This window comes from Natronococcus roseus, assembly GCF_043677095.1.
Classification (GTDB): domain Archaea; phylum Halobacteriota; class Halobacteria; order Halobacteriales; family Natrialbaceae; genus Natronococcus; species Natronococcus roseus.
Window position 1 is genome coordinate 219,612 of sequence record NZ_JBHLJR010000001.1, and the last position, 53,493, is coordinate 273,104.

Genomic DNA, 53,493 nt, shown 5'->3' on the forward strand with positions numbered 1-53,493 from the left:
ACCTCTCGAGCTGTTCCCGGACTGCGTGCGGTACGTCGACCTCTACGTCGACGTGATCCGCACGCCCGACGGCGCGGTCGAGATCGTCGACCGCGAGGAACTCGAGCACGCGATGGACGACGGGGTCGTCGCGACGCCGCTAGGGGAGAAGGCCTTCGAGGTCGCCGAGGCCGTCGAGCGCGCGCTCTCGAACTGACTGCGAGGTGGCGTCGGCGAAACGACTTGTGCAACTGGTGGAGGTCGGTCGAGCCCGTCGTGTCTTCCGTGCCGAGACCGATCGGGGAATCACCGGGGAGACGAACCGACAACCGAACTCCTATCACCTCCGCGGGCAAAACGGGTCTGTATGACAAAGCGGGACGTCTCGCTTCCCGACGAGGCGGAAGCAGGAATGCGCGAGTTCATCGACGAGGTCGATCGGCGCCTCTCGAGCGACGAGGATACGTGCTCGGTCGTCGAGGACGTGCTGATCGACCTCTCGGGAGACCGGGAGGCCTACGAGCGCTGGCGGGGCGGCGAGTCGATGACCCCGGCCGAACGGGTCCGGCTCCAGAGCTACGATCCGTGTAACACCACCCTGGAGAGCGAGTACTACGCCGAGAAGGACGAGGCGGCGTTCCGGCGGTCGAAACACCTCCAGTGGCTCTGGCGGCAGTTCGACAGTCTGCCGATCGCGGACAACATCGAGTTCGCGCTGCGGTTTCGACGGATGCTCGCCGACCACCTCTTCGAGGAGTGTGGCGAGAACTGTCGGTTCTTCAAGGGCGTGACGTTCACCTACGGCCACAACATCACGATCGGGGACAACACCGTCGTCCACGACGACGTCCACCTGGACGACCGCGGGAAGCTGACGATCGGCGACCGCGTCTCGGTCTCCGACGGGGTCCACCTCTACACCCACGACCACGACGTCGTCGACCAGACCGAGGTCCGCAACTACCACACGATCGTCGAGGACGACGTCCGGCTAACGTACGACTCGATGGTCCGTGCCGGCTGCAAGGTCGGCGAGAACGCCATCGTCGGCGCCCGCGCGATCGTTCAGCACGACGTTCCGGCCCACCACATCTCCATCGGCATGCCGGCCAAGAGCGTCAAGATCAAACCCGGCTGGGAGGACGTCGCCACGCCGATCGACGAAGCCGGCGTCAACCGCCAGGAACAGCGCCACCTCGAGTACGACCTCCCCGCGGATCTCGAGGTCTTCGACGAGTTCCAGCGCGACCTCCGTCCGCCCCAGTAGTCACGAGACGGCGGATCGGCCCGAGCGCGAAGTTAGGGCTCGTTCAGCGACCGACTACTGTCACGGTGCGATGAGGGAGGGAATACCCAAGTGCGTTGAGAACGTATCACACGGTGATGGAGCTCTGGGGCTGGCTCGTCGGCTACGTGGTGCTGTTTGCCCTCCTGCATCTGTTACTGTACTACGTCTACGTCCGCCGCGAGGACGGTGACGGCGTCCAGTCGCCGTCGGTCGCAGACCCCGGTCGGGGCCAGTCCCACTCTTCGCCCGGTTCCGACGGCTACCACTCGGCGTCGGACGGCGTCGACGACACTGACGACGGCGAGGCCGACGCCGACATCGACGGCGAGACGATCAGGTGTCCCCACTGCGGTACCAGAAACGACGCCGATCAGACGTTCACCTACTGCTGGAACTGTGTCTCCGGTCTCCGACAGTAACGTCCGACTACCGCTCTCGATCCCTTTCAACGCCATGTTAAACGGTCGAAGAACGGTTACGCCGCAGCTAACGTCGGCTTGATCTGCCGAACGACTGCAACCGTTCCCGGAGCCGTCGGAAACGATTTTCGCGCTTTATTCGCGACGAAACCCTCCCTCGAGTCGTTTCGGTGACGGCGCGAAGCGGTCACGAACGATTCGATATGGAACGAACGGAACTCACGAGCGTCGACGAGGGAAAACGCGTGCTGAACGCCGACGGGACCGCGGTCGGCCGACTCGTCCGGGTCGACGACGGCTACGGATACGTCGATCCGGATCCGACGATCGTGACCACGCTGCGAGCCAAACTGGGGTTTCGACCCGACGGGACGGCCGCCCACCCCCTCGATGCGGGAAGCATCGAGGAGATCACCGACGACGCCGTCCGCCTTCGGGGGACGCTCTGATCGATTCGGAGAGCGACCCAACCCGCTCGAGCAGCCGATCGAGCCGGGACTCCGCCCGACGCTTGGCGATGATGACCGGACACTCGGCCTCGCGGCCGACGGCGTCCGCGACCGAACCGATCACGGGCGGGCGCACCAGTCCGGTGCCGGTCGCGCCCAGCACGATCAGATCGTGGTCGGCTGCGGCCTCGAGGATCCCCGTCGTCGATGAGGGGGCGTCGACGAGTCGCTGGTCGACCGGCACGGCCGGGAACGAGGCTGCGGCGCGGCGAAGGCGTCGTTGCGCGGTGGCTCGGTCGGCCATCGGCCCCTCGTCGGTCATCACCGAGAGGACGGTAACTCGAGCGCCGTTCATCGCGGCGATCGCCGCGGCGACGTCGCTGGCCAGGCCCGCGTGGGGGCCGCCGACGGTCGGGACCAGTACGGTGTCGACGCCGTCGGCGACCGTCCCCATCCGCTCGACCAGCACGTTACACGGGGGTCGGCGCAACACGGGATCGACGGAGGTTCCCAGGACCGCGTCGGCGGTGCTGGCGCGTTCGCGCCACCCCATGAGCAAGATGTCGGCGTCGAGCTCGTCGACGACGTCCCGGATGGCTCCCGGCACGTCGCTGCCGACTCGGAGGTCGGTCGTGATCGGCACGTCCGAAACGCCTTCGGCTCGCTCGAGCAACTGCGTGCTCTCCTCGGCGTACTCCGCGGAGATATGATCGTCGGAGAACAGCAAGAACGGAGAGTTGACCGGCTTGTGCTCGATCGCGATGGCGTGGATGCGACCGTCGTGTCGGATCGCCAGGTCCGAGGCCGTTCGCAGGAGCTGCTCGACGGCCGCGGGGTTCGACAGCGCGACGAGGATCGTGTACTGTTCCCCCATACCACACGTTCGCGGGCCAGGGGCAAAAGGCTCACCCGCTGGCGTCGACGGTAACGGTACGTTCGGCCGCGTCGTCGGGGCTCTCGACCCGAACTGGGAAGGTGTCCGCGGTAGCGACCGGGTAGGTCTCGTACCCGAGGGTGACCGTCTCGGTCGTTCCGAACGGCACGGTGACGGTAGCGGCGTCGACCCGTTCCCGACCTGTCCCGACCAGGAGTTCGGTCTCCTGGGTCGTGTCGCCGACCGTCATCATTCCGCCCTTGTTCTCGACCTCGACCGTGATATCGAGCCGATCGCCGCCCTCGAGCGGCTCGTTGGTCTCGACGATCTCGACCGCGAACGGGGGTCTGATCTCGGGGCCGTCGACGGTCGCCTCCGCGCTCGTCCGGCCGTCCTCGCAGACGACCCGCGCCCCGGTCGGGTAGCCGGCGGCGACCCAGCCCGGACCCGCCCGGGCGAGCGTCGCCTCGTCGCGTTCCCCCTCGAGGTCGTCGACCCGGACCACCGTCCGGTTCTGCCCCTCGATCCAGACGACGCGATCGAGCCGTCCCTCGGGGTCGCGCGCGACGAGCCGGCTCTCGACGACGTCGTCGACGCCGACGGTTGCGTCCGCGTCGGGGTCGCTGTCGAGCGACTCGATCGCCGGCGGCTCTCGACCGTCCGAATCGACCGCGAGGATCCAGTCGTGGCTCGCCGATCCCGACGCCGTGGAGACGGTCACGCCGACGTCGTAGCTTCCGGTAGTCTCGGGCGCCGCGAGGTAGGCCCCGGTCCCCGTCAGGAAGGTGTAGTCGTTCGCGAGCGCGAGGTCACCAGCGATCGCGTCGTCGGCCTCCCACTCGAGGTCGGTCGGCTCGAGTCGTCGTCCTGCCGCGACTTCGAACAGCACTGTGGAACCCGGCTGCACGGTGATCTCGTCGGCGTCGGGCCTGATCGCCGCGCTCTCGCCGTCGTCGGTGCCGAGTACGGTGACGGTTCGCTCGTCGGCGTCGACGCCGGCCTCGAGTCTGACCGGAAACGACTGGGTACGCCGGACGCGGGGCGTCTCGTATCCCAGCGTGATCGATGCGGTCTCGTCGGGCTCGAGGGAGACGGGCCGTTCGTCGATGGTCTCGGGGTCGTGCCCGACCACGAGGCGCGCCTCGACCGTCGTCGCTGTTCGACCCTCGAGATCGGCCGTCACCTCGAGGCGCTCGCCGGCCGCGACGGGCGCGTTCGTCTCGCGGAGCCGAACCTCGACGTCTTCGGGTCGAGTTCGACCGACGGCGACCGACGTCGCCGCGAGCACTGCTCCGGCCGCGATACCGCCGAGGACGCGACGACGTCCGTATCGTCGCAGCTGTCGGTCCCCCCACATGGTGGTCGGGGACGTCTGGCCGGAGGGATAACTCCCTGGGATCGTTACGCGAATAAGGAGCGATTCACGGATCGTCGGAGGCCGAAAACGAGCCGTTCAGTCGAGGAGACCCTCGTAATCGGTGCCTACGCCGAATCTCAGACGCCGGTGGAGTACCGGAGGATGCCGGCGAACCCGCCGAAGGCGTTGTAGAGCTGTTCGCCCTTCTCGAAGTCCGTCGAGATGAACTTCGTCTCGGTGCCGCGCTGTTCGGCGATCTCGATGAGGTGGTCGATGGCGTCCTCGCGGTCCTCGTCGCTCGCCTCGACCTCGCTGCCGCAGTCGGTGCAGCTGTGCTCGGGCGTCGCCTTCCGCCGGTCGACGACCTCGCGATCGGTGTTGCCACACTCCTCGCAGTCGTAGGTGATGACGTCCCGTCGCAGGTCCTCGCTGATCAGCAGCCGGTCGACCGCGCCCATCATGAGGTTTCGTCGGGTCTGCTCGAATCCGTAGGTGGCGAGGTCGCCCGCGTTGAGTTCCTCGAAGAACTCCTCCATCTGCTTTTTGTCCTTCATCACCTCGGCGTCGGCCAGGGCGTCCTCGGCGTTGTCGACGAGGTCCTTGAGGCCGGACTCGTCGGTGTAGGCGACGTCGAACTTGCCGATGACGTTGTCCTGGATCTCGTGGTGGAGGTAGTCGCCGTCGAGGAACTCGTCTTTCGTCGGCGAGGGACCGCCCACGAGGATGCCGTCGAGTTCGTGGCGCTTGGCGACGAACAGGTCGTTGGCCATCCCGGCGACCTCCTGGTAGAAGTTGTCGATCGCCTCGAGGCGCAGCCTGGCGAACCGCTGGGCGGACTGGCCACCTTTCCGCTGCTTGCCCGGAACCAGCGAGGAGGCGGATTTGACCGCCTCGACGCGTTTGCCCTTCAACCAGCCGACGTTTGCCTCCCGGCGATCGAGGACGATCAGCCCGTAGAGACCCTTGTCGGCCATCATCTCCTCGAGCGGTTCGATCAGGAAATCGGAGTCGCAGTGATAGCGGAAGGATTCGACGGGCTGTGGCGGGCTCTCCAGGACCTTCGTGACCATCTCGGTCCGGCCGCCGCCGGAGTCGACGGCGCCCGAGAACAGCACCATCCCGTTTTCTGGCGGGTAGGTGTCGTAGTACCGAAGCCGGTCTTTGATGCTCGTCAGCGCGTCCTGGACGGCCGTCCGGGTTTGCTTGGACTTGATGTTGGCCGCCTCGCTGTGTTCTTGTGTGACGTGCTGGACGACGTCGCTGATCTGGCGGTCCTCGGGGATGTAGATCGAGACGAGCTGCGTGCCGGAGCCGTCGAAGTCCTTGAGATCCTCGATGACCTTCCGGAACTCGTACTTCTTCCGGTCGGATTGCTCCTGTTCGGCCTCCTGGCTCATTGGGCATACAAAACGGTGCTGTGGCTAAGTATCCTTTGACACGCGCTACGCGCCCGTCGATGGTTCACGCGACCCGCGGTCGCCGTCAGACTGTGACCCGCCGGCCTACATCGACCGCGGGGCCGCGACGCCCAGGATCGAGAGGGCGTTCGCCACCGTGTGCTTCGAGGCCGCCACGAGCGCGAGGCGGGCCTCCCGGACCTCGGGGTCGACGTCGTCGGCTAGCACGGGACACTCCCGGTAGAAGGCGTTGAACCGGTCGGCGAACGTGCGCGTGTAGGTCGCGATCTGGTGAGGCTGGAGGTCGTCGGCCGCCTCCTCGACGACCGCCGGGAAGCGGGCGATCGTCTCGAGCAGCTCCCGCTCTTCGGGGGTCTCGAGCAGGTCGGCGTCGACGGCCTCGAGATCGATATCCTGGCCCTCGAGGTCGGCGGCGGAGTCGAGGCCGGCCTCCTCGAGGATACCGCAGCACCGCGCGTGAACGTACTGGACGTACGGCGCGGACTGGGCCTCGAAGTCGAGCGCCTGCTCCCACTCGAAGGTGATCGCCTTCGAGGGCTGTTTCGAGACGATGTCGTAGCGCACGGCACCGATCCCGACCTGGTGGGCGATGCGTTCGATATCCTCGTCGGTCAGCTCGTCGTCGCGGATCCGGTCATCCAGGCGGTCCTCGACCTCCTCGCGGGCGCGGTCGATCGCCTCGTCGAGCAGGTCGTCCAGGTCGACGCCGGTTCCGCGTCGCGTCGACATCTTCCCCTCCGGGAGGTTGACGTAGGAGTACAGCACCTGCCGGAGCGGTTCGGTGTCGTTGCCCAGCAGCTCGAGGGTCGTCCGGAGCTGGTCGGCCTGGAGGGTGTGATCCTCGCCCAGCACCGTCACCGCGTTGTCGTAGTTCTCAAATTTCCACTCGTGGTGGGCCAGGTCCCGCGTCGGGTACAGGGAGGTGTCGTCGGCCCGCAGGAAGACGAGGTTCTTCTCGATCCCGTGGGCGTCGAGCTCGAGCTGCCAGGCGTCCTCTTCGTACACCGCCTCGTCGAGTTCCTTGAGCCGGGCGACGAGGTCGTCGGTATCGCTGTTGCGCATGAACCGCGTCTCCTTGACGAACTCGTCGAACTCCGCGGGCAGGCGGGCGAGACACGCCTTCATCCCGCCGAGCACCTGGTCGACGACCTCGCTGACCCGCTCGTAGGCCTCGTCGTCGCCGGCCTCGAGCCCCTGCATGATCGACTCGATCTCGGCCTCCGCGTCGGCAACTTTCGGCTCCGAGGCGTTCTCGAGGAAGGCGTTGCCCTTGCGGTAGTAGCGCACGAGGTCGTACTCCGGGCGATCACGCTCGGGCTCGCCCTCGAGATCGTCCTCGTCGAACGTCTCGTAGGCCCAGGTGAAGACGGCCATCTGCCGGCCCGCGTCGTTGACGTAGTAGTGGCGATCGACGTCGTAGCCGGCGTAGTCGAGCAGGTTCGCGACCGCGTCGCCGATAATCGGGTTCCGCGCGCGCCCGACGTGGACCGGCCCCGTCGGGTTCGCGCTCGTGTGTTCGACGACGACGCTCTCCTCGCGGTCCTCGAGGGCGCCGTAGTCGGCTGCCGTCGCCGTCTCGAGCGTCGTCTCGAGGTAGGCGTCGCTCGGCAGGAAGTTGAGGTATGGTCCCTGGGTCTCGATCGCCGCGACGTGGGTCAGCTCGTCGACGTCGATCTCGTCAGCGAGTTCGGCGGCGACCTGCGGCGGCGGGGCGCCGGCCTCGCCGGCCAGCCGGAAGGCCACGCTCGAGGCGAGGACGCTGTCGACGTCCTCGGGCGGTTCTTCGATCCCGAGATCGTCGGTCGGGTAGTCGAGCGCCGACAGCGCCGTCTCGAGGGCGCTCTCGACCTCCGCGCGTAGGGAGAGGAACATACCCGCCCGTATTCAGGGGGCAAGTAAAGGAATGTCGGGTTCCGTTCCGGAGCGCGGCAGCGACCCCGTCAGGTTTGGTTTCGAGCTGCGGCGTCGGCCCCGTCGGGCGATTCGTGTTCGCGCCCTGAAATGGACGGCCGCAACATCAACCGTAGTGGTTCCTTCCGGAGAGTGCATGACGACGCTAACCGAATCTGACGAATCCGAGCCCGAATCCGAGTTCGACGAACTGGAGGCGCTCGAGGAGACTCCGCTCTCGTCCGGGGACCCGGTGTCGGTCGCAGCCGCGCTGTCGGTCGCGTACTCGTGGTACCTGTTTTACCTCAAGGAGGACAAGGTCGCCGGTCTGTTCGTCGGTCTCTGGGCCCCGACGCTGCTGGGCGCCGCGGCGTACTTCCAGCAGAAGGAGCTGTACGCGAAACTCGAGAAGGGTCTCACCTTCGCCTAAATTCGGTCGACTCGAGCGCGAAGAAACCGCAGTAACCGCAGGATTCTCACTCGATTTTCACTCGATTTTTAGCCCGCTGCCGGTCAGCGGGACGACGACGTCCGCATTAGCGTCCAGCACGCCGTCCTCGCGGTAGCGCTCCAGTGCCGCCGGTGCGACCGCGCAGGTCGGCTCGACGTAGAACCCGCGGCGGTGGAGCCGCTCCAGAGCGTCCTCGATCGCAGCCGGCTCGAGGGCGACGGCGCCGCCGTCGGTCCGCTCGATCGCCTCGAGGATCTCGTCGAGGCGGGCGGGCTCGACGATCTGAATCCCGTCGGCGACGGACTCGGTGTGGCCGGGTTCGGCCGCGACCGTCTCACCGAACCGGTTTGCGACGGGTGCGTAGCCCGCCTCCTGTGCGGCGAGCAGCCGCGGCAGTTCGTCGATGATCCCCGCCTCGAGCAGCAGCGAGAAGCCCCGGTAGGCGCCCAGAAACAGCGTGCCGTGACCGAGCGGGAGCACGACGGCGTCGGGCGCCGTCCAGTCGCGCTGGGCCGCGATCTCGAGGGCGAACGTCATCGTTCCGGCGTAGAACGCGGGGTTCCAGGCGTGGCTGGCGTACCAGCCGTCGCCGGTCTGTCGGGTGGCGGCGGATTCGGTACCGTCGCGGCCGTCCCCGCCTCCGCCCTCGACCGCTTCGATGCAGGCGTCGGTGACGTCCTGGCGCGTCCCCTCGATCCGAACCGGTCGGGCGCCCGTTCGTTCGATCGCCCCCAGCTTCGCCGCCTTGACGTCCGCGGGAACGTAGATCTCCGCGTCGATTCCGGCTCGAGCCGCGTACGTCGCGACCGCGGCGCCGGCGTTGCCCGAGGAGTCCTCGAGGACGCGGTCGACGCCGAGTTCGGCCGCCCGTGAGAGCGTCGTCGTCGCACCCCGATCCTTGAACGACCCCGTCGGGAAGACGTACTCGAGTTTGAACGCGGCGTCCCACTCCGGGGCGTCGACCAGCGGGGTAAAGCCCTCGCCGAGGGAGACTCGCTCGTCGATCGGGAGCCACGGCTCGAAGCTCCAGAGGCCGCGACCCGGCTCGAGCGCTAACGCGGTCGGATCGTCGGGGAGCGGTCGGTCGACGAACTCGAGCGGACTCCCGCAGTCACAGCGCCACGGCTCGTCGGGGCCGGTCGCGTAGACGGCGTCGCAGTCGGGGCAGGCGAGGTCGCTCGCCATCAGTACTCGTCGATGTCGGTCGCGACCGAGCAGACGTACTCTCCCGTCGCGACCTGCGGGAGTCGACGGCTCCGCCAGAGGATCCCGTCGCTGTCGGCGGTCACCGTCTGCTTTGGCTCGCCGAACGGTGTCGTCACGGTAAACAGCGTCTCTCCAGACGTCACCCGGTCACCGAGGGCGGGTTCGAGATCGACGAGCCCGCCGGCGGGCGCGCCGAACTGCTCGAACCCCTTCGCGCGCGTCTGGGGTTCGGGGCTCCGCTCGCCCTCGAGGAAGCCGTAGTAGCGGAGCACGTTGAACACGCCCTCGACACCCTTCCGGATGCTCGTCTCGTCCCAGCCGACGCAGCCGCCGAGTTCGGGGTCGACGGTCGGGATCCCCTCGTCGGGCGCCGCACGGGCGAGCTGACCGTCGGGACCCTTCTGATCGAGGATGTAGCCGCAGCCGAAGACCTTCGCCAGCTCGAGACACTCGCCGTGGAGGCGGTGGCGGGTGCCACAGCGAACCCGGACCTCGTCGATCATCCGGCTGGTCGATCCCTGGTGGAGGTCGAGGATGAGATCCGCGCGGGTGGCCGCCTCGAAGGTGGCCGCGGCGATCCGCTCGCTCGAGGTGCCGGCGGCGTTGCCCGGGTAGGCCCGGTTCATCTTCGTGTCGTCGATCGGGTTGCGGTGCTCGGCGACCTGGAACCCGTGGTAGTTGACGATGCCGACGATCAGGATCGTGCCGCTGAGTTCCGTCGGATCGAGCTGCGGGACGACCTGCTGGACGACGCCGACGCCGTTGAGTTCGTCGCCGTCACTGGCCGCTTGCAGATAGAGGGTCTTTCCGGATTCCGCGCCGTTGACGACGGCGACGGGGAGACCGAACGGACTCCCGTCCCGAGTCTCGCCGACCTCGAGACGGCCCGTATCGATCTCGCCGGGGCCCGCGCTCGCCGTTCCGAGCGTCGTTGTCATGTGTTCTGAGGTTGAACCCGTCAGCCTTTATTGATTCGGTTGGATCCCACCGGGAGCGGGCCGATCACCCGTTCGAGCGGACGACCCCGCGAGGCCGACGGATCGGCAGACGCCGTGGAAGCTTTTTACCCAACCGAGCCGGAGACAACCGCGTGAACCGACGCACGATCCTCGCGGCGTCCGGCGGTGCCCTCTCGGCGACCGTCGCCGGCTGCGCCGGCGTGCTCGAGACGGACGACGGCGACGACGACCTCGCGGTCGAGGAGGTCGCCGACGGCTTCGAACACCCCTGGAGCCTCTCGGTCGTCCCGGACGACGGTCGGCTGCTCGTGACCGAACGGGAAGGGGCCCTCTCCGTCCTTGAGCCGGACGACGGCGACGTCGAGGACGTCGACGGCGCTCCGGACGTGTACGCGGAGGGACAGGGCGGACTGCTCGACGCCGCCTTCCACCCCGACTTTCCGGACGAGCCGTGGCTCTATTTGACCTACGCGACGGCCAACGACGACGGCGAGTCGACGACGGCCCTCGGCCGCGGCGAGCTCGATCTCGAGCCGGGGAGCCTCGAGGGGTTCGAGGAGCTGTACGCCGTCGAGCCGTTTCTCGATGCGACCGACCACTACGGCTCCCGTGTCGTTTTCGGTGAGGACGGGGCAGTCTACGTGACCGTCGGCGACCGGGGCTCGAAGGAGTTCGGCCCCGATCACTACTCTCAGGATACGTCCACCGCCATCGGATCGACGCTGCGCCTCGAGCCGGACGGCTCGATCCCCGACGACAACCCGTTCCTCGACGACGAGGACGTCCTCGACGAACTCTACAGCTACGGCCACCGCAACGCCCAGGGAATGAGCGTTCACCCCGAAACGGACGAGCTCTGGCAGTCCGAACACGGCGAGGAGGACGGCGACATGCTCCGGATCGTCGAGGAAGGCGCCAACCACGGCTGGCCGGTCGTCCACTACGGTTGTGAGTACGGCACCGACGACCCCGTCGGCGACGAGTTCGACGACCGCGACGACGTCGTCGACCCGGTCTACTACTGGGAGTGCAACAGCGGCGGGTTCCCGCCCGCAGGGATGACGTTCTACGACGGTGACGCCTTCGAGGAGTGGGAGGGCGACCTGTTCGTCGGGAACCTCGCCGGGGAGTACCTGGGCCGGTTCACCGTCGACGGTACCGACGTCGAGGAAGTCGATCCGCTGCTCGAGGGCCAGGGGTGGCGGATCCGGGACGTCGTGACCCACCCCGAGACGGGCGCGCTGTACGTCGCCGTCGACGACGCGGACGCCCCGATCGTTCGACTGACGCCCGAGTAGGTGCTCGTCGGAGTCGAACGGCCGCCTTCACAGCAGGATCGCCTGGGCCAGTCCGAGGAAGACGAAAAAGCCCAGCACGTCGGTCGCGGTGGTGATAAAGATCGTCGCGGAGGTGGCCGGATCGAGCCCGAGCCGGTCGAGCAAGAGCGGCGTTATCGCGCCGAAAAAGCCCGCGATCACCAGGTTCGCGACCATCGAGATGCCGATCACGGCGCCGAGGAGGATTCCGAACTCGGCGTAGGAGAAGGCGATCGCGATGACGGCGACCAGCGCACCCGTTATAAGACCATTGACGGCGCCGGCGATCACCTCGTTCACGACGACGCGCTTCCCGGTGTTGAGCGATACCTCGTTCAGGGAGATTCCCCGAACAGTGACCGCCATCGCCTGCGTGCCGGCGTTCCCTCCCATTCCGGCGACGACCGGCATGTAGGCGGCGAGGATCGCGACGGCCGCGATCGTCGACTCGAACAACCCGACGACCGCTGCGGCCATGAACGCCGTTCCGAGGTTGAGAATCAACCACTTGTACCGTCTCCTGATCTTCTCGCCGGGGCCGTCGAGGACGCTCTCCTCCTCGTCGACGCCGGTGAACTCGTAGAGGGTTTCGCCCCGCGCCTCCTCGACGAGCATCAGCAGGTCGTCGGCGTGGATCACGCCGAGAATGTCCTCCTCTTCGTCGAGCACGGCGACGCTGCGTTCGCGGTTCCGGCGGAACACGTCCAGCACCTCCTCGTCGTCGCGGTCGTACCGGACGTGCGGCGTTTCCCGAACGTAGTCCGTGATCGACTCCGTTTGCCGGTCGGCTACCGAGAGCACCGCGCCCGGAAGTTCGCCCAGGAGTTCGTCCCCGTCGGTGACGAAAATCGTCGGCACGCGGTCCGTGCGGTTCTCGAAGCGCCGAACCCGTTCGGTCACCTCGGAGAAGTCCCGATTCCTGTCGACCGTAACGTAATCGAGGCTCATCAGCCCGGCCGCGCTCTCGGGGTCGAACGACAGCAGGAAGTCGATCTTCTCGCGGCGTCGGGTGTTCAGCGTCGCGAGCAGCGCCTCGCGTGTCTCCTCGTCGACGTACCCCAGCACGTCCGTCACCTCGTCCGGATCGAGCCGGTCGATGAACGTCTCCAGCTGGCCCCGATCCATGTCCGCGACGAGGACCTCCCGGACGTGCTCCGGGAGCGCAAAGAAGACGTCCCGCCACTCCCCTCGCGGGAGGTCGGTGAACGGATCGGACGGCTCCGGAGACATCGCGATCGTCTCCTGTACGTCCCGCAGTTGGCTGGCCATACTTCGAAACGGCAGATGGGATACTAAGTCATACCGGAAACCGGCGCCAGCCTCAGAGGAAGACCCCGTAGTAGTACGGGCTGACGAACCCCTCGATGAACGCCGCGATCGCGAGCACGATCCCGAGGCCGACGACGACCCAGAACGCCCGCTCGAGGGCCTCGACGACGTCCTGTCGACTCGCGCGGCCGTGGAACGCCCGCCAGCTGACGACGCCGAGCCAGAGCCCGAGCGCGCTGGCGACGAAGATGGCGGGCACCTCGAGGATCCCGTGGGGGATGACGAACGCCGCGAGCTCGACGAGCTCGACCTCGAGTCGGGCGACGGCACCGAGCACGACCCCGTTAAACGCAAGCGAGAACAGCGCCGGAATCGCCAGCGCTAGCCCGCCGAAGGCGGTGGTGTACGCCACCGTCCAGTTGTTCCCGAAGAACTCGAGGGCGGCCGTCGGCGGAACGTGCCCCTCGAGGCGCTCGTCGATGGAGGTCTCGACCGTCCCCGCGAGGGGCTCGGCCAGCTCCCAGCCGGCCCAGAACGTGCCGACGGCGGCGACGACGACGAACGCGTGCAGGAACGGCGTCGCCCGAACGAACGAGAACATCTCGGCCCAGCCCCGTCGGAGCCCGTCGGCGAAGCGACTCCGGAACGGCCGCTCCGGAGGCGACGGCGGGGAGAGCTTCCCCTTCGGACCGCCGTACAGCGCCGTCTTCAGCAGATCGAGGAACGGGAAGACGATCAGCGTCGTGAGCAGCGTTCCGAGGGAGGGGACCTCGGCGACCACGAGCAGCCCCGTGAGGACCGACAGCGCGACCGACGCGCCGACCGCGAGGACGTAGTAGAAGCCGGCCGCGATCGGGTGTCGACGGAGGAAGCCGAGGGTCGCCGACAGCGAGCCGAACACGCCCGCGTCGTCGACGACGACGGCGACGGGAGCGAAGGCGAACACCGCTCGAATCGCCGCGATCGCGAGGCCCGCTACGAGCAGGGTCGGCAGGATCACGACGACGGCGGCGACGCCGGCCCCGGTCGCGGGCGCGAGGGCGGCGCCGAGCAAGACGGCGCCGACGAGCGCGATCGTCCCGACGGCGAGCCAGGCGACGATCTCGAGCAGGTAGAGCCCGACGAAGCGGAGCCAGAACCGCCCCGCGCCGGCGAGACCGATGACGAGCCCGCGGTCGTCCCGGAGCCGCCCGTAACAGGCCGAGAGCTGGGCGGCCGAGACGGCCGCGTAGAGGGTTATCGCCAGGACGATCGAGCCGAGGACGACCGCGGCCGCCAACAGTTGGAGCTCGAGCGGCAACAGCTGCTCGGCCAGCGGGGCGACCTCCTCGGCCCAGGCGTCGAACGCCTCCGGATCGGTGTCGGGGTCGGGCGGCTCGGGGACCCCGGTCTCGAACTCGGTGAGCACGGCGTCGAGCCGGCCGGAGAGCTCGAGGTAGACGAAGGCGACGGCGATGCCCAGAAACGGGAGGATGCGGACGATCGCCGGGATCGCGGCACCGAGCAGGTAGAACGGCAGGATGTCGGCGGGGCGGCGCCGGAGCACCGCGACGGCGCCGGCGACCGCATCGGACAGTGTCATAGTATCGAATTTCTCGATTGACGGGTTAAATCATCCGCTCGAGGAACCCGGGCTGGAATCGCGGGGCCGTGGCGACGATCAGTTGTACGTCCGATCGTCGAACGCGTCGCCGTCGCTCGACTCCTCGGACCCGGAGTTCGACAGCCGTGGGGTGAACCCGCCCGTGAGGATGACGGCGACGACGACCAGCGCCGCCGAGAGGACGACGAAGTCGGCGCTCGGGTCGTAGCCGGCCAGTCCCGCACCCGTCGAGACGACGAAGATCGCGACCGTGAAGACGACCGTCGCCAGCGCCCCGACGACGACGATGCCGATCACGCTGCCGAGCAGTCCGCGGAGGACGTTTCGTACTGCTGTCATAGGTGTCCGTTTCCGGTCCGGGGTCGTAGTGGTTGCGGCTGGCGGAAGGTGTCAGCGGGCCGTTTTCGTGCGACACGCCGGCAGATGTCGTGGAGACGTTTAGGTAACTCACTCACGTACTCCGCGTATGGTCACGACCCTCACTGCGGATCGCCTCGCGGAGCTACAGGACGGCGACGAGGAGTTCGCGCTCGTCGACACGCGTCCCGAGGACAGCTACGAGTCCTGGCACGTCTCCGGGGCGCTTCACTTCCCGTTCGGCCCCGAGGAGGACCTCGACGGCCGCCTCGAGGAGTTCGCGGAGCTGGTCGACGACACCGAGCGGGTGATCACCATCTGCGCGAAGGGAATCTCCTCGGGGAACCTGGCGACCCAGCTCGAGTCGGCGACCGACGACTACGACGTCGAGACCGTCGACGGCGGGATGGAGGGGTGGAGCGGCGTCTACGACGCGGTCGAGCTCGAGGGGACCGGGGACGCCCGGATCGTCCAGGTCCAGCGCCGCGCGAAGGGGTGTCTCGGTTACGTCGTCGGCTGCGCGGCGAGCGGCGAGGCCGTCGTCGTCGACCCCACCGCGGACACCGACGAGTTCGCGGTCGCCGCCGAGGAGGCCGGGCTCTCGATCGTCGGCGTGATCGACACCCACGTCCACGCCGACCACGTCTCCGGGGGCCGCCAGCTCGCCGACGAGCTCGAGGTGCCGTACTACCTGGGCGAGCAAGCGGCCGAGCGCGACGTCGAGGTCGAGTACGCCGCCCTCGAGCGCAACGAGGTGGTCGCGGTCGGCGAGCGCGAGCTGAAGGCGATCGCCGCGCCGGGCCACACCAGCGAGATGATCAACCTCCTCGTGGACGATCGAGCGCTGCTGACAGCCGACACCCTACACGTCGGCTCGACGGGACGGACGGAACTCGAATTTAACGAGGACGAGGGCGAGGCGCTACGCGCCTCGAAAGAAACGAGCGGTGAAACCGCAAGGGAGGGTGAACAGGGCGCGCGGCTGCTGTACGAGACGCTCCACCGGACGATCCTGGCAGAACCCGAGACCGTTCGCGTCCTCCCGGGACACGTTACCGTCACGGCCGACGGCGAGTTCGAACACGGCTCGCCGGGTGCGGAGATCTCGACGACGGTCGGCGACGCGCGAACGGGCATCGACGTCCTCGACCTCGACGAGGAGGCGTTCGTCGACCGGCTGGCCGACGCCGGCGAGAAGCCCGCCAACTTCGAGGAGATCATCGAACGCAACCGCGGGGCGCTCGAGCTTCCCCCGGAGGAGCGGATCGAACTCGAGATGGGGCCGAACAACTGTTCGGCGTGACCGCTGTCGCTCGTTCGAGTTGCCCCTCGGAGGGCGTCTCGCCGGTCTGCCACCGACGGTCGACCACCCGTCTGCTACTGACTCGTCGATCCGTCACGGCTCACCGACCCGCTGCCGGCTCGCCGAGCAATGCCGCGCTCATCCGCCCGCAGACGTAGGCGATCGCGTTCGCGACGTGGACGAAGACGACCAGCAGCACCGCGCCGAGCGCACCGGCCAGGGCCGCTTCCGGGACCGTTTCGATAGACCAGACGAGCGGCTCGCCGTTGAGTTCGCCGAACTCGGCATCGGTGGGGTATCGCAGCGGCGCGAGGAGGAGTTCGGCGATCCACGCGAGCGCGATTACGCCCAGAAGGGCGACGACGGAGACGAGCGTCTTCATCGAGAGGAAGCCGACCGCCCGCCAGGTCGAGGGCGCGTCAACGTACGCGCGGAGCCGCGAGCGAGTTCCGGGAGCGTCGTCGACGTCCTCGTACCGCTCGAGCTCGAGCCCCAGCAGCGCGTTCGCGAGCCGTCGTTCGAGCCCCGCGGCGATCCTGGCGCCGAGGAGGGCGACGAAGAGGATCGCCACGCCGACGAGCACGAGCGTCAGGAGCAGGCCCAACAGGACGCCGAAGCCGAACGTGAAGTAGTACAGAAAGCCGAGCGGGATGGCCAGAAACAGGTACAGGAGGTTCTTGTACGTCTGGCGGGCGACGAGCGCACCGACCGTTCGTCGTCCGGCGCGTCCGATTCGTGCGACAGATGTCATTGGTAGTTGAACAGTTCAATTCGGCCACCAAAAGTCCTCGGGCACCGTCACCGGCTGTACGTCTCGAGGCGAACGATCCGTTCGTCCCCGAGCTCGAAGAAGTCGGCGAACGCGAACAGCGCCGACCCCGTTTCGTCGTCGACCACCCGCCCCCGAACTGCGACGTCCCCGCCGTCGGCGAGGACGTCCTCGAGGTCGTGGCGCGTCCGCTTGTTCGGCCGGTCCTCGTGCATGAACTCGACGAACGCCTCCCGGTCCTCGAACCGGCGGTCCGGACGCTGCTGGACGAACTCGGGAGCGAGGACGTCCTCGAGGGCGTCGTACTCGTGGGCGTCGAGCGACTCGTAGTAGCGTTCGACGAGGGCGACGGCGTCCATACCCCACGTAGCGAGCCGACTGTGAAAAACGGCAGCGGTCCGGAGGCGGCCGTCGCCGTCGCGTTTCGCCGTCCTGCTGTCGCTTTGCGTACAAAATCGGGATTCAGCGAACGCTTACTTCCGTGCCCCTCGATACCACGCGTATGGCGACGACCGAGGACTTCCGGACGGCGATCCCGCTCGAGGAGCTACGAGCGCAGGGGCGCGCGCAGGTCAGCGTCGACGGGACGCCGCTGGCGCTGTTCCACCACGAAGGCGAGGTGCGAGCCGTCGACAACCGCTGTCCCCACATGGGGTTTCCGCTCTCGGAGGGGACCGTCGACGACGGCGTCCTCACCTGCCACTGGCACCACGCGCGGTTCGAACTGGCCTGCGGCGACACGTTCGACCCCTGGGCCGACGACGTCCAGACCTATCCCGTCGAGATCCGCGACGGCGAGGTCTGCGTGAATCCGAACCCCGAGCGCGACCTTCCGCCCGACGAGCACTGGGCAGGCAGGCTCGAGACCGGGCTCGAAGAAAATCTCGGGCTCGTCCTGGCGAAGGCGACGATCGGGTTGCTCGACGCCGGCGTCGACCACCGCGAGCCGACGGCAACGGTCCTCGAGTTCGGCACCCGCTACCGCGAGGACGGCTGGGGACCCGGGCTGACGATCCTGGGCTGTCTGGCGAACGTGATCGACGACCTCGCACCCGAGGACCGAAAGCGGGCGCTGTGCGTCGGCGCGCGCCGCGTCGCGAGCGACTGCGCGGGCGAGCCGCCGAACTTCGATCAACCCTCCTTTTCGACCCGCGAGGTGGCGTTCGACCGACTGAAGCGCTGGTTCCGCGACTGCGTCGAGGTCCGGGACGCCGACGGCGCGGAACGGTGTCTGCGAACCGCCGTCGCGGCCGACCGCTCGGAGCGCGAACTCGCCGAACTCGTCTTCGCCGCCGCGACCGACCACCCCTACCTCTCGACCGGCCACGTGCTCGACTTCGCGAACACGGCCTTCGAGAGCGTCGATCACGCCGGTCGCGAGCACACCGACGACGTCCTCGCAAGTCTGGTCGAGCCGCTGGTGACCGCCGACAGGAGCGACGAGCGATCGTCGTGGCGCCAACCCGTCGACCTCGTCGCCCTGCTTGAGAACGTCTACGGCGGCGACGTCACCGAGACGAGCGGGCTCGAGGCGCTGGTCGCCGAGGGCGCGAGCGCGGACTGGGAGCCACCGGCCGACCTCCGGGAGACGCTGCTCGCGGACGATCCCGAGGCGATCGTCGACGCGCTGGCGGACGCCGTTCGGGAGGGAGCGACGAGCGAGGCCCTCGCGAGCGAGGTCGCACACGCGGCCGCGACGCGGGTCGCGCGGTTCGGCACCGCAAACGAGTTCTCCGACTGGAACACCGTTCACCACACGTTCACCTACGCGAACGCGGTCCACGGGGCGACCCGCCGGACCGACGCCGTCGAACTCTACCGGGGCGTTTTCGATGCCGCGATGAGCGTCTACCTCGATCGCTTCCTCAATACGCCGCCCGCGCCGGTCCCGAAGCCGGGTACAAACGACACCGGAAGGGAACCGGAGGAGGTCCTCGAGGACCTGCTCGAGACGTTCGACGTCGAAGGCGAGGTCAACGAGGCCGGGCGGCTCGTCGGCGAGTTCTTCGACTGCGGAGGCGATCCCGGCGAGCTGAAACGGACCCTCGGACGCGGGCTCCTGCGGGAGGACGCCGGCTTCCACACGATCCAGAACTTCGAGGCCGCAGTCCGGCAGTTCGATCTCGCGGACGAGCGCGCGGTGGAGGGGACGGACGAGGTGTCTCGTCTCGAGTCCCGCCGCCGAATCCCGATGATCGCGACGGCGCGGTATATGGCCGCGCACTTCCCGACCAGGCGCGAGGCCGAACAGACGTTTACGATCGCCGCACGGCTCAACCGCGGCGAGGCGATCCACGAGGAGTAACGGGACGAAGCGACGCACGCACAGGAGCATCGACGAGAGTTCGAGGGGTCGCTCGAGGAGACGGACTCGGCGAAATGGCCTCGAGGAGCGGTCGGTATCGGCGGGAGCGCCAGTACCGTTTTGACCACACCGGTCGTATGGCTGTCATATGCGAGTTCGCTATCTCGGGTTCGTTCTCTTCCCCGTCGCGATGCTCGCCTACCTCGGCGCGGTCGGCTACGACCCCTCGCTCGCGGCGTCGACGACCGGTCCGTTCGTCGTCGCGACGGGCGGATTCGCCCTCGCCGCCGTCCTCGCGGTCCGTGCCGGCACCCGAATCTCGGTTGCCCTCTCGCTCGCCGCGTTCGCGCTCGTTCCCTACCTCGGCGACCTCGGGCTCGGTCCGCACTTCGTCTCGTTCGCCGCGGTCGTCCACGCGCTCCTGTTCGTCGCCGTCGGCGGCGTCGTGCTGATCGCCCTCGAGTACGCCGTTCGAAACCGAGAACGAGCGACCGAGTCGGTCTCGAGGCGGACGCTCCTCGCGAGTCTCGGAGTCGGTATCGGCCATCTCTTGGCCGTGGCCCTCACCGCCGAGGCGGCCGGCGACGGCGTCTCCGGGATCGCCACCGAGCTGTTCGCCGCACAGCCGGTCGAGTACGCCATGCTCGCGCTTGTTGTGGTGGGCCTCGTCGCGCTCGGTGCGGTTCCGACCCTGCTGTTCGTCCGCTGGCAGCTGCGATTACCCGCGGTGGTCGTCGCGGTCGGATTCGTACTCGTAACCCTTCGGACGTGGCGCTACGTGCAGGAGACCGTCCACCTGGGCGCCTCGCCGTCGCCGATGATTGCCTACGCGGTGCTCTGGTTCGTTCCCCTCGCGCTCGCGCTAGCCGTCGGCGGCCTCGAGTATCGCCGCTTGCACGGACGATCGAAACGGGGTGTGACGGCGAACTGAATCGTCGTGGACGCATCGACCGTCTTTTCTCGACGGCGCCCCTACCTCGCCTCGACCGTGGACTGTCACGTCTACTACGAGGGCGACGACGACCCGAAGAAGTGCACCGCGCGCCGACTCGAGCAGTTCGACGAGGCGACGCTGTACCGTACCATGCGGCAGGTGCCATACGGCGTCGTCCTCAACCCGCACGCCGAGCAGGCGCTCTCGCCGGCCGATGCCAACGAGGCGCTGGGGACGCTGGTCGCTCTCGACTGCTCCTGGGAGTCCGCCGAGGAGGCCGCCTTCCGGATGAACGGCGTCCACCGCGCGCTGCCATTTCTGGTGGCCGCGAACCCGGTTAACTACGGCCGTCCGTTTCGGCTGACGACCGTCGAGGCGCTCGCGGCCGCCTGCCGTATTCTCGGCGACCGGGAGCGCGCCGAGGCGCTGCTCGAGCCGTTCCGCTGGGGGGAGACCTTTCTGACGCTGAACGAGGAGCCCCTGCGTCGGTACGGCGAGTGTGCGGACTCGAGCGAGGTCGTCGCGGTCCAGGAGGAGTATCTGGCCGACGAGGAGTCGGCGTAGTGAGAATCACGGAACGCTCGAGTCGAACGCGACCGTCGTCTCAGCCGAACTCGAAACGAACGCCAGCACCCCTCCCGAGGCGGACGACCGGCCCCGTCCCCCGCTCCGGAAGAACCCGACAGTTCGTGACGGCGGATGAGAACTATTCGGTCCGGAATCGGTTCGCGACCACAGCGGTTATATGGACAACGGGCTAACGGAGCGACATGCCAAGTTTCGACGCCGCCGAAAACCGGACGCTCCAGAAGATGATCTGTATGCGCTGTAACGCGCGCAACGCGAAGGACGCCGACAGCTGCCGCAAGTGCGGCTACAAGAACCTCCGTCCGAAGGCGACCGAGCCGCGAGCGGCCTAACTCGGTTCTCTGCGGCGTTTTCGAGCCTCGAGCGAGCGCTCTCCAGTTCCGACCTCGAGCGAGTTCGTCGGTTGTTTCCTCGAGCGAATCCCGACGGCCGAACCCGTTCGACAGCAGGGCCAGGGAGCCGCCGTCCGTACGCCCGGGTATGAACCCGATCTCGCGCGGCCGATCCGACGACGCCACCGCGGCGTTCGACGGCTGGGACGAGTACGTCCCCGTTCACCTCCCCGAACCCGGACCGTTCCTCGAGGGCCACGCGCTCCTCGAGGACGGGGATCACGCGGCGTTTCACCGGCTCACCCGGGACCTATTCGAGGAGCGAGGCGTGTACGACGCCACCTTCGGCTACAACCTCGCCAGGCTCAACCTCGACCGCCGACAGCCCGAGGCCGGCTTCAGGTACGCGGTCGACGCCGACGATCCCGACGTGCTCCGGGCGGAGTTCACCCCGACGACGGCGTTCTGTCCGATCGCCGACGCGCTCGTCACGGGCTCGTTCCGGGCGTGGAACGCGCTCGCGGACCGACACGAGTACGATCGGGTTCGGGTGCGGGTCCACCCGATGCACCAGCAGGCCGACGCGCTCGAGGCCTCGCTCGAGCGCGCCAAACGGGCGCTCGAGGCGGGCGAATCGCTCGAGTCGGCGCTCTCGGACTGAACCGTAAGCTCGTTTGCGACATCTCTTCCGTCGAAGATCGATCGTCATCCTGGAGTGTGGTCGAAAACAGTTCGTCCGGAGACTTAATCGCCGACGCGGTCGACCTCGGTCGCGTCGGGCTCCGAATCGCTACCGGTTCCGCGGACGACGTCGCCGACGCCGCCGGGACCGTGTCGGCGGAGTGTCCACACCATATTAGCGGCGAAGAGCGCGACCCCGACGCTCGCGAGGGCGCCGCCGACCGCGGTGAGCCAGGTTGGCAGTGAGAGCGAGCCAGCGACCGCGAGGACGAGGAAGCCGGCGAGCGTGAGCCCGAAGTCGGCGCGCTCGAGCCGGCTCGAGTAGAGGTCGTCGATCGTCGGAACGGGCTCGAGCCCGATCCGATCGCTGTAGTGCTCGAGCCAGACGATAAACGGGATCACGTGGTAGAGCGTGCCGACGACGACGAAGCCGAACACGCCGATGACGAGCAGGTCGGTCGTTCCCGGCGCGCCGAACAGTCCCGCCTGGCCAGTCGGATCGCGCCACCACGCCGGCGCGGCGAGGACGGCCCAGGCGAGCAGCGATCCGACGACGACCCAGTACCGTGCGGTCATCGGGCTTCGCTCGACGGTCGACCGGAACAGCGCTCGAGCGATCACGAGCCCCAGCGCGGCCGCACCGACGAGCACCGCCAGCGCGCCGACGCGAGCGAGGGTCTCGAGGCCGGCCCCGCGGCCGACGGCAAGCGCCGCCACTCCGACGTAGAGGGCGAGTTCCTCGAGTCCGAGAAGTCGACGATCAATCGTCGCGTACTCGGTCCGGGTGAACATGGTCGCGAGCTGTGACAGTGCGCCGGCGATCGTCACGAGGACGGCGCCGTAGAGCGCGACGGTCGCGTGAGCGAGGAGGATACCGCCTCGCGTAACCGGGAGGGGCTCGACCACCGACGTCGAGAACGAGGCCGCGAGCAGCGTTCCGAGCGGGGCGAGCGCGGCGAAACAGAAGAGGGCGAACGCGAAGTGTCGCTCCGTTCGGTCGAGCGGTCGGGCCCGCAGCAGGGTTCGGCCGATCGTGTAGACGAAGAGCCACACGCCGGCGAGCAAGAGTCCCGCGGCGATCGGCAGGAGCGAGACCGATCCGGTGCCGAGGGCGGCCGCGAAGCCGGCCAGTCCGCCCGCGACCAGCCAGAGCTGCGCCGTCGCGAGCCGCCTCGAGTGGAGCGCGACGCCGGACCAGACGGGGACGAACTGCGTCATCGCGCCCATGATGGTCAGCGCGATCCAGCCGACCAGAAGCAGGTGGAGCTGGGCGACGTCGGCCAGTCCCGGCAGCGCGGTGACCGACAGGACGGTTCCCGCGACGATCCCGACGACGAGAAAGCAGAGCCCGACCAGAAAGTGCTGGAGCGGGATCGAGATCGGCGGCGTCCGATCGGTCCGCAACCCGTCCGGAATCGTGCTCATACCTCGTCGTTCGAACCGGGCGACCGTCGCCCTGCTCCCGAACCAGTTCGGCGGTCGCCGTCGGGTTGCGGAACGAGGGACCTCGCGATGCTCGAGTGGAGACGACCGGTTCGGAGCGGGAGCACGATCGGCTCGGGGTGGGTGGGGGACCGGCTCAAGGCGGGAGGGAGACCGCCTGGAGGCGCAGTCGAACCTGTTCGCACGAACGTCGTCCTTGAGGCACGTGCTATCGGTCGCGTATGGGAACGACCACGACCGAGACGACGCTCGACGTTCGCGAGATCGACGGTCCGCCGTTCGGACGGATCTCCGACACACTGGACGCCCTCGAGGCCAGCGAGCGACTGCGGCTGATCGCGGGGTTCGAACCGGTGCCGCTGTACGGGATGCTCGATGAACGCGGGCTGTCGTTCGAGACCGAACGGTCCGGCGAGAACGAGTGGCACGTGCTGATCGAACGTCCCTGAGCGGACGGCTCGGTTCGGGGACACGGCCATCGCTTTAAAATACGACTGGCGCTTCGAACGCCGTTTTTATCCTTCCCGAACGGGTTCGGACGAATATCGATACGACCGGAGCCCGGAGCTCTACCCGTATGACACGACTCGACGTCAGGGAGGTTCCGCCGCCGGAGCGCCACCCGATGATCCACGAGGCCTTCGAGGATCTCGAGGTCGGCGAATCGCTCACGATCGTCAACGACCACGAACCGAAGCCGCTGTTCTACGAGTTCCAGGCGGAGGTCGACTCGTTCGATCCGGACGACTACACCGTCGAACGGGTCGCGTCCGACGAGTTCGAGGCGACGTTCCCGAAACGAACCGGCTGACGGGGACTGATAGGGGTCGGCGGACGGCGAGGGCCGTCCGCCCGAACTCGTTCGGCACGAACGTCTGGTACCGTCGGCACGACCGTTCGAACATGGAGTCACGCGTCGACGTCCTCGACCAAACCAGTGCCCCGACCGATCGGCCGACCGACCACCTCGACGTTCGGTCGCTCGGACCGCCGGAGCCCCTCCAGCGGACCCTCGAGCGACTCGCCGCGCTTCCCGACGAGACGGTGCTCGTCCAGCGAAACGACCGCGTCCCGCAGTTTCTCTTCCCGAAGCTCGAGGAGCGCGGCTACGCACACGAGACGCTCGAGCGGGAGGACGACGTAGTAACCGTCGTCTGGAAGCCCTGAGAGTTCGGTCGTTCGTCCCTCGCTCCCTTCAGTCGCTCGCGGATGCTACTCGTCGGGATACTTCGGCTCCCGCGTCTCCGCTCGCTCGAGGGCCGTCTCAGACCCACCTTTTTTCGCTCGGATTCGCTCCTTGCAGTCGCGAACCGCTCGCGGAAAAATCTGGACCAAAAAGCCGCTCGCTCCCTTCAGTCGCTCGCGGATGCTACTCGTCGGGATACTTCGGCTCCCGCTTCTCCGCTCGCTCGAGGGCCGTCTCGACGACGTCGCGCACGTCGCCGTGGAAGACCCCGCCGTGGCCCGCGTACATGTACTCGACACCCTCGGGCATGCGCTCGAGGAGGTCTTCGATGCTCTCGATGAGTCGCTCGCGGGACTGGCCGGCCATGTCGGTGCGGCCGAAGCTGCCGTAGTCGAAGGCGCCGTCGTCGTGGACGACCACGTCGCCGGAGAACAGCGTCGTCTCGGAGACGAACGAGACGTGGTCGTCCGAGTGGCCGGGCGTGTAGACGACGTCGAACTCCTCGTCGCCGATCTGTATCGTGTCCCCGTCCTCGATCGCGTGGTCTCGTTCCGGGTGGTGGTCGTAGGCGTACACCTCGGGGTCGAACGCCTCGCAGACGGCCTCGAGCTGCTCGACGTGATCGCCGTGCTGGTGGGTCATCGCGACGGCGTCGAGTTCGTCGGTGTGCTCGCGGATCGCCTCGCCGATGCCGTCCCACGAGCCGGCGTCGACCAGCGTCGTTCGCTCGCCGACGACCAGATAGGCGTTGCAGGTGAACGTCTCGGCGTCCTCAGTGACGTGGTAGACCTCCATACGGAGTCGGTCGTGAGCCGACGGCAAAACGGTACTGCCGGATCCGTGAATGTCCTCCCTCGGAGCGGGCGCAACTGTGGCGTCGTCGGAACGCCCCGCGGGAACGACGTTGGCCCGGATATGTGCTGTTTAAGGGGATTGAAGGTGGGGTCACCCCGAGACTTTTCAGTTCCGCTCTCGAATGTGACACTGTATGGGATTCGGGAGCTACGACGAGTCCGAACAACAGGAGGTCGACGCCGATTTTGATGATGATGACGCCGTCCAGTCGGAACAGAACCATCACCACGGCTCGATCGAGTTCGAGAACGGCGCCTCGAGCGACGAGCTGCTCGATCGACTCGAGGAGATCAAGGACGACCCCGAATGAAGGCCGGGACGCGGGCGCTCGGCGTCGCCGAGTCGTTCCGCGTCGAATCGGACGCTCCGAGTGAACGGGGTCGGAGCACGGTCGCCGGTACCGTCGTCCGCGCCGACCGCGTCGTAGACGGCGTCGGCTACCGCAGCTGTACCGTGGGTGACACCGACGTGACCGAGGCTATCTGCCGGCTCGTCGACGACCTCGGTCGCCCCGACGTTCGGTACGTGCTGATCGGCGCCGTCGCGCCCGCCTGGTACAACGTTCTCGATCTTTCGGCAGTGTACGAACACGCCCAGCGACCGGTTCTCGCCGTTACCTTCGAGGAGAGCGAGGGACTCGAGGCCGGTCTCGAGGACGCCTTCTCCGGAGCGGCGCTCGAGGAGCGTCTCGAGCGGTATCGTCGGCTTCCCGAGCGACGTCCGGTCTCGGTGAACGACGAGACGGTGTACGTCCGCAGCGTCGGCCTCGAGTCGGACGAGGCGGCCGACGTCGTTCGCGACTTCACCCCCGAGGGCGGGCGCCCGGAGCCGATCCGGGTCGCCCGACAGGCTGCTCGAGCGGCCGACGCGTACGCGGACTCGCTCGTCCACGGCGGGTGAGGGGGCCGTTAGCCGCCGGCTATCGGTCCTCGATTCGTCGACCGGCAGCTGCGACCCGAAAGGCGTAGTAGGAAGCCGTCTGAGGGACGGCTATGGGAACGATGGAGGATCTCTGTGTCACCGAGTGTACCCGGTGTCCGAAACTCGTCGAGTCGCGGAGTCGGATCGTCAACGGCACCGGTCCCGAGGACGCCGACGTGCTGTTCGTCGGCGAAGGACCCGGGGCAAACGAGGACGAACAGGGCGAGCCGTTCGTCGGGCGAAGCGGCTCCGTGCTCGACGATAAGCTGCGAACGGTCGGCCTGGACCGCGACACCGTCCGGATCACCAACTGCGTGCGCTGTCGCCCTCCGGAGAACCGCGACCCGACGAGAGAGGAACTCGAGAACTGCCGAGGCTACCTCGAGACGGAGATCGATCGGCTCGATCCCGACGTGATCGTCACGCTCGGAAAGGTGCCGACCGAACACCTGCTCGGCCGATCGGTGTCGGTGACGAAGGAGGCCGGCTCCGTCGAGGAGGTCCGCATCGAGGGAACGCCGCGTCGACTGCTGATCTGTGTCCACCCCGCGGCGACGCTGTACGACCGCAGCCAGGAGGAGACGTTCGCCGATGCCCTCCAGCGCGCTGCGGAGCTCGCGGACGTCGACGGGTCGGAGGGCGGCCAGACGCGTCTCGACGGCTTCTGAGATCTCGTTCCACTTCAGTCGTCGACAGTGGTCGCCTTATTGATCGGGTCACGCTATCGATCAGGCCACGCTGCGGTGGCGCGCGCCGGCCGATAGCGAGCGAACAGCGAGCTATCGGCCGAACTGTGCGAGGTCTTCGTGAATAGCGTGAACGAAGGCTTGTCAGAGCGTGCTCTGACAGTGGATGAGTGAGCGAACGGGGAGGAACGACCTGTGAGCGAACGAATCGGTTGGGGAGGGCGTGGAAACTGCCTGTTGCCGGCTCGGCAAAACGTGCAGGTTTCAGTTTCGGTTTTCCGATACCACGTTCGCTTCCGGCGCTACACCTCGTCGCGGTCCGTAAACGAGTAGCGCCGTGCGATCGTCCCGTCCTCGAACTCGTGGAAGTCCGCGAAGGCGAAGGCGACGTCCTCGCCGTCCTGTCGACCCGAAAACGTCCCCCGCACGGCGACCGTTCCGTCCTCGACGACGAGGTCGTCGACCTCGTGGCTGCCGTCCTCGAGCGGGCGCCCCTCGAGGTAGAACTCCCGGAGCTCCGCTCGGCCCTCGATCGCGCCCTGTCCCGGGCGCTCGTAGCGAACGTCCTCGGCGAACAGCGCGACGAGATCGTCGTAGCGTTCGTCGTCGACGGCGTCGTAGTACTCCCGGACCACCGTTTCTGGTTCGCGGTCGGCCATACCGGAGCTACGGGTCCCAGCACGTAGTTCCTGCGTTCGCCGGTCCCGAACGTCCTCGATTCCGCCCGGGATGCTGCGGCAATGGCAATACACTTCTTTCCGCCCCACCCAGGTCCGGGTATGAGCACCGTCACGTCCGACCAGCAGCAGTCGCTCGCCGACGTCGTCGTCGTCGACTACGGCCTCGGCAACCTCCGCAGCGTCACCCGCGGGCTCGAGCGCGCGGGCGCCGACGTCGAGATCACCGACGATCCCGAGGCGTTCGCCGACGCCGATGGTGTCGTTCTCCCCGGCGTGGGCGCGTTCCGCGAGGGCGTCGAAAACGCCGACCCGCTCCGGGAGGATCTGCTCGAGGTCGCCGATTCCGGCACGCCGCTGTTCGGGATCTGTCTCGGCATGCAGATGCTGTTGACGACCAGCGAGGAGGGGGCGAACGAGGGCGAGTCCGCCGTTCAGGGTCTCGATCTGATTCCCGGGACGAACGTCCGCTTCGCCGAGGGCCAGAAGGTCCCCCACATGGGCTGGAACCAGCTGTCGGTCGAGCGCGACCACCCGCTCGTGGATGGAGTCGACGGCGTCGAGTCAGAGAGCCAACGAGAGGACGGATCCGCCAGCGGCGGATCCGTCGACGACCGATACGCCTACTTCGTCCACTCTTACTACGCGGTTCCCGACGACGAGGACGCCACGGTGGCGTCGACCGACTACGAAATCGACTTTCCCGCAATCGTCGCCAACGAAGCCGGCAACGTCTTCGGTACCCAGTTCCACCCCGAGAAAAGCGGCGAGACGGGATTGAGAATCCTGCGGAACTTCGTCGAGATCTGTAGCGACCAGTAGCGGTTCCACGAACTCCGGGTAGGAGGATGACGGTTTTTGGTCCAGATTTTTGCCGTGAGCGGTCGACGGAATCGACCCGAACGAGAAAAAGGTGGCTATCGGAACTTCGTCGAGATCCGTAGCGACCAGTAGCGATTCGGAGCTCGCGATCTCGAGTAACGTTTTAAGATCGTTCGCACGGCACTGCGAGTCATGTACGCCATCCTTACAGACGATCTCGATCTCGCTCGAGCCGGGGTCGGCGACCGAAGCTACTACTTCACGGAGTACGTCGACGGACGTCGGCAGGAGCCACTCGAGGGGGCGGTCAGCTCCGTCGCCTGCTGGGGTGACACGGCGACGGTTCGCGACGAACCCGAGCGGGCGGCCGTCGACGCCGACGGAACGCGGGCTGCGCCCGACACCGAGGGCCATCACTGGGGTACCGTCTGCCCGACCGATCCCGACTACCGCGAGGGGCTGCTCGAGCGGCTGGGAGGAATCGAGGGCGACGTTCGGCTGACGACGCTTGGCTTTCCTGGACCGGGGTTCTGTCGGTGCGAGCGCTGCGACCGGCGGTTCGGACGAAGTGGGTTCGACGAGCGCGACGCGTGGCGAGCCGACGTTCTCACGGCCTTCGTCGCGGAGGCTGCGAGCCGGGTGGACGGCGAGCTAACCGCAACGCTGTACCCGGATCCCTACCCGGGGAGCCTCCACGAGCGAGCGGGGATCGAGCCGGAGGCGCTCGCGACTCACGTCGACGGCTTCCTCGTCCCGCTCTGTGATCCCGGCTACGGGACGAGCTACTGGGTGGAGTCGCTGGCCCGCGGGTTCGCGCGTCGGCTCGCAGGGCTCGAGGTCTCGCTTTCGATCCAGCTGTCGGGGGCGGAGATCGATCCCGAGCAGCTCGCCGGGGTCACGCGGCGGGTCGAACGCCACGCGGACGAGATCGTTTACGGAACGTATCCCGAGGACGCCGAAACGGTTGGGGAGACGATCGAACGACTGCGCGAGGGGAAGGCGACGCCTGCCTGAACCGGGGCCGTGAGCGAAATCGTCGGGAACTCAGGAGGAAGGTCGTCGCTCGAGGCGTTCGGAGATCGATGAACCGCCTGTGGACTCAGGTGGGCGAGCCAACTGAGGACGTGAAAGTGGAAGAGACACACCCCGCGTTGCCGCTGTATAGCTCACGGAGAGGGAACGGGGTGAAAGACCGGACGGTCGCTGCGTGGAGGGGTAACCGCCTCTCGAGCGGTTGCGAGACCCACGGCCGGCGAATTGGGTTGTTAGCTCCCAGCTGAAGACGCTGATCTGCTCGGCCGGACTCTTTCCTCCGGATATCACCACACCTAAATACTATTACTGAGTCAAAGTCCATTAGCAGTATCGAACGCTACTTCGGTCGATCGTATCGAACGAGGGGACGACTCGAGTCGAATCCGGGGTTCGGACTCGGGCCGGGTTCCGTTTCGGTCGCGACCTCCGACTCGTCACTTGAGTCCGGGCTGGGAGTCTCCGTGAAGTTCCTCGCGGTCGGACGGGTCTTTCGTTGTGTGGCTATCGACGGCCGTCTCGAGACACCTGCGATCCGTTTCGGAGGCTGCCCGGTATCCCTCGACGATATCGCGCAGCAGTCGAAGTCGGCGTCCGTTATCGCGTCGCCGCGAACGCCGGTTCTCGAGCACCCTTCGTTTCGACTCCCCTACCGCCGTTCCGTTACAGCGGCACTCCGGGGTGTGTGTGTGTTTATACAGCGGCACCGAGGGGTAAGAACCGAGGGGATACGACTGTCTATCGAAGGATTTGTCCTCATACAGAAGAACTCCGGTGTGTGCCGGCCCCTCGAGCGTCGTCGGTGGTACTCAAACTTCGCCGATCCGCTCGCCGATACAGCGGCATCGAGGGGTGGTCTCGATCCCATCCTGCACAGCGTCTCGCTGCGAGAGGCCCGTTCATACAGCGGCACCGTGGGGTGTTTCCTCGAGCACCCCCCGACCAACTTACCGCGAGAGACACACTCATACAGCGGCACTCCGGAGTCCCCGGACGGCCTATACAGCGGCATCGTGGGGTGTCGTTCCCGTTTCTCAGAACGCGACACAACGAAACCGAGGGAATTACAGCGGCAATCCGGTTCCGAACGTTTACAAACCACCCCTCCCGATAGTCGGAGTAGCTGAATGTCGGATTCGATGGACTACTTCGGCAGCGAAACCGAGATCTTCCGGAACAAGGAGCTGCTGCAGGTGTCACACCTCCCCGACGGCGACCGCATCATCGGTCGCGAGGACGAGCTGACGAACCTCGCGAACGCGATCAAACCGGCCACGCGGGGGAACACGCCGAACAACGTCCTCGTCTACGGGAAGACCGGGACCGGCAAGTCGCTGTGTTCGAAGTTCATCACGAACCAGGCGATCGACCGCGCCGAGGGTAACGACATTTCGATCGGCGTCGCCTACGTCGACTGCCTCCAGGAGTCGACGGAAACCCAGGCCGTCCAGTCGACGGCCCACCAGCTCAACGATCAGCCCGAGACGGAGATCTCGATCCCCCACTCGGGACTGAGCACCGCCGAGTACTACCGGCGGCTCTGGCGAATCGTCGACACCGAGTACGACGTCGCGCTGATCATCCTGGACGAAGTCGACAAGATCGAGGACGACGACATCCTGATGCAGCTGTCGCGGGCGGTCGAATCCGGCAAACTCACCGACAGCACCGTCGGCGTCATCGGTATCTCGAACAAGGTCCGGTACAAGGACTCGCTGGACGAGCGGATCAAGTCGAGCCTCTGTGAACGCGAGTACGTCTTCTCGCCGTACGACGCCTCACAGATCCGTGAGATCCTGCGCTCTCGTTCGGACGCCTTTCACGACGGCGTCCTCGAGGACGGCGTCGTCCCCCGCGTCGCCGCCCTCGCCGCACGCGAACACGGCGACGCGCGCAAGGCGATCGACATCCTCCGCTTTGCCGGCGAGATCGCCGAGGAGGACGACCTCGAGGCGGTCACCGAGGCCTGCGTCGATCACGCCCACGAGCGCGAGGAGACCAGCCGACTGGCCGAACTCATCTCGAAGAGCCCGAGTCACGCGAAGCTCGTCCTCGAGGCGATGGCACTGCTTACCCAGCAGAAAGAAGGCGAGGACGCCCCGGTGACGACCAACGAGGCCTACGACCTCTACAAGCGCCTCTGCGATCGGGACCGATCGGATCACCTGAAGCTCCGGCGGGTGCGGGACATCCTCTCGGAACTCGAGTTCCTCTCGATCATCGAACAGGAGCGCAAGTGGGCGGGCAAGGGGAAGGGAAACTACATGGAAAACCGGCTGATCGACGATCCGGAGGTCATTATCGCGGCCTGTAACGAGTCCGACTAACAGTTCTGACTCCGACGAGCGGTTCCACCCCGCACGTGCGGTTTTCAGAGCAGTTCACGGACGTCGGAGTACCACATATCGTGGTAGTCGACGTGGCCGACGCGACGGGCGATCGCCACCGCGAGGGCGTGCCAGCACAGCTCCGTGGGATCGTCGTCGTCCAGGTTGTACTCGCTGTCCTTGCAGGTACAGCCGCCGTCCTCGACGATGTACTCATCGTCGTAGCCGACGACGATCGTAAAGTCGCGGTAGGACTTCACGCGGTGTTCGCCGACCGCCTCGATGGCGCGAACCCCGCGGTCGCCGTGGATCGTTGAGACCCGGTCGACGATCTCCGGCGTGAGCTCGCCGGTCTCCTCGAGCCGGGCCTGCCAGCGCTCGACGGGGTTCGCTTCCGACACGTCCGGAATTCGGGAACGGACCGTCAAATCGGTTTGGTTGTTCGTCCGGGACCGACCGGAGAATCGGCTCGAGCATCGATCGGTGTCGGCCCCTCGACCGATGAGAGAACACGGATCCCGTCGATGGAAAGAACGCGACCTCGTCGACGAAAGCGTCGCTCAGCGTCCGAAAGAAACCGAGAAAGAGCTTCGGCGCGCGGGAGGGACGTGCTACTCGTCCTCGTCGTCGGTTTCGTCGCCCGCCTCGTCTTCATCGTCCTCGTCGTCTGCTTCACCGTTCTCATCGTCGGTCTCCTCTTCTTCGTCATCCGCTTCGTCTTCGCCGTCTTCCTCGTCTTCGACCTCGGAGTCGGGCGTCGCGCCCTCGAGGACGAGCGTCTCCTCCTCGTCTTCCGCTTCCTCGAGCGTGACGGTCTCCTCGACGTCGTCGAACTCGCCGTCCTCGCTTTCGACAGTGATCGTGTACTCGCCCTCGTGGAGGAGGTTGACGTCCGAGAGTTCGCCGTCCTCGATCTCTTCGGCGTGGGTGGAGCTGTAGTCCTCCTCGTCGTGTTCGATCAGGACGCTGAACCCGGTCGAAACCGGCTCGCCGTCCTCGGTCTCGAAGAAGAGCGTGAGGGCGCCGGGGTCGTCCGTCTCGAACGTGTCGTCGTCGCCGTTGTCACCGTTCTCGTCGTCGTCCGAACAGCCGGCGAGTCCGACTGCGGTCAGGGCCGCGGCAGTCGTTGTGAACTGTCGCCGGGTGAGCGGTTGTCGTTCCATACGCTATCACGTTCGGTCCGCGTGATAAATTTTCAGATTTCCTACCTATTGGGTGTTGGTACCATTCACCATTCCCGTGCGAGAGCCCGCGAGCCCGACGGAAGATCACGCGCTTTTTCGATCTCCGCGGACGAGAGACGGTATGCGCGTCACCGAGGGCGGAGTCGAACTCGAGGTCCCCGGCGAACAGACCGAGGGGATCGAGGAGTCGGTGTTCTACAACCCGCGACAGGAGCTGAACCGGGATCTGACGATCGCGACGCTGCGGGCCTACCGCGAGCGCGAACCGCGCGCCGAGTCGTACCTCGACGCGATGACCGCGAGCGGCGTTCGCGGGACGCGCGCCGCCGCGGACGGCTGGGACGTCACCTGCTGTGACGTCGACGAGGAGGCCGTCTCCCTCGCCCGAGGGAACCTCGAGCGAAACGGCTGCGAGGCGACCGTTCGCAACCGCGACGTCAACGCCCTCATGCACGAGGACGTCTTCGACGTGATCGACCTCGATCCCTACGGGACGCCGATGCCGTTCGCCGACGCCGCGTTCGCGAACTGCCGGGATCTGGTCTGTGTGACCGCGACAGACACGGCACCGCTGTGTGGCGCCCACTTCAACAGCGGCGTCCGGTCCTACTCCGCGGTGCCACAGAACACCGACTACCACGCTGAGATGGGCGTTCGGATCCTGCTGTCGGCGCTCGCGAGAAGCGGGGCCCGCTTTGACGTCGGCGTCGAGCCGATCCTGACCCACGCGACGAGCCACTACGTCCGGACCTACCTCGAACTCGAGCACAAACCCACCGCGGCCGACGCCGCCCTCGAGGAACTGGGCTCCCTCTCTCACTGCGAGGACTGTCTCTACCGCGAGGCGAGTCCGGGGCTGATCGCCGATCCGCTCGAGCGCTGTCCGCACTGTAACGGCACCCGAATCCTCGTCGCCGGTCCGGTCTGGCTCGGTCCGATCCGCGACCGGGCGTTCGTCGCCGACGTTCGCGAGCGCGTTCCCGAGTCGTTCGGCACCGCCGGAAAGGCTCGAGAGCTGTGCGAGACGCTCGAGACCGAACTCGACGAACCGACCCACTACGACCAGCACAAGCTCTGTCGCAACTGGGGGCTCCCAGCCAACGCGATGGACGACTTCCTCGCCGATCTACGGGAAGCCGGTTACGACGCCTCGAGAGCCCACTACGGCGGGACAACGTTCAAGACCGACGCCTCCGTCGGGGAGATCCGAGCGGCGACTGCGGATTCGCTGGAGTAGTCCGACGCGGTCCCAATTCGTCCGTCGAACCGAACGCCAACCGTCCGTTTCGGCAGGCGCTGCAGGCCAGTGCCACACGACCGCATATTTGAGTTCAACCCGAACGTACCCTTGTGCTCGACTACAGCCGCGCGCACGAGCTCGGAACACGGCTCGTCCGACTGGCCCGACAGGAGCAACTGACGCTTCTGGCGGCCGGGGTCGCCTTCTACGCGTTTCTCTCGCTCGCGCCGTTAGCACTGCTCTCGCTGGCGCTTGCGGCCTCGATCGGCGGGGAAGCGCTCGCGGCGCAGGTGACCGACACGACCGAGGACGTGCTGACGCCGTCGGCCCAGGCACTTCTCACGGAGACGATCGTCGACGAGACCGGCCAACAGGGAGCGACCGTCGTCGGGGCGCTCGGCCTGCTCTGGGGATCGAGCCGCGTGTTCCGTGGCCTCGATCGCGCCTTCTCGTCGGTGTACGGTACCGTGGCTTCGAAGTCGCTGGTCGATACGTTCTGGGACGCGACGATCGCCGCCGCCGCGATCGTGATCGGGCTCTCGATCGTCACCGGTATCGAGCTGGCGGTTCGATTCGTCCCCTTTACCGGACACCTCGTCCTCGGCCCGCTGTTCGTCGTACTGGGGCTGATCGCCGCCTTCCTGCCGCTGTACCTGATCTTTCCCGACGCGAACGTCGACGTTCGCGAGGCGCTTCCCGGAACGCTCCTCGCGGCGGTGGGATGGTTCGTCCTCAGTCGCGCGTTCTCGCTGTACGCGGGCCTCGCCGGACAGTACGCCGTCTACGGAGCGCTCGGTGCCGTCTTTCTCGTTCTCGTCTGGCTGTACGCCGGAGCGATCATCCTCGTCTTCGGGGCGACCCTCAACGCGGTGCTCGCGGATCGGGAACTGGATCGGCAGCTACAAAGTCCCCGCCCTCGACAGCTTTCGACAGAAGCGATGACTGACGACGCCACGGGTGCCGACGAGGGGACCACGAGAGATCGTCCGGATCCGGACGATGCGGATCGGACGAGGACGTACTCGAGCGCCCGCACTCGCGATCGGGCGGACGACGCCGACGCGCTCCGCGAGGAGATCGAACGGCTCCGCGACCGGGTCGACGAGTTCGAGACGTCGGTCGAGCGACGCACCGTCGAGAAGGAGCCGCTCGAGGCCGAACTGAAGCGGTACGTCCGTCGTCGGGTGCGACGCGGCCACGCCCACGGCTGGGGTCCCTACCTCGTCTTGTTGTACGGAACGGCGATGTCGATCGCGGCGTTTTACTTTCTCAGCGGGGGCTGGGCGATCCTGGCGCTACTGGTCGTCTTTACCTCGACGCTCGGGCTGTACGTCCTGATGGTGTTGCTCGGTGCCGGCCTCACCGTCCTCGGCGTTCCCGGCCGCATCCGAAACGCGATCGGCGAGCGACGGTCCTGAGAACAGCCCGAACCGGACTGACCGTTGATTATAACCTCCCGTCCGCTGTAGGTGCTCCCGATGTGGTTCGAGTCGGCGCGGGTCGAAGCCGTCAGAGATGCGTTCCCTGAGTGGCTGGCGTTTCTCGTCGCCTTTCTCTCTCATCTCGGCAGCGTCTGGTTCGTCGCGCCAGCGGTCGTCCTCGCGTTCTGGTATCTCGACCCTCGCCGGTTCGCCTCCTGGATCGGGATCGTGCTGGGGTGTTACGCCGTCATGATCGGGCTCAAGGGGTACTTCGAGACGCCACGGCCCGGCGTCGACCCTGCGGTCGCGGTTGAGTCACTCCCCCTGCCGGTCGCGCTCGTCTACGCCCCCGCCGTCGAGATCAGCACCTCGAGCTTTCCGAGCGGCCACGCGATGGCCGCAGTCGTGATCTGGACGATGCTCGCGCTCGAGCTCGACGTCGGGACGCGGCGCCAGCGAATCGCAACCGCGGTCGCGATGGTCGGCCTCGTCTCGCTCTCGCGGGTCGTCGTCGGCGTCCACTTCCCCGTCGACGTCGTCGTCGGTACGCTGGTCGGTCTCGGATACGTCGCGGCGATGCTAGCGATCCGACGTCGGATGCGGACTCGAGGCAACTACGCGGCCACGACCGCCGTCTTCGCGGTCGGCGTCGTCCTGGCGTTACTCGCGCTGGTGACCGACGGCCGAACCGATGCCGCCGCCCTGTTCGGCGGGTCGATCGGTGGCATGCTCGCCTGGCGGTACGCGACGCCGCCGCGGGAGCCCTGGGACCGGACGCTTCGAGGGGCGCTCCCAGCCGTGCTCGGATCGAGTCTGCTCGGGGGAATCGCCCTGACGCTGCTCGTCGTCGACAGCCATCCCGTCTGGTTCCTCGTCGGACTGATCGGCGGCGCAGTCGTCGTTGGCCTTCCCGCATTCGCCACAACGCGATCCCCGGTCACCACGTTCCGGCAGGCGGCGAACTAACGTCGCGCCCCCGTTCTGCGCGACGAGGCGCCGTTTCTCCGTTCGACCGAACTCTGAGCGACGTCGCGCAGTGCGTTCGGGATAAGAAGCGTGGATGTTCCCGCTTGTTAGCTTTCTCGGCTCGCTCTCCGGGCATCCCCATTACTAATTCTCACTGGTTCGAGCAAATCACTCGTCTACGGCCCGCAGTTGGATGTTCGTAAACTTCTAAAGGGCGGGATGTGAGGAATTATGTGATGACCTACGAAAATCTCGACGCAAAGCTAGTAAACGCCCTGCTGGGCGACGGGCGGGCGAGCCTCCGGAGCCTCGCGGAGGAGCTCGACGTCTCGGTGACGACGGTCTCGAACCACCTCTCGGATCTCGAGGACGAGGGCGTTATCCAGGGGTACACGCCGCGAGTCAACTACGACGCGGTCGGCTACGACGTCACCGCCGTCATCCAGCTGCAGGTCGAAGGGAACGCCCTCCCCGACATCACGGACACGCTTCGGGACCACCGACAGATGACCAGCGTCTACGAGGTCACCGGCGACTACGACGTCATCGCCATCGGCAAGTTCAAAGACACCGACGGGATGAACGACCAGATCAAACAGCTTCTGACCGATCCGGACATCAAAGCGTCGAACACGAGCGTCGTCCTCAACGCCGTCTCCGAGAACGAGCAGTTCGAACTCGAGATCGAGGACGCCTGACGGACTCGTTTTCAGTCGCCGCCCTTGAGCAGCGCCTCGGCCGCTCGCTCGCGGTCGCCAGCCTGGGCCGCCCACAGCCGCGCGTACGTGCCGTCCCGTTCGAGCAGCTCCTCGTGCGTTCCCCGTTCGACGACCCGACCGTCCTCGAGGACGAGGATCAGGTCGGCGTCCTTGATCGTCGATAGGCGGTGTGCGATCGCCAGTGTCGTCCGATCCTCGGTGAGCCGGTCGATCGATCGCTGGATCTCGAGTTCGGTCTTCGTGTCGACGGCGCTGGTCGCCTCGTCCAGGATGAGTACCTCGGGGTCGGCCAGCACGGCCCGGGCGAGCGCGACTCGCTGGCGCTGGCCGCCCGAGAGCTTGATGCCGCGCTCGCCGACGCGGGTCTCATACCCCTCGGGAAGCTCGCTGATGAACTCGTGGGCCTGCGCTGCCCTTGCGGCGTCCCGAACCGCGTCGTCGGACGCCTCGAAGTGGCCGTACCGAACGTTCTCGGCGATCGTCCCGTCGAAGAGGAACGTGTCCTGGCTGACGTAGCCGACGGCCGACCGAAGGTCGGCGAGGGCGACGTCGCGAACGTCGTGACCGTCGATCCGCACCGATCCCTCCTGGACATCGTAGAGCCGCAACAGGAGTTTCAGCAGCGTCGACTTCCCGGCCCCGGTCGGACCGACGAACGCTACCGTCTCGCCCGGCTTCGCCTCGAAGGAGACGTTCTCAAGGACGGGTTCCTCGAACGCCGCGTCTGGATCCCCGCCGGCGTCGGCGTGCTCGGTGTCGGCGTAGCTGAAGGAGACGTCGTCGTACGCGACCCGGCCCTCGACGGGCTCGAGGGCGACCGGATCCTCCGGGTCGGCGACGTGGACCGGGATGTCCATCAGCCCGAACACGCGCTCGCTCGAGGCCTTGGCGTTCTCGTACTGGTCGACGATGTTCGACACCTCCGCGAGCGGGTCGACGATCCGCTGGGTCAGAAAGAGGAAGACGACGAAGTCGCCGACCGAGAGCGTCCCCGTCAGCGGGCCGGGTGCGGTCCCGGTCGTGAGCCAGAGCCCGCCGACGAGGAAGGTTCCGGCGAAGGCGATCCCCGCGAGCAGCTCCATCCCCGGCCGGTAGACGTAGCTCAGCTTCAACACGGCCATCGTGCGATCGAAAAAGTTCCGCGAGGATCGGCGCACGCGGTCGACCTCGTGGGCCTCGCTCGAGGTCGCCTTCGTCAGCCCCATTCCTGAGATGGCGTTCTCGAGGCGGGTGTTCAGCCGGCCGACGGCCGAGCGCTGGCTGACGTAGCGGGGTTCGGCGGCTCGCATGAACCAGATCGTGAAGGCGACCATCGCGGGGATCGCAAACAGCGTCACGAACGCCAGCTGCCAGTTGAGGTAGAAGAGGACGCCGGCGATGCCGCCGACCATCACCAGCAGGCGCGCCGAGTTCATCAGCGCGTCGTCCAGAAATCGCTCGAGATTCTGGGTGTCGTTGTTCAGCACGGCCATGACTTCACCGGTCTGTTTCTCGTCGAAGAAGGCCGTGTCGAGCCGTTGCATCTTCTCGAAGCTCTCGACCCGGACGGCGTGCATCACGTCGTGGGCGAACAGGTTGGCCGTGACGCCGTAGATCCAGGTGAAGACGGCGACGACGAGAAACGAGCCGGCGATGGCGACGACCGTAAACCAGAACTGCTCGGCGCTCTCGGTCGGCAGCCAGGCGTCGGGGACGATCGGCAGTTCGAACGGCCCCTCGTCGAGAAAGACCGCGTCGATGGCGACCCCGAGGATCAGCGGCGGCACGAGACTCGCCATTCGCGCGACGAAGTTGGCGAGCATCCCCGCCGAGAACCAGCCGAGGCGGCCGGGCGCGTACTCGCGAAAGAGCCGCGAGAGCGGTCGGTCGACCGCCTCCCGATAGGCGTCGAACGGGGTCTCGTCGTCGTGGGTACTCACTGACGACCCGCTACCGTTTCGGATCGTAAACGTTCACCGGTTCGAGTCGGGGTGACGCGTCACTCGCTCCCGTTCGTCACCGAATATAGAGGATGATCGCCCCGAGCGCGAGCAACAACAGCCCCCACCAGAGCGAATCGCCGGGCATGACCTTGAGGATGAGCGTGACGATACCCGAAGAGAACAGCGACCAGCCGATGGTCGTTTGATATGCCATACTCGTTGTACTCCGTCGAGCCCAATAGTTCACCGGCCTGCCGCCCCCTCACGGTCGCCGCGGAACCCACCGCGGCACCCGTTCCCGGTACCGCTCGTAGACCTCGCCGTGTTTCGCCGCCAGGTGGGGCTCCTCGTACTCGAGTACGCGATTGTGAAAGCCGAGCCAGCAGCCCGCGGCCCACCAGGCGACGAGCACCGATCGGTACAGCAGGGCCTGTCCGCCGAGACACAGGAGAACGGCGACGTACATCGGATTCCGGACGTAGCTGTAGACGCCGCTCGTCACCAGCTCCTCCGGCTCGTCGGTCGGTGACGGCGTCCCCTCGTGTTCTGAAAACCGCCACGCGGTGTGGAGATACAGGAGGATGCCCGCGAGGAGAGAACCGATACCTGTCGCTCGAGCGACGCCCGCCGGAACGGGAAACGCGAGTTGATCGCGTCGGGCCAACAGCATCGGAATGAGGCCCGCGACGGTACCCGGAACGACGACCGAGAACGCGGCGGTCTTCAGGAGGACACGTGGCGATGCCATAGCGACGCCTCGACGCGCCAGCGTAAAGCGCTATGGACGCCTCGTCGGTGATACGTTCGAAAAAATCGGAGTGTGATCGGTGACGAGCGGTACGTGGTTCGGACGAGTGAGGGGGCGCTGACGGCCTACTTCACATCGCGCCGCCCATGCCACCCATACCGCCCATGCCGCCCATGCCGCCGCCGGGGGCGCCCTCTTCGTCGCCGCCCTTGTCTGTCGAGAGGTCGCCGGCGGAGATGATGTCGTCGATCTTGAGCACGAGATTCGCGGCCTCGGCAGCAGAGGTGACGGCCTGGTCCTTGGCGTGAGCCGGCTCGACGACGCCAGCCTCGAAGGTGTCCTCGACGTCGCCCGAGAGGACGTTCAGGCCGGCCGTCATGTCGCCGTCGTCGTGGGCTGCACGCAGGTCGACGAGCGTGTCGATGGAGTCGAGGCCGGCGTTTCCGGCGAGCACGCGCGGAACGAGCTCGAGCGAGTCGGCGAAGGCTTCGACGGCCAGCTGCTCGCGTCCGGAGACGCTGTCGGCGTAGTCACGGAGCCGCGAGGCGAGTTCGACCTCGATGGCGCCGCCGCCGGCCAGCACGCGACCGTCGGAGACGGTCTGGGCGACGACGTCGAGCGCGTCGTTGACGCCGCGCTCGAGCTCGTCGACGACGTGGTCGGTCGAGCCGCGCAGCAGGAGCGTGACGCCGTGGGCGTCCTCGCCCTCGACGTAGAACAGCTCGTCCTCCTCGTCGCGGGTAACGTCGCCGTAGCCGAGGTCGTCGCTCGTCGCGTTCGCCAGGTCGGAGACGATGTTCGCGCCGACGACTTCCTTGAGGAACTCGAGGTCGGACTTCTTCGCGCGGCGGACGGCGAGGATGCCCTCCTTCGCGAGGTAGTGCTGGGCGAGGTCGTCGATGCCCTTCTGACAGAAGACGACGTCGGCGCCGAGGTCGGCGATCTGGTCGACCTTCTCCTTGAGCTGTTTCTCCTCGCGGTCGAGGAACTTCTGGAGCTGGTCGGGATCGGTGACCGAAACTTCGGTGTCGACGTCGGCCTCGTCGACCTCGATCGGCGTGTTCAGCAGGAGGATGTCGGCGTCTTCCGCCTCGGTCGGCATGTTGTCGTGGACGGGGTCTTTGTCCACGATACCGCCCTCGAGCAGGTCGGACTCGCCGGCGCTGCGGCCGGTCTGGGTCTCGATGTTGAGGAACTCGAGGTCGACGACGTTGTCGCCCTCGTCGTTCTCGACGGTGACCTGGCTGATCGCGTCGATGATGAGCTGGGCGAGGTGCTCCTTGTTGACCTCGGTACCCTTACCCGTCATCGAGGTTTCCGCGACCGAGCGCAGGAGCTCCTCGTCGCTGGTGTCGACGTCGGTGGCGATGTCGTCGATCTCCTCGCGGGCCTGCTCGCTCGCGAGGTGGAAGCCCTTGATGATCGCCGTCGGGTGGATGTCCTGCTCGAGGAGGTCCTCGGCGTTCTTGAGGAGCTCACCCGCGATCGCGACCGCAGTGGTCGTGCCGTCGCCGGCCTCGTCTTCCTGTGTCTCGGCGACCTCGATGATCATCTCGGCCGTCGGGTTGTCGATGTCCATCTCCCGGAGGATGGTGACGCCGTCGTTGGTGATCGTTACCGATCCCATCGAGTCGACGAGCATCTTGTCCATTCCCTTCGGGCCGAGGGTCGAGCGAACGGCCTCGGCGACCGCTCGAGCGGCACGAATGTTGTAGTCCTGCGCGTCCTGGTCCTTGACGCGCTGGGAGTCCTCGCTCATCACGATCATCGGCTGTCCCTGCTGCATTCGCTGGCTCATAGTCAGCCGATTCATTGATTGTCCTTCTACATAAATGCACCGTTATCGATCCCGTCGACGCACTCGAGCCGTTTCCGGCATGACGGCCAAAAACACGGTACTGCGGAGGGATGGAGCCGGGTCGTGCGACAGAATATCACAGCTACCGACGCCGGAACGGTCCGATACCTTGGCTATATTTAAGTGCTTACGTGTCAGCCCTCACGGGTCGACCGGTTCGACCAGCGACGGCTCGTCCGTGCTCGGGTCGTTGACCGCCGTCGACACCGGGTAGGCTCGCAGGTCGTCGCCCGGATACGGCTGCAGACACGACTGCGGATCGTCCGCGGTTAGCCACTCCCGCTCCCGGCCGGGCTCGAGGATCACCGCCATCCGGTGGTGGAGCTGTGCGACCAGATCGTTGGGCTCGGTCGTGACGATCGTAAACGTCTCGAGGGGTCCCTCGTCCGTCTCGTCCTCGAGGCCGCCGCCGAACGCGTCCAGCCCGGACTGGGTCGTCTCGGGCACCCAGCGTTCCCACAGTCCCGCCATCGCGAACGGACGGTCGTCCTCGAAGGCGACCCGGTAGGGCTGTTTCCCACCGTCAGATCGGAGATCCGACGAGGATCGCGAATCTCCGATTCGCTCATCCTCCTTCGTCTCGACCCACTCGTAGAACCCGTCGGCCGGGACGAGACACCGCCGAGACTCGTAGGCCGCCCGAAAGCTCGGCTTCTCGTCGACCGTCTCCGCGCGTGCGTTGATGAGCCCGCCGCTGTCGTCGTCGGCCCACGACGGGATCAGCCCCCACTCGAGCCGGCGGAACTCCTCGGGTGCCTCGTTCGTGATCACCGGTAGCTCTTGGCCCGGCGCCGCGTTGTACCGCGGCTCGAACGGCGACTCCGAGTCGGGAAAGCGGGCGTCGAAGCGCTCCTCGAGTTCCTCTCGGTCGATGAACAGGGTATAGCGGCCGCACATACGAGCGATTACGTTCCGAACCGGCAAATACGCCCCGCTCGAGACTCGATCGCCGATCGTTCCGCCCCGCGAAACGGTCGCCCAAGCGTCGGTTTCCCGCCGATCGAACTCGGTACGTCCCTCGTACTCATCACGGCTCTCGTGCTCGAGACGCGTATGCAATCGAACGAGGATTCGGAGTACGAAGCACGGTTCAGCGAGGACGGGTTCTTCGAGGTCCGCGAGTGTGCCGATCCGGACCGCTGGATCGCCTGCGACAGCCCGGTCGAAATCGAACAGTAGCGCTCGATCGTGACTCGAGAGGGGGTGCTCGAGAGCAGAGCGGTCGGGCTGCTGTCGCTCGAGGGTTTGCTCGCGGCAGAATACGCCGGGACCGGGATTTGAACAGGTGCAAGACGGTCGGCTCGCTTCGCTCGCCGCTGCGAGTTGCGTGTTCAAATCCAGTCGTCGGGTATTTGCCACTCGCGGTTTGCTCGTGGCAAAATACGCCAGGACTGGGATTTGAACCACGTCCGAGAACCTGCTCGCCTTGCTCGCAGAACCTCGGCCTGATTCAAATCCCTTCGCCGCCGTTTTTCGCGTTCGATTGACTCGCGTCGCTACGCGCCGCTCGTCGGTGTGAAACGCGAAAAACGCCAGGACTGGGATTTGAACCCAGAATCCCAAAGGGAACACGCTTTCCAGGCGTGCGCCTTACCGTTCGGCCATCCTGGCTCGGGTTATCCTAACCGCGTCCGTCGTTTAACTGTTACGAGACGCGGTCACTCCGCGCGCCGAGACGTCCAGGCGGCGATACGATACTCGAGCAGATAGCTGCCGATCCCCGCACCGATACCGACGAGGACGGCAACGAGCGCACCCTGTCCCATCGTCACGAGCGGTTCGACGAACAGGGCGTACCCCTGGACGAGCACCAGGAAGGCGAGCGCGCCGACGAGTCCCCACAGCAGCGCGGACTTGGCCCGCCGCGAGAGGCCGAAGAAGCCGTTGGTCGAGGAGCCCGTCATCGGTTCTCACTCGAGCATCCGTCGCGTTGCCCTTACTCCGTTCGATCCTACGCGAGGACGTCGACCTCGTACCCCTCGTCGCGCAGATCCGCGAGGAACCGCTCGACGTGGTCGGTGCCCCGCATCTCGAGTTCGATCTCGACCTCGGTGTCGCTCATCTCGACGTCCCTCGAGGTCCGATCGTGGTGGATCGCGTAGATGTTCGCCTGGTGGGCGGTCAGGATCGCCAGCAGCTCCTCGAGGGAGCCCGGACGATCCTTGAGTACCGTCCGGATCTTGAGGTACCGGCCCGTCTCGACCAGCCCGCGGACGATGACGTTGCTGAGGGTGTTGAGGTCGATGTTGCCGCCACACAGCGCGGGGACGATCGTCTCGCCCTCGTCGTAGTCGAACTTTTCGAAGAGGACGGCCGCAAGCGGCACCGCACCCGCCCCTTCGACCACCGTCTTCGATCGCTCGAGCAGGTGGACGATCGCCATCGCGATCTCGGGATCGGACACCGTGACGACCTCGTCGACCCGCTCTTGAATGTAGGGGAACGTCCGTTTGCCGACGCTGCGGGTGGCGATCCCGTCCGCAATCGTGTCCACGCCGTCCAGCGAAACCCGCTCGCCCTTCTCGAGGGAGGGGGCGGCGCTCGAGGCGCCCTCGGCCTGGACACCGATAACGCGCGCGTCGGGTTTCTTTCCCTTGACCGCCGTCGCGATCCCGCTGATGAGCCCGCCTCCGCCGATCGGGACGACGACGGTATCGACGTCGGGACAGTCCTCGAGAATCTCGAGGCCGATCGTCCCCTGGCCGGCCATCACGTCCTCGTCGTCGAAAGCGTGGAGGTAGGTCCGGCCCTCCTCGCGTTCGATCCCGTGGGCTCGGTCGGCGGCCTCGCTGTAGTCGGTCCCCTCGAGGACGACCTCGGCGCCGTAGTTTCTGGTCGCCTTGACCTTCGAGATCGGGGCGTGCTGGGGCATGACGATCGTCGCGTCGACACCGGCCCGGGTCGCGGCGAGGGCGACCCCCTGGGCGTGGTTGCCCGCGCTTGCGGTGACGACGCCCGCTTCCTTCTCCGAGGGCGACAGCGTCGCGATCCGGTTGGTCGCGCCGCGGATCTTGAACGCGCCCGTTCGCTGGCTGTTCTCGAGTTTCAGGTGAACCTCGGCGTCGGTCATCGACGAGTAAGTGTACGAGTACTGCAACGGCGTCCGTCTGGAGGTCTCGCGAACCCGATCTTCCGCCTCGAGAATATCCGATAACTGAAGCATACGCTCGAGTAGTGGGCACGTACTGTAAGGATTTACTATCGGGAATAGGTGTATCGGTTACCCCCTCGACCCGATAGTCTGTGTTGCCGGTGGGGCAACACGACAGGGAATACAGGATTGCACGGCGTGTGACCTGCGACTGTAGTCGCGAGTGGAGACACCATAAAACCCATGCACCCGGAGCGGAAGTGAAACCGCAAGAGGGCGCCGCGGTCTATCGGTCGTCAGACGCTGGACAGACATCCGTCATTCGCTCGTTCGTATCACGACATCCCGGTTCGAAACGTATGTTCGAACCCGGTCCTCGAGCGAGGAGCCGTCGGGCCAGTCGACCCGTTCGGCGACCCCGAGTCGGTCCGGGTCGCCGACGTAGACCCAGACCTCATCGGCGTCCGGGTCCTCGCGGGACACCGGGATCCGCTCGTACAGTCCCCGGTCGACACCCTCGTACCGATCGAGGGCCTCGAGCCCGCGCTCGTCGACCGAGAGGAGTCGGCCCTCGATACGGTCGCCGGGTGCCAGCGTCGGGTACTCGCCCTCGACCCGGTGAAGCCCCTCGAGGATGGCCGCCGAGCCGAGCTCGTACTCCGCGTTCGGGAGGCTCCTGAGAACGGCTTCGACCCGATCGGGGTCGGTCAGTGTTCCGTAGACGAACACCGTCTCAGTCGTACGCGTCGTTGCCATGAACCGGTCACTCTCGCGCGTCGCAAAAAGTAGCGCCGGTTTTCCTCGACCGACACCGCCCGTTCTGTTAGCCTACCGCTCCTCGAGGGGGACGAACTCCTGATCCTCGGGGCCCGTGTACCGGGCGCGCGGGCGGATGAGGCGGTTGTCCTCCTGGTACTCGACGACGTGGGCGATCCAGCCGGGGGTGCGGCTCATCGCGAAGATGGGGGTGTAGAGATCGATCGGGATCCCGAGCTGGTAGTAGACCGAGCCGGAGTAGAAGTCGACGTTGGGCGCGATCCCCTTCTCGGCGAGGCCCTGCTCCTCGACCAGGTACTCCTCGATCGTCGTCGTGTAGTCGTACCACTTGCGCTCGCCCTGCTCGGCGAGCTCCTCGCTGCGCTCCTCGAGAATCTTCGCGCGCGGATCCTTGACGTTGTAGACGCGGTGGCCGTAGCCGGGGATGCGACGCCCCTCGTCGATCGCCTGTTCGATCCACTCGCGGTGGTCGAGGTCGCTCTCGTCGATCTCCATGAGGACCTCCATGACGTCCTGGTTGGCGCCGCCGTGGAGCGGTCCCGAGAGGGCGCCGATGCCACCGGTGACGGCGCTGTAGATGTCGGCCATCGTCGAGCCGATGACCATCGAGGTGAACGTCGAGGCGTTCAGCCCGTGGTCGGCGTGCAGCGTCAGCGCCTGGTCGAACGTCTCGGCGGCCAGTTCGTCGGGTTCCTCGCCCGTCAGCATGTAGAGGAAGTTGGCCGCGAGTCCGAGGTCGGGGTCCGGATCGACCGGTTCCTCGCCGAGGCGGTAGCGCTCGAACGCCGCGAGGACCGTCGGGATCTTGGCGGTGATCCGTCGTCCCTGTCGTCGCGTCGCCTCGAGATCGTCGGGCTCGGCGTCGGCTTCCGGCTCGTACGCCGAGAGCATCGACACCGCCGTCCGCAGCGCCGCCATCGGTCGTTCGTCCGCGTCGGCGAGCTGCTCGACCGTCTCGAGAACGTCGTCGTCGACCGATCGCTCCTCGGTCAGTGACGCGGTAAACGACTCCAGCTCGTCTTCGGTCGGGAGTTCGCCGTGCCAGAGGAGGTAGACGACCTCCTCGTAGCTCGCGCCGCGAGCGAGGTCCTCGATCGAATAGCCACGATAGATCAAGCGTCCGGCATCACCGTCGACCGAGCTGAGCCCGGACTCTGCGACCAGAACTCCCTCCAGCCCTTTCTCGAGATCGTCAACCATACTCGGGCTTTCGTATAGTAATGGAAAAGTATTATCGTTTGCAGTCCCCGGGAACGCGGCTCTCGACCGTATCAGAGATTACACTCGTCGAACAGGGAATCGACGTCTGTCGACAGACGCTGGATCGGGGGGTCGGTGGAGGTCCGGGATCAGGAGTCCTGGCCTAACTTCGTCCGGTTGATCCGTACGCCCGCAGGGGTGACGATGATCTGATCGTCGCCCTTGCGGACGATGTCGCCGTCGACCTCGTGGGCAACCTGTCGCAGCTCGTCGACGATGTGTTCGACGGTGCTGTCGTTGGTCCGCAGCCGAGTGATATCCGCGAACACGATGTCGCCGTCGTAGACGGCGTCCTTGATGGCGACCGCGTCGGCCTGACCGCTGATCTCGGCGATCCGAACCTGCATCCGCGCCTCGGCCGACTCGGTCGAGATGTCGCCGAGGTCCAGTTCGACGTAATCGTCGGTGGTGGTCGTAGGCTGGCCACCGGTGCCGACGATCTTATCCATGAATCCCATTGACGATATCCTGCGTGGCCGCCAGTATAGTTCTTGCGTCAGACGACGCCGCCGGTTGCGACGACGAGCGCGGGTCATGACGCAGCCGTCGCCGGGTTCGGACCGAGGCGAGCGCCCCGAACGGTAATCCGACCGTGAACTGCCAAAATATTCTGCCCCCGTTCATAGAATAGCAATACACTATCCTACGAAAAATTAATATACAGTAGTATTAATTGTAAGAACAAGTGTGCGGTACGTCAGACTGGAACACGGAAGACGATCACGGCTCGAGGGCGGTGTCGCCCCGGCGCGGGGCCGACGCCACGTGAACCCGTGAGCGGAGCGAACGAACGCCCCCGATCGTATCGTCGTCGCCGTCGTCGCCGAACGCTGACGCCGCGCATTCGCTACTCATGTCAGAACACAACGTCAGTCGTCGTCGTCTGCTTCGCGGCACCGCAGCGGGCGCGACGGCCGCGGGAATCGTACAGACGGCAGCCGCACAGGGACCACCGGAACGGAAGATCATCGGCTTGACCGCGGACGCCCCGCCGGGTCTCGCCCGACAGAGTGCCGAGGAGATCCACCACGAACTCGACTTCGATCGGATCGGGAAGGCGATCGTCGGGACGTTTCCCGACGAGGCGGTCGACGGGCTCGAGAACAACCCGAACGTCCGGTACGTCGAGGACGACCAGCGGGCCATGGCGCTCCAGACGACGCCGTGGGGCGTCGATCGCGTCGGCGGCGATCTGGTCCACGACGCGGGCGAAACCGGTTCCGACGGGTCGATCGCGATCGTCGACACCGGCGTTCAGGTCGACCACGAGAGCCTGGACGTCGCGGGCGGCGAAGCGTTCGGAACGACCTGCAACTCCTGTCAGGAACCGTACGGGGACGACAACGGCCACGGGACCCACTGCGCGGGAACGGCGGTCGCGCCGGACAACGACACCGGCGTCGTCGGCGTCTCGCTCCAGTCGGAGCTGTACGCCGTGAAGGTCCTCGACAGCCTGGGAAGCGGTGACTTCGGTGACGTCGCCGCCGGCGTCGAGTGGGCCGCGGACCAGGGTATCGACGTCATCTCGCTGTCTCTCGGCGGGCCCACGCCGGTACAGGCGCTCGAGGACGCCTGTCAGTACGCGGTCGATCAGGGGTCGCTGGTCGTCGCCGCGGCCGGCAACGACGGCTGCTGTGACAGCGTCGGCTACCCCGCGACGTACGACTCCGTCGTCGCCGTCTCGTCGACGAACCAGGACGACGAGATCTCGAGTTTCTCCTCGCGCGGTCCCGAGGTCGATATCGCCGCACCCGGCAGCGACATCTACTCGACGTACACCGGCGGCGACTACGACACCCTCTCGGGGACGTCGATGGCGTGTCCCCACGTCGCCGGCGCCGCGGCGTACCTGATGGGCGACGGGATGGAAAACACCGAGGCGCGCGAACAACTGTTCGAGACGGCCGAGGACGTCGGTCTCAGCGGCAACGAGCAGGGTCACGGACTGCTCGACGCCGAGACGGCGATCCTCGAGGATGCCGAACCGCCCGAACCCGAGCTCTCGGTCTCGACGAGTTCGGCGACCGGGGTCGGCGAGACGGCCGCGACGCTCAACGGGTCGCTCTCGGACCTCGGCGACGCGAGCAGCGCCGACGTCCGCTTCGAGTGGGGCGAGGCTGGCGGCGATCTTCCGAACGAAACGGCCACACAGACGCTCACCTCGACGGAGTCGTTCGACGACGACATCTCGGGGCTCTCCGAGGGGACGGACTACGAGTTCCGCGCGATCGCCGAGAGCGCGGTCGACGAGGATACTGGGTTCGTCCAGACGTTTACGACCGACACCACGGGCGGCTGTTTCATCACGACGGCGACGACCGGCGAGGGGCACACGCTCAACTCGCTGCGGCGCTTCCGTGACGAATCGATGGCGGCGACCCCCGTGGGTCGCGGTCTGATCGACGTCTACTACCGGATTAGCCCGCCGATCGCCGGCACGCTCGCCGACCATCCCGACGGCCGAACCGCGCGAGCGACGCGACGGCTCGTCGAGCGCTGTGCGACGCTCTCGGACGCCCAGGAGGAGACCGACTCGCGGGCCGCGAGCGCTGCGCTCGGAACCGTGCTCACGATGCTGTACCTGGTCGTCGTCGCAGTCGGTGCGGTCGGTCACGCCGGTGCCCGCACTCGAGCGAAACTCGAGCGAAACTCGTCGTAAGCACCGACCGCTGATTTCCGACCGTCGTTCGGGCCGCGACTCCGCCGCGCGTTCGCGATCGTCCGCGATACCGACCTTTTTGCCGGCTGGACACCTGGCCCCGGTTGTGACGTTCAGCATCTGCGTCCGCGAAACGTACGAGACACCGGACGGGGAGGCCCACGAGCGATTCGGAGTCGCCGTTACGACCCGTCTCCCGGGGGTCGGCACCCTCTGTCCGTTCGCCAGCGAGAACGGCGCCGTCGCGACCCAGAGCCTGGTCAACGTCGACCTCGGACGGGACGGGATTCGCTACCTCGACGACGGACTGGCCGTCGACGACGCCCTCGAGGCGTTGCTCGAGGCCGACGACGGCGCGTCCCAGCGTCAGCTCCACGGCGTCGACACCGACTCGACGTTCGTCTTTTCGGGCGAGGACTGCGAGGGCTGGTTCGGCGACCTGGAGGGCGACCACTACACCGTCGCCGGCAACATGCTCGTCGGCGAGTCGGTGCTCGAGGCGACCGCCGACGCCTACGCCGAGAGTGCAGTCCACGAGACGACCGACGAGACCGCGGGTACAGGAGTCGGCGCCGACCCGCTCGCGAAGCGCCTGATCGACGCCCTCGAGGCGGGCCACGGCGAGGGCGGTGACAAACGCGAGGAACTGCCGATCCAGAGCGCAGCTATCGTCGTCGAGACGACCGAGGACTACGAGTTTACCCCGCCGTACAACGACCTGCGAGTGGATGCGACGGAGTCGCCGATCGAGGACCTGCGGGAGACGTACGAGCTGGCGCTCGAGGGCTACGATGACACCCTGGACCGGTACGCGGACGCCTTCGAGGAGGACTCCCTCGAGGAGGCCGCGGAGTAGCCCGTGGAGCTGATCGAGGACACGCTCGAGGTCGAGCTCGAGGCGTTTCTCGCCCGACCGCTGTTCTGTTTTCTGGCCCAGCGGTCCGATAGCGGGCCCCGGGTCTCCCCGCTGTGGTTCCTGTGGGCGGACGGAATCGTCTGGATCATCGCACAACTCGAGGGGCGTTCGTACCCGGAGCGGGTCCAGCAGGACCCCGAGACTGCGCTCGCGATCGTCGACTTCGACGCCACTACGGGCCGGGTCGAACACGTCGGCATGCGGGGGAGGGCGTCGCTCGAGTCGTACCACGAGGTGGTTGCTGGACGGCTGCTGGAGAAGTACCTGGGAACACGGCGCGAGGACTGGCCAGCGACGTTCGTCGACCTCGACCCCGACGCGTACCGGCTCCTCGAGTTCACACCCGAGACGGTCGTCGCGCGGGATCAGTCGTACCCGGCACCGTCGACTCCGGAGAACGGCAGTTAGCCGGCGAACTCGTAGAGGTCATCACCGACGTGGTGCAGCGAGTCGACGACCTTCCCCTCGTTCCCGACCATCTCCGACCCCTCGACGCGGGCCCGGCCGACCGCCAGCACCTTCCCGTGGGACTCCTCGGCGATCAACACGAGGTCGTCGGGCGAGATGTCGTCGGTCGCCTCGGTGATTCCGGGACGCATCACGTCGGCGCCGTCGCTGACGAAGGAGATCGCGCCGCTGTCGACGGTGACCACGTGCTTTTCGGGATCGTACGCGTTCGCGCCCCTGACGGTCAGGAACGGCTCCTCGTCGAAGAAGGCGACCTGCGGTTCGCCGTCGATCAGGACGACCTCCCAGTCGGTCTCCTCGAACTCCACGCGTTCGTAGGTGTCGCCCTCCGGGGAGACGCCGAGCTGCGCCGACAGCATCTCCTCGATCTCGGAGATGGCGTCGCTGCGGAGGTGGTGGCGAGACTTGACCTGCATATCCGTGGGGAGGACCGGTCGGAGTATAAAACGCCCGTTCCCGCGACCGACTCGACGGAGGCTCCGGTCGAACGCCAGGTGTGCCAATCGCTAAGTAGATTCATGCGCTGGTCGGTAGTATGTGGTTCTCTCGGAACCGCGATCCGTCCGTCGTCTGTCCCGCGTGCGGATCCGAGGTCCCGCGCTCAAGCGCTCGCGAGTACGACAAGTACGGCGATCGGTGGGAGCGCGAGAACAAGCGCTTCGAGTACCTCTGTAAGCCCTGTTACGGCGACCTCTGCCACCTCCCACGTGAGGGACTCGAGTCGCTGCTCGTCGAACTCGAGGACGAGGAATACCCCTGGGAAACGTTTCTTGCGCAGTACGTCGCCGCCGTCGAGAACCAGGACGGCCGACTCGAGGAGGAGTCCTGAACGTATCCGTCCCGACACGACTTTCACCCCGACGTTCGTAGGCCAGCCTATGAGCGACGACGCACAGGCCCAGGCCGGTACGGCCGAGGGCCAGGGCCCGGTCGAGATCTCCGAGGAGGTCGCGCGCCACCTCGAGAACAAGCGCGAGGAGCTGTTCGAGAAGTTCGAGATCCGCGACGAGTTCCCCGAGGCGGTGCTCGAGGAGGCCCGCGAGCGGACCGAGGGCGTCCAGGCCGAGATCGAAGAGGAGGTCGACGAACGCGAGGACCTCCGGGAGCTGACGACGTGGACGACCGACCCGATCGACGCCCAGGACTTCGACGACGCGCTCTCGATCGAGGAGCGCGAGGACGAGTACGTCCTCTGGGTCCACATCGCCGACGTCACCCACTACGTCCACCCGGACTCCGAGATGTGGGAGGAGGCGGTCGAGCGCGCCAACACGGTCTACCTGCCGGGGTACACCATCCACATGCTTCCGCCCGTCCTCGCGGAGACGGTCTGTTCGCTCGTCCCCAACGAGGATCGGCTCGCCCACACCGTCGAGATGCACCTCGACAAGGAGAACCTCTCTTACGAGAACATCGAGATCTACAAGTCGGTGATCCAATCCGACGAACGGCTCACCTACACGCAGGCCGAGAATCGTCTCGAGGATCCCGACGCGCCGTTACACGAGGAGAACGTTCTCGTCCACGAGGTCGCCGATCAAATGCACGAACAGCGCAAGGAGGACGGCTCACTCGTCCTGAACCCCGCCCGCGACCGCGCCCACACCATCATCGAGGAGTGTATGCTGAAGGCCAACAAGGCCGTCACGCACGAGCTCATGTGGTCTCGCGGCGTCGAGGCGATGTACCGGGTCCACCCCCAGCCCAGCCCCGACGAGTGGTCGGAAGCCCTGCGGGAGATCCAGGACCTCGAGGGCGTCTCGATCCCCGGCGACAAGTGGGACGACCCCCGGATGGCGGTCAACGCCACCCTCGAGGAGGCCCCCGGCCGCCAGCTCGACAAGATCCAGTGGGCCGTGATGAAGGTGATGCCGCGCGCGAAGTACATGAACGACCCCTTCGGCGGCCACCACGCGCTGAATTTCGAGATCTACGGCCACTTCACCAGCCCCATCCGCCGACTCAGCGACCTCATCAACCACTGGATCGTCTACCAGAACGACGTCCCGGAGAACCTGATCGAACTCTGCGATCGGGCCAGCGACAAACAGAAGGACGCCGAGCAGTGCGAACGGGAGTACAAGCAGTTCCTCCAGGAGGTCGGCCTCGACCCCGCTGCGGTCAACAACCGCGGGATCGAAGTAGTCGACGATCCCGAGTAACCTCCACCCGTCATCGGGAACGGCCCTGCCGTGGACAGTTTGAGATGCGACTATCGGTGAGTTTCAACCAATGAGAAACTGACAAGTTATTTTATTAGATACTATACAAGTACGGCTGGAGTCTGGATCCCTGTCACACGCTCCACGACTCCGTTTTCCCGTTGCGGTTCACCGATACGTCGCCTCGGTCCCCGGTGGACGGAGTGTCTCCTGTGTCCTCACTCGATCTCGATCCGGTGATCGTCCTCGCGCTCGTCGTCGACGATCGGCAGCCGAACCTCGAGGACGCCGTTGTGGTACGTCGCCGAGATCTCGTCGTCGTCGACGGCCGTCGCGATCGGAACCTGTCTGGCGACCCGTCGTGAGCGAAGCGCCCGGTAGCTCTCCGACCCCTCCTCGGCGTCGG

The 53,493-nt window shown here is 66.6% G+C and carries 60 protein-coding genes and 1 tRNA gene (2 of these 61 running past the window's edge); 31 read left to right on the forward strand and 30 right to left on the reverse strand.

The annotated features are described in order from the left end of the window. From ACFEMD_RS01210 to ACFEMD_RS01225, 4 genes are all read left to right on the forward strand, one after another. Positions 1-196, forward strand: partial view of a DUF402 domain-containing protein gene (locus tag ACFEMD_RS01210; RefSeq protein ID WP_394739058.1) — the 3' end only. The gene continues 1,238 nt to the left of window position 1, outside the view; 196 of the gene's 1,434 nt are visible here — the last part of the coding sequence; its start codon lies beyond the left edge, outside the window; it ends in the stop codon at positions 194-196. Positions 197-346: 150 nt separating this feature from the next. Further along, complete coding sequence (locus ACFEMD_RS01215; RefSeq protein ID WP_394739059.1) at positions 347-1,246, forward strand: acyltransferase; 900 nt, start codon at positions 347-349, stop codon at positions 1,244-1,246. Positions 1,247-1,362: 116 nt separating this feature from the next. Beyond that, a complete protein-coding gene (locus ACFEMD_RS01220) occupies positions 1,363-1,686 on the forward strand; it encodes a DUF7577 domain-containing protein (protein WP_394739061.1) in 324 nt (107 codons plus the stop codon). A gap of 203 nt (positions 1,687-1,889) precedes the next feature. Further along, complete coding sequence (locus tag ACFEMD_RS01225; protein ID WP_394739062.1) at positions 1,890-2,135, forward strand: PRC-barrel domain containing protein; 246 nt, start codon at positions 1,890-1,892, stop codon at positions 2,133-2,135. Here the strand turns inward: ACFEMD_RS01225 and ACFEMD_RS01230 are convergent. From ACFEMD_RS01230 to argS, 4 genes are all read right to left on the reverse strand, one after another. Continuing rightward, the gene (locus ACFEMD_RS01230) at positions 2,098-3,009 is read right to left on the reverse strand and encodes a universal stress protein (protein WP_394739063.1); all 912 of its coding nucleotides are present in this window, start codon (positions 3,007-3,009) and stop codon (positions 2,098-2,100) included. The genes ACFEMD_RS01225 and ACFEMD_RS01230 overlap by 38 nt on opposite strands. A gap of 31 nt (positions 3,010-3,040) precedes the next feature. Beyond that, positions 3,041-4,366: a hypothetical protein gene (locus tag ACFEMD_RS01235; RefSeq protein WP_394739064.1), complete on the reverse strand. Its 1,326-nt coding sequence runs from the start codon at positions 4,364-4,366 to the stop codon at positions 3,041-3,043. A gap of 137 nt (positions 4,367-4,503) precedes the next feature. Beyond that, positions 4,504-5,763, reverse strand: a complete 1,260-nt coding sequence (prf1, locus tag ACFEMD_RS01240; RefSeq protein WP_394739065.1) for a peptide chain release factor aRF-1 — start codon at positions 5,761-5,763, stop codon at positions 4,504-4,506. 105 nt (positions 5,764-5,868) lie between these two features. Next, positions 5,869-7,656, reverse strand: a complete 1,788-nt coding sequence (argS, locus tag ACFEMD_RS01245; RefSeq protein ID WP_394739066.1) for an arginine--tRNA ligase — start codon at positions 7,654-7,656, stop codon at positions 5,869-5,871. A gap of 175 nt (positions 7,657-7,831) precedes the next feature. On the opposite strand from argS, the gene ACFEMD_RS01250 reads away from it, so the two are divergent. Further along, a complete protein-coding gene (locus ACFEMD_RS01250) occupies positions 7,832-8,104 on the forward strand; it encodes a hypothetical protein (protein ID WP_394739067.1) in 273 nt (90 codons plus the stop codon). A gap of 57 nt (positions 8,105-8,161) precedes the next feature. Here the strand turns inward: ACFEMD_RS01250 and ACFEMD_RS01255 are convergent, their stop codons facing one another. Both ACFEMD_RS01255 and ACFEMD_RS01260 read right to left on the reverse strand, forming a co-directional pair. Then, positions 8,162-9,310: a pyridoxal-phosphate dependent enzyme gene (locus ACFEMD_RS01255; protein WP_394739068.1), complete on the reverse strand. Its 1,149-nt coding sequence runs from the start codon at positions 9,308-9,310 to the stop codon at positions 8,162-8,164. Beyond that, a complete protein-coding gene (locus tag ACFEMD_RS01260; protein ID WP_394739069.1) occupies positions 9,310-10,269 on the reverse strand; it encodes a succinylglutamate desuccinylase/aspartoacylase family protein in 960 nt (319 codons plus the stop codon). Before ACFEMD_RS01260 ends, ACFEMD_RS01255 begins: the two co-directional genes overlap by 1 nt. Before the next feature lie 152 nt (positions 10,270-10,421). Here ACFEMD_RS01260 and ACFEMD_RS01265 point away from each other — a divergent pair, with 152 nt between their 5' ends. Continuing rightward, a complete protein-coding gene (locus ACFEMD_RS01265) occupies positions 10,422-11,588 on the forward strand; it encodes a PQQ-dependent sugar dehydrogenase (RefSeq protein ID WP_394739070.1) in 1,167 nt (388 codons plus the stop codon). A gap of 27 nt (positions 11,589-11,615) precedes the next feature. Here ACFEMD_RS01265 and ACFEMD_RS01270 read toward each other — a convergent pair whose 3' ends face one another. The 3 genes from ACFEMD_RS01270 to ACFEMD_RS01280 all read right to left on the reverse strand — a co-directional run bounded on the left by ACFEMD_RS01270 (position 11,616) and on the right by ACFEMD_RS01280 (position 14,817). After that, the gene (locus tag ACFEMD_RS01270; protein ID WP_394739072.1) at positions 11,616-12,875 is read right to left on the reverse strand and encodes a magnesium transporter; all 1,260 of its coding nucleotides are present in this window, start codon (positions 12,873-12,875) and stop codon (positions 11,616-11,618) included. Between the two features lie 52 nt (positions 12,876-12,927). Then, positions 12,928-14,457 carry a stage II sporulation protein M gene (locus tag ACFEMD_RS01275; RefSeq protein WP_394739073.1) on the reverse strand — a complete coding sequence of 510 codons (1,530 nt, stop codon included), beginning with the start codon at positions 14,455-14,457 and terminating at the stop codon, positions 12,928-12,930. A gap of 78 nt (positions 14,458-14,535) precedes the next feature. After that, on the reverse strand, positions 14,536-14,817 hold the full coding sequence (locus ACFEMD_RS01280; protein ID WP_394739074.1) for a hypothetical protein: 282 nt from the start codon (positions 14,815-14,817) through the stop codon (positions 14,536-14,538). A gap of 127 nt (positions 14,818-14,944) precedes the next feature. Between ACFEMD_RS01280 and ACFEMD_RS01285 the strand changes: the two genes are divergently transcribed. After that, positions 14,945-16,138: an MBL fold metallo-hydrolase gene (locus ACFEMD_RS01285; protein WP_394739075.1), complete on the forward strand. Its 1,194-nt coding sequence runs from the start codon at positions 14,945-14,947 to the stop codon at positions 16,136-16,138. 100 nt (positions 16,139-16,238) lie between these two features. Here ACFEMD_RS01285 and ACFEMD_RS01290 read toward each other — a convergent pair whose 3' ends face one another. Further along, positions 16,239-16,889, reverse strand: a complete 651-nt coding sequence (locus ACFEMD_RS01290) for a sensor domain-containing protein (protein ID WP_394739076.1) — start codon at positions 16,887-16,889, stop codon at positions 16,239-16,241. A gap of 47 nt (positions 16,890-16,936) precedes the next feature. After that, positions 16,937-17,266: a nuclear transport factor 2 family protein gene (locus ACFEMD_RS01295; protein WP_394739077.1), complete on the reverse strand. Its 330-nt coding sequence runs from the start codon at positions 17,264-17,266 to the stop codon at positions 16,937-16,939. Positions 17,267-17,409: 143 nt separating this feature from the next. Between ACFEMD_RS01295 and ACFEMD_RS01300 the strand changes: the two genes are divergently transcribed. The 5 genes from ACFEMD_RS01300 to ACFEMD_RS01320 all read left to right on the forward strand — a co-directional run bounded on the left by ACFEMD_RS01300 (position 17,410) and on the right by ACFEMD_RS01320 (position 21,727). Further along, positions 17,410-19,212 carry a Rieske (2Fe-2S) protein gene (locus ACFEMD_RS01300; protein ID WP_394739078.1) on the forward strand — a complete coding sequence of 601 codons (1,803 nt, stop codon included), beginning with the start codon at positions 17,410-17,412 and terminating at the stop codon, positions 19,210-19,212. Positions 19,213-19,360: 148 nt separating this feature from the next. Further along, positions 19,361-20,143, forward strand: coding sequence for a hypothetical protein (locus tag ACFEMD_RS01305; protein ID WP_394739079.1), 783 nt, complete (start codon positions 19,361-19,363; stop codon positions 20,141-20,143). A 57-nt stretch (positions 20,144-20,200) separates the two neighbouring features. Beyond that, positions 20,201-20,710: a DUF367 family protein gene (locus ACFEMD_RS01310; RefSeq protein ID WP_394739080.1), complete on the forward strand. Its 510-nt coding sequence runs from the start codon at positions 20,201-20,203 to the stop codon at positions 20,708-20,710. Between the two features lie 206 nt (positions 20,711-20,916). Further along, complete coding sequence (locus tag ACFEMD_RS01315; protein WP_394739081.1) at positions 20,917-21,066, forward strand: 50S ribosomal protein L40e; 150 nt, start codon at positions 20,917-20,919, stop codon at positions 21,064-21,066. A gap of 148 nt (positions 21,067-21,214) precedes the next feature. Next, entirely contained in the window at positions 21,215-21,727 is a 513-nt protein-coding gene (locus ACFEMD_RS01320; RefSeq protein WP_394739082.1) for a hypothetical protein, read from the forward strand. 83 nt (positions 21,728-21,810) lie between these two features. On the opposite strand, the gene ACFEMD_RS01325 is transcribed toward ACFEMD_RS01320, so the two are convergent. Beyond that, the gene (locus ACFEMD_RS01325) at positions 21,811-23,172 is read right to left on the reverse strand and encodes a hypothetical protein (protein WP_394739083.1); all 1,362 of its coding nucleotides are present in this window, start codon (positions 23,170-23,172) and stop codon (positions 21,811-21,813) included. Between the two features lie 239 nt (positions 23,173-23,411). On the opposite strand from ACFEMD_RS01325, the gene ACFEMD_RS01330 reads away from it, so the two are divergent. The 3 genes from ACFEMD_RS01330 to ACFEMD_RS01340 all read left to right on the forward strand — a co-directional run bounded on the left by ACFEMD_RS01330 (position 23,412) and on the right by ACFEMD_RS01340 (position 24,357). Continuing rightward, entirely contained in the window at positions 23,412-23,639 is a 228-nt protein-coding gene (locus tag ACFEMD_RS01330) for a DUF2249 domain-containing protein (RefSeq protein ID WP_394739084.1), read from the forward strand. Positions 23,640-23,767: 128 nt separating this feature from the next. Continuing rightward, positions 23,768-24,001, forward strand: a complete 234-nt coding sequence (locus ACFEMD_RS01335) for a DUF2249 domain-containing protein (RefSeq protein WP_394739085.1) — start codon at positions 23,768-23,770, stop codon at positions 23,999-24,001. A gap of 92 nt (positions 24,002-24,093) precedes the next feature. Then, positions 24,094-24,357, forward strand: coding sequence for a DUF2249 domain-containing protein (locus tag ACFEMD_RS01340; protein WP_394739086.1), 264 nt, complete (start codon positions 24,094-24,096; stop codon positions 24,355-24,357). 202 nt (positions 24,358-24,559) lie between these two features. Here the strand turns inward: ACFEMD_RS01340 and ACFEMD_RS01345 are convergent, their stop codons facing one another. Continuing rightward, entirely contained in the window at positions 24,560-25,171 is a 612-nt protein-coding gene (locus ACFEMD_RS01345) for an MBL fold metallo-hydrolase (RefSeq protein ID WP_394739087.1), read from the reverse strand. 193 nt (positions 25,172-25,364) lie between these two features. Here ACFEMD_RS01345 and ACFEMD_RS01350 point away from each other — a divergent pair, with 193 nt between their 5' ends. From ACFEMD_RS01350 to ACFEMD_RS01360, 3 genes are all read left to right on the forward strand, one after another. Continuing rightward, on the forward strand, positions 25,365-25,541 hold the full coding sequence (locus tag ACFEMD_RS01350) for a DUF5786 family protein (protein WP_278290878.1): 177 nt from the start codon (positions 25,365-25,367) through the stop codon (positions 25,539-25,541). Further along, positions 25,538-26,131 carry an endonuclease dU gene (locus tag ACFEMD_RS01355; protein ID WP_394739088.1) on the forward strand — a complete coding sequence of 198 codons (594 nt, stop codon included), beginning with the start codon at positions 25,538-25,540 and terminating at the stop codon, positions 26,129-26,131. The genes ACFEMD_RS01350 and ACFEMD_RS01355 overlap by 4 nt, the downstream gene beginning before the upstream one ends. Positions 26,132-26,223: 92 nt before the next feature. Then, on the forward strand, positions 26,224-26,820 hold the full coding sequence (locus ACFEMD_RS01360) for a uracil-DNA glycosylase (RefSeq protein WP_394739089.1): 597 nt from the start codon (positions 26,224-26,226) through the stop codon (positions 26,818-26,820). Positions 26,821-27,140: 320 nt separating this feature from the next. Here the strand turns inward: ACFEMD_RS01360 and ACFEMD_RS01365 are convergent, their stop codons facing one another. Beyond that, positions 27,141-27,497, reverse strand: a complete 357-nt coding sequence (locus ACFEMD_RS01365) for a nuclear transport factor 2 family protein (RefSeq protein ID WP_394739090.1) — start codon at positions 27,495-27,497, stop codon at positions 27,141-27,143. A 120-nt stretch (positions 27,498-27,617) separates the two neighbouring features. Here ACFEMD_RS01365 and hisH point away from each other — a divergent pair, with 120 nt between their 5' ends. The 3 genes from hisH to ACFEMD_RS01380 all read left to right on the forward strand — a co-directional run bounded on the left by hisH (position 27,618) and on the right by ACFEMD_RS01380 (position 31,696). Further along, a complete protein-coding gene (gene hisH, locus ACFEMD_RS01370; protein ID WP_394739091.1) occupies positions 27,618-28,337 on the forward strand; it encodes an imidazole glycerol phosphate synthase subunit HisH in 720 nt (239 codons plus the stop codon). 192 nt (positions 28,338-28,529) lie between these two features. Then, positions 28,530-29,351, forward strand: coding sequence for a hypothetical protein (locus ACFEMD_RS01375; RefSeq protein WP_394739092.1), 822 nt, complete (start codon positions 28,530-28,532; stop codon positions 29,349-29,351). 1,145 nt (positions 29,352-30,496) lie between these two features. Further along, positions 30,497-31,696: a Cdc6/Cdc18 family protein gene (locus ACFEMD_RS01380; protein ID WP_394739093.1), complete on the forward strand. Its 1,200-nt coding sequence runs from the start codon at positions 30,497-30,499 to the stop codon at positions 31,694-31,696. Between the two features lie 44 nt (positions 31,697-31,740). Here the strand turns inward: ACFEMD_RS01380 and ACFEMD_RS01385 are convergent, their stop codons facing one another. Both ACFEMD_RS01385 and ACFEMD_RS01390 read right to left on the reverse strand, forming a co-directional pair. Then, the gene (locus tag ACFEMD_RS01385) at positions 31,741-32,097 is read right to left on the reverse strand and encodes a hypothetical protein (protein WP_005552983.1); all 357 of its coding nucleotides are present in this window, start codon (positions 32,095-32,097) and stop codon (positions 31,741-31,743) included. A gap of 210 nt (positions 32,098-32,307) precedes the next feature. Continuing rightward, positions 32,308-32,859 (reverse strand): S-layer protein, encoded by a 552-nt coding sequence (locus ACFEMD_RS01390; RefSeq protein WP_394739094.1) that lies wholly within the window; start codon positions 32,857-32,859, stop codon positions 32,308-32,310. 142 nt (positions 32,860-33,001) lie between these two features. Between ACFEMD_RS01390 and ACFEMD_RS01395 the strand changes: the two genes are divergently transcribed. The 4 genes from ACFEMD_RS01395 (at position 33,002) to lrp (ending at position 37,205) form a co-directional block, all read left to right on the forward strand. Beyond that, positions 33,002-34,117: a tRNA (guanine(26)-N(2))-dimethyltransferase gene (locus ACFEMD_RS01395; RefSeq protein ID WP_394739095.1), complete on the forward strand. Its 1,116-nt coding sequence runs from the start codon at positions 33,002-33,004 to the stop codon at positions 34,115-34,117. Positions 34,118-34,230: 113 nt separating this feature from the next. After that, positions 34,231-35,538, forward strand: a complete 1,308-nt coding sequence (locus ACFEMD_RS01400) for a YihY/virulence factor BrkB family protein (protein ID WP_394739096.1) — start codon at positions 34,231-34,233, stop codon at positions 35,536-35,538. A gap of 60 nt (positions 35,539-35,598) precedes the next feature. Then, entirely contained in the window at positions 35,599-36,507 is a 909-nt protein-coding gene (locus tag ACFEMD_RS01405; RefSeq protein WP_394739097.1) for a phosphatase PAP2 family protein, read from the forward strand. A gap of 236 nt (positions 36,508-36,743) precedes the next feature. Beyond that, positions 36,744-37,205 carry an HTH-type transcriptional regulator Lrp gene (gene lrp, locus ACFEMD_RS01410; RefSeq protein WP_394739098.1) on the forward strand — a complete coding sequence of 154 codons (462 nt, stop codon included), beginning with the start codon at positions 36,744-36,746 and terminating at the stop codon, positions 37,203-37,205. An 11-nt stretch (positions 37,206-37,216) separates the two neighbouring features. Here the strand turns inward: lrp and ACFEMD_RS01415 are convergent, their stop codons facing one another. The 5 genes from ACFEMD_RS01415 to ACFEMD_RS01435 all read right to left on the reverse strand — a co-directional run bounded on the left by ACFEMD_RS01415 (position 37,217) and on the right by ACFEMD_RS01435 (position 42,651). After that, positions 37,217-39,145 (reverse strand): ABC transporter ATP-binding protein, encoded by a 1,929-nt coding sequence (locus ACFEMD_RS01415; RefSeq protein WP_394739099.1) that lies wholly within the window; start codon positions 39,143-39,145, stop codon positions 37,217-37,219. A 76-nt stretch (positions 39,146-39,221) separates the two neighbouring features. Continuing rightward, positions 39,222-39,362: a hypothetical protein gene (locus ACFEMD_RS01420; RefSeq protein WP_293032105.1), complete on the reverse strand. Its 141-nt coding sequence runs from the start codon at positions 39,360-39,362 to the stop codon at positions 39,222-39,224. 48 nt (positions 39,363-39,410) lie between these two features. After that, positions 39,411-39,896, reverse strand: coding sequence for a methyltransferase family protein (locus ACFEMD_RS01425; RefSeq protein ID WP_394739100.1), 486 nt, complete (start codon positions 39,894-39,896; stop codon positions 39,411-39,413). A 130-nt stretch (positions 39,897-40,026) separates the two neighbouring features. Next, complete coding sequence (gene thsB / locus ACFEMD_RS01430; RefSeq protein ID WP_394739101.1) at positions 40,027-41,694, reverse strand: thermosome subunit beta; 1,668 nt, start codon at positions 41,692-41,694, stop codon at positions 40,027-40,029. A gap of 201 nt (positions 41,695-41,895) precedes the next feature. Then, positions 41,896-42,651 carry an SOS response-associated peptidase gene (locus ACFEMD_RS01435; protein ID WP_394739102.1) on the reverse strand — a complete coding sequence of 252 codons (756 nt, stop codon included), beginning with the start codon at positions 42,649-42,651 and terminating at the stop codon, positions 41,896-41,898. Between the two features lie 156 nt (positions 42,652-42,807). Between ACFEMD_RS01435 and ACFEMD_RS01440 the strand changes: the two genes are divergently transcribed. Beyond that, a complete protein-coding gene (locus ACFEMD_RS01440; protein WP_394739103.1) occupies positions 42,808-42,933 on the forward strand; it encodes a hypothetical protein in 126 nt (41 codons plus the stop codon). A 351-nt stretch (positions 42,934-43,284) separates the two neighbouring features. Here the strand turns inward: ACFEMD_RS01440 and ACFEMD_RS01445 are convergent. The 7 genes from ACFEMD_RS01445 to ACFEMD_RS01475 form a co-directional block, all read right to left on the reverse strand. Beyond that, positions 43,285-43,365 (reverse strand) — tRNA-Ser (locus ACFEMD_RS01445). Between the two features lie 47 nt (positions 43,366-43,412). Next, positions 43,413-43,658 carry a hypothetical protein gene (locus tag ACFEMD_RS01450; RefSeq protein ID WP_394739104.1) on the reverse strand — a complete coding sequence of 82 codons (246 nt, stop codon included), beginning with the start codon at positions 43,656-43,658 and terminating at the stop codon, positions 43,413-43,415. Positions 43,659-43,705: 47 nt separating this feature from the next. Continuing rightward, on the reverse strand, positions 43,706-44,917 hold the full coding sequence (ilvA, locus tag ACFEMD_RS01455) for a threonine ammonia-lyase (RefSeq protein WP_394739105.1): 1,212 nt from the start codon (positions 44,915-44,917) through the stop codon (positions 43,706-43,708). Between the two features lie 246 nt (positions 44,918-45,163). Then, complete coding sequence (locus tag ACFEMD_RS01460) at positions 45,164-45,601, reverse strand: gamma-glutamylcyclotransferase family protein (protein WP_394739106.1); 438 nt, start codon at positions 45,599-45,601, stop codon at positions 45,164-45,166. A gap of 72 nt (positions 45,602-45,673) precedes the next feature. Then, complete coding sequence (gene citZ / locus ACFEMD_RS01465) at positions 45,674-46,822, reverse strand: citrate synthase (RefSeq protein ID WP_394739107.1); 1,149 nt, start codon at positions 46,820-46,822, stop codon at positions 45,674-45,676. A gap of 149 nt (positions 46,823-46,971) precedes the next feature. Beyond that, complete coding sequence (locus ACFEMD_RS01470) at positions 46,972-47,340, reverse strand: cell division protein SepF (protein ID WP_005552964.1); 369 nt, start codon at positions 47,338-47,340, stop codon at positions 46,972-46,974. Between the two features lie 262 nt (positions 47,341-47,602). Beyond that, positions 47,603-47,737 carry a hypothetical protein gene (locus ACFEMD_RS01475; RefSeq protein WP_394739108.1) on the reverse strand — a complete coding sequence of 45 codons (135 nt, stop codon included), beginning with the start codon at positions 47,735-47,737 and terminating at the stop codon, positions 47,603-47,605. Between ACFEMD_RS01475 and ACFEMD_RS01480 the strand changes: the two genes are divergently transcribed. From ACFEMD_RS01480 to ACFEMD_RS01490, 3 genes are all read left to right on the forward strand, one after another. After that, positions 47,736-49,541 (forward strand): S8 family peptidase, encoded by a 1,806-nt coding sequence (locus ACFEMD_RS01480; protein WP_394739109.1) that lies wholly within the window; start codon positions 47,736-47,738, stop codon positions 49,539-49,541. The genes ACFEMD_RS01475 and ACFEMD_RS01480 overlap by 2 nt on opposite strands. A 106-nt stretch (positions 49,542-49,647) precedes the next feature. Beyond that, the gene (locus ACFEMD_RS01485; RefSeq protein WP_394739110.1) at positions 49,648-50,397 is read left to right on the forward strand and encodes a DUF1028 domain-containing protein; all 750 of its coding nucleotides are present in this window, start codon (positions 49,648-49,650) and stop codon (positions 50,395-50,397) included. Between the two features lie 3 nt (positions 50,398-50,400). Then, entirely contained in the window at positions 50,401-50,865 is a 465-nt protein-coding gene (locus tag ACFEMD_RS01490; RefSeq protein ID WP_394739111.1) for a pyridoxamine 5'-phosphate oxidase family protein, read from the forward strand. On the opposite strand, the gene ACFEMD_RS01495 is transcribed toward ACFEMD_RS01490, so the two are convergent. Next, positions 50,862-51,341 carry an RNA-binding protein gene (locus ACFEMD_RS01495; RefSeq protein ID WP_394739112.1) on the reverse strand — a complete coding sequence of 160 codons (480 nt, stop codon included), beginning with the start codon at positions 51,339-51,341 and terminating at the stop codon, positions 50,862-50,864. The two genes, ACFEMD_RS01490 and ACFEMD_RS01495, sit on opposite strands and share 4 nt — an antisense overlap. Positions 51,342-51,460: 119 nt before the next feature. Here ACFEMD_RS01495 and ACFEMD_RS01500 point away from each other — a divergent pair, with 119 nt between their 5' ends. Beyond that, positions 51,461-51,754: a DUF7562 family protein gene (locus tag ACFEMD_RS01500; RefSeq protein ID WP_394739113.1), complete on the forward strand. Its 294-nt coding sequence runs from the start codon at positions 51,461-51,463 to the stop codon at positions 51,752-51,754. Positions 51,755-51,803: 49 nt separating this feature from the next. After that, on the forward strand, positions 51,804-53,087 hold the full coding sequence (locus tag ACFEMD_RS01505) for a ribonuclease catalytic domain-containing protein (protein ID WP_394739114.1): 1,284 nt from the start codon (positions 51,804-51,806) through the stop codon (positions 53,085-53,087). Between the two features lie 218 nt (positions 53,088-53,305). Here the strand turns inward: ACFEMD_RS01505 and ACFEMD_RS01510 are convergent, their stop codons facing one another. After that, on the reverse strand, positions 53,306-53,493 hold the 3' portion of the coding sequence (locus ACFEMD_RS01510; RefSeq protein ID WP_394739115.1) for an Hsp20/alpha crystallin family protein. It continues 265 nt past the right edge of the window; 188 of the gene's 453 nt are visible here — the last part of the coding sequence; the start codon falls outside the window, past its right edge; its stop codon occupies positions 53,306-53,308.

What these genes read in the sequence shown, in the direction of transcription:
- ACFEMD_RS01215 (WP_394739059.1), top strand. Translation starts at nt 347, where the DNA reads ATGACAAAGCGGGACGTCTCGCTTCCCGACGAGGCGGAAGCAGGAATG.
- ACFEMD_RS01220 (WP_394739061.1), top strand. Translation starts at nt 1,363, where the DNA reads ATGGAGCTCTGGGGCTGGCTCGTCGGCTACGTGGTGCTGTTTGCCCTC.
- ACFEMD_RS01225 (WP_394739062.1), top strand. Translation starts at nt 1,890, where the DNA reads ATGGAACGAACGGAACTCACGAGCGTCGACGAGGGAAAACGCGTGCTG.
- ACFEMD_RS01230 (WP_394739063.1), bottom strand. Translation starts at nt 3,009, where the DNA reads ATGGGGGAACAGTACACGATCCTCGTCGCGCTGTCGAACCCCGCGGCC.
- ACFEMD_RS01235 (WP_394739064.1), bottom strand. Translation starts at nt 4,366, where the DNA reads ATGTGGGGGGACCGACAGCTGCGACGATACGGACGTCGTCGCGTCCTC.
- prf1 (WP_394739065.1), bottom strand. Translation starts at nt 5,763, where the DNA reads ATGAGCCAGGAGGCCGAACAGGAGCAATCCGACCGGAAGAAGTACGAG.
- argS (WP_394739066.1), bottom strand. Translation starts at nt 7,656, where the DNA reads ATGTTCCTCTCCCTACGCGCGGAGGTCGAGAGCGCCCTCGAGACGGCG.
- ACFEMD_RS01250 (WP_394739067.1), top strand. Translation starts at nt 7,832, where the DNA reads ATGACGACGCTAACCGAATCTGACGAATCCGAGCCCGAATCCGAGTTC.
- ACFEMD_RS01255 (WP_394739068.1), bottom strand. Translation starts at nt 9,310, where the DNA reads ATGGCGAGCGACCTCGCCTGCCCCGACTGCGACGCCGTCTACGCGACC.
- ACFEMD_RS01260 (WP_394739069.1), bottom strand. Translation starts at nt 10,269, where the DNA reads ATGACAACGACGCTCGGAACGGCGAGCGCGGGCCCCGGCGAGATCGAT.
- ACFEMD_RS01270 (WP_394739072.1), bottom strand. Translation starts at nt 12,875, where the DNA reads ATGGCCAGCCAACTGCGGGACGTACAGGAGACGATCGCGATGTCTCCG.
- ACFEMD_RS01275 (WP_394739073.1), bottom strand. Translation starts at nt 14,457, where the DNA reads ATGACACTGTCCGATGCGGTCGCCGGCGCCGTCGCGGTGCTCCGGCGC.
- ACFEMD_RS01280 (WP_394739074.1), bottom strand. Translation starts at nt 14,817, where the DNA reads ATGACAGCAGTACGAAACGTCCTCCGCGGACTGCTCGGCAGCGTGATC.
- ACFEMD_RS01285 (WP_394739075.1), top strand. Translation starts at nt 14,945, where the DNA reads ATGGTCACGACCCTCACTGCGGATCGCCTCGCGGAGCTACAGGACGGC.
- ACFEMD_RS01290 (WP_394739076.1), bottom strand. Translation starts at nt 16,889, where the DNA reads ATGACATCTGTCGCACGAATCGGACGCGCCGGACGACGAACGGTCGGT.
- ACFEMD_RS01295 (WP_394739077.1), bottom strand. Translation starts at nt 17,266, where the DNA reads ATGGACGCCGTCGCCCTCGTCGAACGCTACTACGAGTCGCTCGACGCC.
- ACFEMD_RS01300 (WP_394739078.1), top strand. Translation starts at nt 17,410, where the DNA reads ATGGCGACGACCGAGGACTTCCGGACGGCGATCCCGCTCGAGGAGCTA.
- ACFEMD_RS01305 (WP_394739079.1), top strand. Translation starts at nt 19,361, where the DNA reads ATGCGAGTTCGCTATCTCGGGTTCGTTCTCTTCCCCGTCGCGATGCTC.
- ACFEMD_RS01315 (WP_394739081.1), top strand. Translation starts at nt 20,917, where the DNA reads ATGCCAAGTTTCGACGCCGCCGAAAACCGGACGCTCCAGAAGATGATC.
- ACFEMD_RS01320 (WP_394739082.1), top strand. Translation starts at nt 21,215, where the DNA reads ATGAACCCGATCTCGCGCGGCCGATCCGACGACGCCACCGCGGCGTTC.
- ACFEMD_RS01325 (WP_394739083.1), bottom strand. Translation starts at nt 23,172, where the DNA reads ATGAGCACGATTCCGGACGGGTTGCGGACCGATCGGACGCCGCCGATC.
- ACFEMD_RS01330 (WP_394739084.1), top strand. Translation starts at nt 23,412, where the DNA reads ATGGGAACGACCACGACCGAGACGACGCTCGACGTTCGCGAGATCGAC.
- ACFEMD_RS01335 (WP_394739085.1), top strand. Translation starts at nt 23,768, where the DNA reads ATGACACGACTCGACGTCAGGGAGGTTCCGCCGCCGGAGCGCCACCCG.
- ACFEMD_RS01340 (WP_394739086.1), top strand. Translation starts at nt 24,094, where the DNA reads ATGGAGTCACGCGTCGACGTCCTCGACCAAACCAGTGCCCCGACCGAT.
- ACFEMD_RS01345 (WP_394739087.1), bottom strand. Translation starts at nt 25,171, where the DNA reads ATGGAGGTCTACCACGTCACTGAGGACGCCGAGACGTTCACCTGCAAC.
- ACFEMD_RS01350 (WP_278290878.1), top strand. Translation starts at nt 25,365, where the DNA reads ATGGGATTCGGGAGCTACGACGAGTCCGAACAACAGGAGGTCGACGCC.
- ACFEMD_RS01355 (WP_394739088.1), top strand. Translation starts at nt 25,538, where the DNA reads ATGAAGGCCGGGACGCGGGCGCTCGGCGTCGCCGAGTCGTTCCGCGTC.
- ACFEMD_RS01360 (WP_394739089.1), top strand. Translation starts at nt 26,224, where the DNA reads ATGGGAACGATGGAGGATCTCTGTGTCACCGAGTGTACCCGGTGTCCG.
- ACFEMD_RS01365 (WP_394739090.1), bottom strand. Translation starts at nt 27,497, where the DNA reads ATGGCCGACCGCGAACCAGAAACGGTGGTCCGGGAGTACTACGACGCC.
- hisH (WP_394739091.1), top strand. Translation starts at nt 27,618, where the DNA reads ATGAGCACCGTCACGTCCGACCAGCAGCAGTCGCTCGCCGACGTCGTC.
- ACFEMD_RS01375 (WP_394739092.1), top strand. Translation starts at nt 28,530, where the DNA reads ATGTACGCCATCCTTACAGACGATCTCGATCTCGCTCGAGCCGGGGTC.
- ACFEMD_RS01380 (WP_394739093.1), top strand. Translation starts at nt 30,497, where the DNA reads ATGTCGGATTCGATGGACTACTTCGGCAGCGAAACCGAGATCTTCCGG.
- ACFEMD_RS01390 (WP_394739094.1), bottom strand. Translation starts at nt 32,859, where the DNA reads ATGGAACGACAACCGCTCACCCGGCGACAGTTCACAACGACTGCCGCG.
- ACFEMD_RS01395 (WP_394739095.1), top strand. Translation starts at nt 33,002, where the DNA reads ATGCGCGTCACCGAGGGCGGAGTCGAACTCGAGGTCCCCGGCGAACAG.
- ACFEMD_RS01405 (WP_394739097.1), top strand. Translation starts at nt 35,599, where the DNA reads ATGTGGTTCGAGTCGGCGCGGGTCGAAGCCGTCAGAGATGCGTTCCCT.
- lrp (WP_394739098.1), top strand. Translation starts at nt 36,744, where the DNA reads ATGACCTACGAAAATCTCGACGCAAAGCTAGTAAACGCCCTGCTGGGC.
- ACFEMD_RS01420 (WP_293032105.1), bottom strand. Translation starts at nt 39,362, where the DNA reads ATGGCATATCAAACGACCATCGGCTGGTCGCTGTTCTCTTCGGGTATC.
- ACFEMD_RS01425 (WP_394739100.1), bottom strand. Translation starts at nt 39,896, where the DNA reads ATGGCATCGCCACGTGTCCTCCTGAAGACCGCCGCGTTCTCGGTCGTC.
- thsB (WP_394739101.1), bottom strand. Translation starts at nt 41,694, where the DNA reads ATGAGCCAGCGAATGCAGCAGGGACAGCCGATGATCGTGATGAGCGAG.
- ACFEMD_RS01435 (WP_394739102.1), bottom strand. Translation starts at nt 42,651, where the DNA reads ATGTGCGGCCGCTATACCCTGTTCATCGACCGAGAGGAACTCGAGGAG.
- ACFEMD_RS01440 (WP_394739103.1), top strand. Translation starts at nt 42,808, where the DNA reads ATGCAATCGAACGAGGATTCGGAGTACGAAGCACGGTTCAGCGAGGAC.
- ACFEMD_RS01450 (WP_394739104.1), bottom strand. Translation starts at nt 43,658, where the DNA reads ATGACGGGCTCCTCGACCAACGGCTTCTTCGGCCTCTCGCGGCGGGCC.
- ilvA (WP_394739105.1), bottom strand. Translation starts at nt 44,917, where the DNA reads ATGCTTCAGTTATCGGATATTCTCGAGGCGGAAGATCGGGTTCGCGAG.
- ACFEMD_RS01460 (WP_394739106.1), bottom strand. Translation starts at nt 45,601, where the DNA reads ATGGCAACGACGCGTACGACTGAGACGGTGTTCGTCTACGGAACACTG.
- citZ (WP_394739107.1), bottom strand. Translation starts at nt 46,822, where the DNA reads ATGGTTGACGATCTCGAGAAAGGGCTGGAGGGAGTTCTGGTCGCAGAG.
- ACFEMD_RS01470 (WP_005552964.1), bottom strand. Translation starts at nt 47,340, where the DNA reads ATGGGATTCATGGATAAGATCGTCGGCACCGGTGGCCAGCCTACGACC.
- ACFEMD_RS01480 (WP_394739109.1), top strand. Translation starts at nt 47,736, where the DNA reads ATGTCAGAACACAACGTCAGTCGTCGTCGTCTGCTTCGCGGCACCGCA.
- ACFEMD_RS01475 (WP_394739108.1), bottom strand. Translation starts at nt 47,737, where the DNA reads ATGAGTAGCGAATGCGCGGCGTCAGCGTTCGGCGACGACGGCGACGAC.
- ACFEMD_RS01495 (WP_394739112.1), bottom strand. Translation starts at nt 51,341, where the DNA reads ATGCAGGTCAAGTCTCGCCACCACCTCCGCAGCGACGCCATCTCCGAG.
- ACFEMD_RS01500 (WP_394739113.1), top strand. Translation starts at nt 51,461, where the DNA reads ATGTGGTTCTCTCGGAACCGCGATCCGTCCGTCGTCTGTCCCGCGTGC.
- ACFEMD_RS01505 (WP_394739114.1), top strand. Translation starts at nt 51,804, where the DNA reads ATGAGCGACGACGCACAGGCCCAGGCCGGTACGGCCGAGGGCCAGGGC.